The sequence below is a fragment of the Vibrio sp. B181a genome (genome assembly GCF_030248375.1).
Taxonomy (GTDB): Bacteria; Pseudomonadota; Gammaproteobacteria; order Enterobacterales; family Vibrionaceae; genus Vibrio; species Vibrio campbellii.
On sequence record NZ_JAHGAD010000024.1, the window covers coordinates 1 to 57,671 of the forward strand.

General features: G+C 46.0%; 47 protein-coding genes and 1 pseudogene (1 of these 48 running past the window's edge). 27 read left to right on the plus strand and 21 right to left on the minus strand.

Annotated features, from left to right (window positions below; all coding sequences use genetic code 11):
- Positions 1 to 15: 15 nt before the first annotated feature.
- From KIO97_RS11890 to KIO97_RS11930, 9 genes and pseudogenes are all read right to left on the minus strand, one after another.
- Positions 16 to 261 (minus strand): annotated as a pseudogene (locus tag KIO97_RS11890) (trypsin-like serine protease); the annotation flags it as partial.
- Positions 262 to 461: 200 nt separating this feature from the next.
- On the minus strand, positions 462 to 944 hold the full coding sequence (locus KIO97_RS11895) for a GNAT family N-acetyltransferase (protein ID WP_285382640.1): 483 nt from the start codon (positions 942 to 944) through the stop codon (positions 462 to 464).
- A gap of 159 nt (positions 945 to 1,103) precedes the next feature.
- Positions 1,104 to 2,984 carry a propionyl-CoA synthetase gene (locus tag KIO97_RS11900; protein WP_285382642.1) on the minus strand — a complete coding sequence of 627 codons (1,881 nt, stop codon included), beginning with the start codon at positions 2,982 to 2,984 and terminating at the stop codon, positions 1,104 to 1,106.
- Positions 2,985 to 3,045: 61 nt separating this feature from the next.
- On the minus strand, positions 3,046 to 4,233 hold the full coding sequence (gene prpF, locus KIO97_RS11905; protein WP_285382644.1) for a 2-methylaconitate cis-trans isomerase PrpF: 1,188 nt from the start codon (positions 4,231 to 4,233) through the stop codon (positions 3,046 to 3,048).
- A gap of 23 nt (positions 4,234 to 4,256) precedes the next feature.
- A complete protein-coding gene (gene acnD / locus KIO97_RS11910) occupies positions 4,257 to 6,866 on the minus strand; it encodes a Fe/S-dependent 2-methylisocitrate dehydratase AcnD (RefSeq protein ID WP_285382646.1) in 2,610 nt (869 codons plus the stop codon).
- A 132-nt stretch (positions 6,867 to 6,998) separates the two neighbouring features.
- Positions 6,999 to 8,141 carry a 2-methylcitrate synthase gene (prpC, locus tag KIO97_RS11915; protein ID WP_285382648.1) on the minus strand — a complete coding sequence of 381 codons (1,143 nt, stop codon included), beginning with the start codon at positions 8,139 to 8,141 and terminating at the stop codon, positions 6,999 to 7,001.
- A 130-nt stretch (positions 8,142 to 8,271) separates the two neighbouring features.
- A complete protein-coding gene (gene prpB, locus KIO97_RS11920) occupies positions 8,272 to 9,168 on the minus strand; it encodes a methylisocitrate lyase (RefSeq protein ID WP_285382650.1) in 897 nt (298 codons plus the stop codon).
- A gap of 12 nt (positions 9,169 to 9,180) precedes the next feature.
- Positions 9,181 to 9,900, minus strand: a complete 720-nt coding sequence (locus KIO97_RS11925) for a GntR family transcriptional regulator (protein WP_038884161.1) — start codon at positions 9,898 to 9,900, stop codon at positions 9,181 to 9,183.
- Between the two features lie 276 nt (positions 9,901 to 10,176).
- Positions 10,177 to 11,067: a hypothetical protein gene (locus tag KIO97_RS11930; protein WP_005426534.1), complete on the minus strand. Its 891-nt coding sequence runs from the start codon at positions 11,065 to 11,067 to the stop codon at positions 10,177 to 10,179.
- Positions 11,068 to 11,201: 134 nt separating this feature from the next.
- Here KIO97_RS11930 and KIO97_RS11935 point away from each other — a divergent pair, with 134 nt between their 5' ends.
- The 19 genes from KIO97_RS11935 (at position 11,202) to KIO97_RS12025 (ending at position 34,524) form a co-directional block, all read left to right on the plus strand.
- Entirely contained in the window at positions 11,202 to 13,184 is a 1,983-nt protein-coding gene (locus KIO97_RS11935; protein ID WP_285382652.1) for a type VI secretion system Vgr family protein, read from the plus strand.
- Positions 13,184 to 13,792: a hypothetical protein gene (locus tag KIO97_RS11940; RefSeq protein WP_285382653.1), complete on the plus strand. Its 609-nt coding sequence runs from the start codon at positions 13,184 to 13,186 to the stop codon at positions 13,790 to 13,792. Before KIO97_RS11935 ends, KIO97_RS11940 begins: the two co-directional genes overlap by 1 nt.
- Complete coding sequence (locus KIO97_RS11945; protein ID WP_005426629.1) at positions 13,789 to 14,091, plus strand: PAAR domain-containing protein; 303 nt, start codon at positions 13,789 to 13,791, stop codon at positions 14,089 to 14,091. Before KIO97_RS11940 ends, KIO97_RS11945 begins: the two co-directional genes overlap by 4 nt.
- Before the next feature lie 199 nt (positions 14,092 to 14,290).
- A complete protein-coding gene (locus KIO97_RS11950; RefSeq protein ID WP_285382654.1) occupies positions 14,291 to 15,760 on the plus strand; it encodes an ImpA family type VI secretion system protein in 1,470 nt (489 codons plus the stop codon).
- A gap of 33 nt (positions 15,761 to 15,793) precedes the next feature.
- The gene (locus tag KIO97_RS11955; RefSeq protein WP_005426582.1) at positions 15,794 to 16,315 is read left to right on the plus strand and encodes a type VI secretion system tube protein Hcp; all 522 of its coding nucleotides are present in this window, start codon (positions 15,794 to 15,796) and stop codon (positions 16,313 to 16,315) included.
- A 20-nt stretch (positions 16,316 to 16,335) separates the two neighbouring features.
- Positions 16,336 to 16,839: a type VI secretion system contractile sheath small subunit gene (gene tssB, locus KIO97_RS11960; RefSeq protein WP_005443648.1), complete on the plus strand. Its 504-nt coding sequence runs from the start codon at positions 16,336 to 16,338 to the stop codon at positions 16,837 to 16,839.
- The gene (gene tssC / locus KIO97_RS11965; RefSeq protein WP_285382655.1) at positions 16,839 to 18,317 is read left to right on the plus strand and encodes a type VI secretion system contractile sheath large subunit; all 1,479 of its coding nucleotides are present in this window, start codon (positions 16,839 to 16,841) and stop codon (positions 18,315 to 18,317) included. Before tssB ends, tssC begins: the two co-directional genes overlap by 1 nt.
- Positions 18,318 to 18,385: 68 nt before the next feature.
- Complete coding sequence (locus tag KIO97_RS11970; RefSeq protein WP_285382656.1) at positions 18,386 to 19,780, plus strand: type VI secretion system contractile sheath domain-containing protein; 1,395 nt, start codon at positions 18,386 to 18,388, stop codon at positions 19,778 to 19,780.
- A complete protein-coding gene (gene tssE, locus KIO97_RS11975) occupies positions 19,780 to 20,202 on the plus strand; it encodes a type VI secretion system baseplate subunit TssE (RefSeq protein WP_005451929.1) in 423 nt (140 codons plus the stop codon). The genes KIO97_RS11970 and tssE overlap by 1 nt, the downstream gene beginning before the upstream one ends.
- The gene (gene tssF, locus KIO97_RS11980; RefSeq protein WP_285382658.1) at positions 20,195 to 21,946 is read left to right on the plus strand and encodes a type VI secretion system baseplate subunit TssF; all 1,752 of its coding nucleotides are present in this window, start codon (positions 20,195 to 20,197) and stop codon (positions 21,944 to 21,946) included. The genes tssE and tssF overlap by 8 nt, the downstream gene beginning before the upstream one ends.
- A gap of 12 nt (positions 21,947 to 21,958) precedes the next feature.
- Positions 21,959 to 22,897, plus strand: a complete 939-nt coding sequence (locus KIO97_RS11985; protein ID WP_285382660.1) for a type VI secretion system baseplate subunit TssG — start codon at positions 21,959 to 21,961, stop codon at positions 22,895 to 22,897.
- 57 nt (positions 22,898 to 22,954) lie between these two features.
- Positions 22,955 to 25,561, plus strand: a complete 2,607-nt coding sequence (gene tssH, locus KIO97_RS11990; protein WP_285382662.1) for a type VI secretion system ATPase TssH — start codon at positions 22,955 to 22,957, stop codon at positions 25,559 to 25,561.
- A gap of 12 nt (positions 25,562 to 25,573) precedes the next feature.
- Positions 25,574 to 26,377 carry an ABC transporter substrate-binding protein gene (locus tag KIO97_RS11995; RefSeq protein ID WP_206779920.1) on the plus strand — a complete coding sequence of 268 codons (804 nt, stop codon included), beginning with the start codon at positions 25,574 to 25,576 and terminating at the stop codon, positions 26,375 to 26,377.
- Positions 26,378 to 26,380: 3 nt separating this feature from the next.
- On the plus strand, positions 26,381 to 27,319 hold the full coding sequence (locus tag KIO97_RS12000; RefSeq protein ID WP_285382664.1) for a type VI secretion system-associated FHA domain protein: 939 nt from the start codon (positions 26,381 to 26,383) through the stop codon (positions 27,317 to 27,319).
- Positions 27,319 to 27,801 (plus strand): type VI secretion system lipoprotein TssJ, encoded by a 483-nt coding sequence (gene tssJ / locus KIO97_RS12005; RefSeq protein ID WP_285382666.1) that lies wholly within the window; start codon positions 27,319 to 27,321, stop codon positions 27,799 to 27,801. Before KIO97_RS12000 ends, tssJ begins: the two co-directional genes overlap by 1 nt.
- Positions 27,802 to 27,827: 26 nt before the next feature.
- Positions 27,828 to 29,159 carry a type VI secretion system baseplate subunit TssK gene (tssK, locus tag KIO97_RS12010; RefSeq protein ID WP_285382668.1) on the plus strand — a complete coding sequence of 444 codons (1,332 nt, stop codon included), beginning with the start codon at positions 27,828 to 27,830 and terminating at the stop codon, positions 29,157 to 29,159.
- A gap of 6 nt (positions 29,160 to 29,165) precedes the next feature.
- On the plus strand, positions 29,166 to 30,419 hold the full coding sequence (icmH, locus tag KIO97_RS12015; RefSeq protein ID WP_285382670.1) for a type IVB secretion system protein IcmH/DotU: 1,254 nt from the start codon (positions 29,166 to 29,168) through the stop codon (positions 30,417 to 30,419).
- A complete protein-coding gene (tssM, locus tag KIO97_RS12020; protein ID WP_285382672.1) occupies positions 30,416 to 33,805 on the plus strand; it encodes a type VI secretion system membrane subunit TssM in 3,390 nt (1,129 codons plus the stop codon). The genes icmH and tssM overlap by 4 nt, the downstream gene beginning before the upstream one ends.
- Positions 33,806 to 33,807: 2 nt before the next feature.
- A complete protein-coding gene (locus KIO97_RS12025) occupies positions 33,808 to 34,524 on the plus strand; it encodes a protein kinase (protein WP_285382818.1) in 717 nt (238 codons plus the stop codon).
- A 26-nt stretch (positions 34,525 to 34,550) separates the two neighbouring features.
- On the opposite strand, the gene KIO97_RS12030 is transcribed toward KIO97_RS12025, so the two are convergent.
- On the minus strand, positions 34,551 to 37,697 hold the full coding sequence (locus tag KIO97_RS12030) for an HD domain-containing phosphohydrolase (protein ID WP_285382674.1): 3,147 nt from the start codon (positions 37,695 to 37,697) through the stop codon (positions 34,551 to 34,553).
- A gap of 470 nt (positions 37,698 to 38,167) precedes the next feature.
- Here KIO97_RS12030 and KIO97_RS12035 point away from each other — a divergent pair, with 470 nt between their 5' ends.
- Positions 38,168 to 38,656 carry a type II secretion system protein gene (locus KIO97_RS12035; RefSeq protein ID WP_285382675.1) on the plus strand — a complete coding sequence of 163 codons (489 nt, stop codon included), beginning with the start codon at positions 38,168 to 38,170 and terminating at the stop codon, positions 38,654 to 38,656.
- A gap of 176 nt (positions 38,657 to 38,832) precedes the next feature.
- On the opposite strand, the gene KIO97_RS12040 is transcribed toward KIO97_RS12035, so the two are convergent.
- Positions 38,833 to 39,231, minus strand: coding sequence for a GFA family protein (locus KIO97_RS12040; protein WP_285382677.1), 399 nt, complete (start codon positions 39,229 to 39,231; stop codon positions 38,833 to 38,835).
- Between the two features lie 285 nt (positions 39,232 to 39,516).
- On the opposite strand from KIO97_RS12040, the gene KIO97_RS12045 reads away from it, so the two are divergent.
- The 4 genes from KIO97_RS12045 to KIO97_RS12060 all read left to right on the plus strand — a co-directional run bounded on the left by KIO97_RS12045 (position 39,517) and on the right by KIO97_RS12060 (position 43,689).
- On the plus strand, positions 39,517 to 40,494 hold the full coding sequence (locus KIO97_RS12045; RefSeq protein WP_045416640.1) for a tripartite tricarboxylate transporter substrate binding protein: 978 nt from the start codon (positions 39,517 to 39,519) through the stop codon (positions 40,492 to 40,494).
- Positions 40,495 to 40,722: 228 nt separating this feature from the next.
- Positions 40,723 to 41,217, plus strand: coding sequence for a tripartite tricarboxylate transporter TctB family protein (locus KIO97_RS12050; RefSeq protein WP_285382680.1), 495 nt, complete (start codon positions 40,723 to 40,725; stop codon positions 41,215 to 41,217).
- Between the two features lie 20 nt (positions 41,218 to 41,237).
- Entirely contained in the window at positions 41,238 to 42,764 is a 1,527-nt protein-coding gene (locus tag KIO97_RS12055; protein WP_285382682.1) for a tripartite tricarboxylate transporter permease, read from the plus strand.
- Positions 42,765 to 42,918: 154 nt separating this feature from the next.
- Positions 42,919 to 43,689 (plus strand): sulfite exporter TauE/SafE family protein, encoded by a 771-nt coding sequence (locus tag KIO97_RS12060; RefSeq protein WP_285382684.1) that lies wholly within the window; start codon positions 42,919 to 42,921, stop codon positions 43,687 to 43,689.
- Between the two features lie 92 nt (positions 43,690 to 43,781).
- Here the strand turns inward: KIO97_RS12060 and KIO97_RS12065 are convergent, their stop codons facing one another.
- Together KIO97_RS12065 and KIO97_RS12070 are read right to left on the minus strand one after the other, a co-directional pair.
- Positions 43,782 to 44,753: a TAXI family TRAP transporter solute-binding subunit gene (locus tag KIO97_RS12065; protein WP_050906735.1), complete on the minus strand. Its 972-nt coding sequence runs from the start codon at positions 44,751 to 44,753 to the stop codon at positions 43,782 to 43,784.
- Positions 44,754 to 44,978: 225 nt separating this feature from the next.
- Complete coding sequence (locus tag KIO97_RS12070) at positions 44,979 to 46,499, minus strand: aldehyde dehydrogenase family protein (protein ID WP_182053177.1); 1,521 nt, start codon at positions 46,497 to 46,499, stop codon at positions 44,979 to 44,981.
- A gap of 248 nt (positions 46,500 to 46,747) precedes the next feature.
- On the opposite strand from KIO97_RS12070, the gene KIO97_RS12075 reads away from it, so the two are divergent.
- A complete protein-coding gene (locus KIO97_RS12075; RefSeq protein ID WP_285382687.1) occupies positions 46,748 to 48,511 on the plus strand; it encodes a sigma-54-dependent Fis family transcriptional regulator in 1,764 nt (587 codons plus the stop codon).
- Between the two features lie 62 nt (positions 48,512 to 48,573).
- On the opposite strand, the gene KIO97_RS12080 is transcribed toward KIO97_RS12075, so the two are convergent.
- The gene (locus KIO97_RS12080; protein ID WP_005426540.1) at positions 48,574 to 48,711 is read right to left on the minus strand and encodes a hypothetical protein; all 138 of its coding nucleotides are present in this window, start codon (positions 48,709 to 48,711) and stop codon (positions 48,574 to 48,576) included.
- Positions 48,712 to 49,053: 342 nt separating this feature from the next.
- Between KIO97_RS12080 and KIO97_RS12085 the strand changes: the two genes are divergently transcribed.
- Both KIO97_RS12085 and KIO97_RS12090 read left to right on the plus strand, forming a co-directional pair.
- A complete protein-coding gene (locus tag KIO97_RS12085) occupies positions 49,054 to 49,767 on the plus strand; it encodes a LysR family transcriptional regulator (protein WP_285382689.1) in 714 nt (237 codons plus the stop codon).
- A gap of 227 nt (positions 49,768 to 49,994) precedes the next feature.
- Entirely contained in the window at positions 49,995 to 50,201 is a 207-nt protein-coding gene (locus tag KIO97_RS12090) for a hypothetical protein (protein WP_282249142.1), read from the plus strand.
- Positions 50,202 to 50,223: 22 nt separating this feature from the next.
- Here the strand turns inward: KIO97_RS12090 and KIO97_RS12095 are convergent, their stop codons facing one another.
- From KIO97_RS12095 to KIO97_RS12125, 7 genes are all read right to left on the minus strand, one after another.
- Positions 50,224 to 50,757, minus strand: coding sequence for a hypothetical protein (locus KIO97_RS12095; protein ID WP_285382692.1), 534 nt, complete (start codon positions 50,755 to 50,757; stop codon positions 50,224 to 50,226).
- On the minus strand, positions 50,754 to 51,608 hold the full coding sequence (locus KIO97_RS12100) for a hypothetical protein (RefSeq protein ID WP_285382694.1): 855 nt from the start codon (positions 51,606 to 51,608) through the stop codon (positions 50,754 to 50,756). The genes KIO97_RS12095 and KIO97_RS12100 overlap by 4 nt, the downstream gene beginning before the upstream one ends.
- Before the next feature lie 199 nt (positions 51,609 to 51,807).
- Positions 51,808 to 53,256, minus strand: a complete 1,449-nt coding sequence (gnd, locus tag KIO97_RS12105; RefSeq protein ID WP_005531010.1) for a decarboxylating NADP(+)-dependent phosphogluconate dehydrogenase — start codon at positions 53,254 to 53,256, stop codon at positions 51,808 to 51,810.
- 40 nt (positions 53,257 to 53,296) lie between these two features.
- Complete coding sequence (gene pgl / locus KIO97_RS12110) at positions 53,297 to 54,013, minus strand: 6-phosphogluconolactonase (RefSeq protein WP_285382696.1); 717 nt, start codon at positions 54,011 to 54,013, stop codon at positions 53,297 to 53,299.
- The gene (zwf, locus tag KIO97_RS12115) at positions 54,010 to 55,512 is read right to left on the minus strand and encodes a glucose-6-phosphate dehydrogenase (RefSeq protein WP_005426592.1); all 1,503 of its coding nucleotides are present in this window, start codon (positions 55,510 to 55,512) and stop codon (positions 54,010 to 54,012) included. Before zwf ends, pgl begins: the two co-directional genes overlap by 4 nt.
- Positions 55,513 to 56,157: 645 nt before the next feature.
- Positions 56,158 to 56,844, minus strand: a complete 687-nt coding sequence (locus tag KIO97_RS12120; RefSeq protein ID WP_005426599.1) for a response regulator — start codon at positions 56,842 to 56,844, stop codon at positions 56,158 to 56,160.
- Positions 56,841 to 57,671, minus strand: the 3' portion of a protein-coding gene (locus KIO97_RS12125; RefSeq protein ID WP_285382697.1) for a sensor histidine kinase. 789 nt of this gene lie beyond the right edge of the window; only the last 831 of its 1,620 coding nucleotides appear in the window; its start codon lies beyond the right edge, outside the window; it ends in the stop codon at positions 56,841 to 56,843. Before KIO97_RS12125 ends, KIO97_RS12120 begins: the two co-directional genes overlap by 4 nt.

The window sequence follows — 57,671 nt, forward strand, 5'->3', positions numbered from 1 at the left end:
ACTATGCCACTACAGTGCGTCACCGTCCACACAGTGTGCAGCAGTAAGTACGAAACCATCCCCTATATAACTCGCCCCACAAAAAGAACGATTACCATTGCGGCTGACTATCTGTGTATAAAATTTCCAATCGTTAGGGTTTGCCGTGATGCCACCCACGATATCCGGCTGAATCTCACTGTTTTGTGTTTGCGTGACTTGATCTGCACTTGCCAACATTGGCAATAACGCCGTTGCAAGTAAGGTTTTTGATAGGTTCAATGTTATTTTCCTCTTGTTTTATGAGGCACTATTCATGTGCCACTTACAAAACAAGCAAACAAAAACAACATCACCAATTGGAATGAGCATGAGCCGCAAGACGCTGCGACAAAACTATTATTAAAGACCTACTGTCAAACTTATCACTTTCATCCATAGTAAGTACGAATCACTTACTTACCGTCATAATGACGTATTAATTAACGATTGGATAACGACTTTCTTAACCAATGAATATGATGACCAAAACCTTGGTTTTCATAGAGAGAAATCGCCGTTTGGTTAAAGTCCCAAACCTCAACAAACATTTGTTGTACACCGTAATCAACGAACGTCGCCTCAATCTTTTCAATCAAGGCTTTTGCAATGCCCTGTTTACGATACTCGGGTAACACGTACAGCTCATCAACGCTTCCCATCATCACTGGCTTGCTAACCGTAGAAATAAGCTCGCAGAAATGCCCAGATACAAAGCCGATGATCTCATCCCCAACTCTAGCGACATACACCAAACATTCAGGATTATCGAGATAGCGAGCAATACTCTTCTCTTGTTCGATTTCTTCTGCGGTTTTGAAAAATTCCGGAGATTGAATGTGGTGCTCATCATGCAACTCAAACATTAGGTCGTTAAGTTGTTCAAGGTCGTCAAAAAGGGCTGGTTTGATTACAAAAGTAGACATAAGGACTAAGCCAAAAATAAGAATCCATATAGTGTGTGTTTAAACATGCATTTAGGCAAGTAGGAATGCAAAAGCCTCTTGTCGACAAAGCAAGAGGCTTCGATGTTTGAGCTTGCTCCTAGGTAACCTAAGAGCGTACTCAATTAAGATCGTACTTAGCTAACCGCGTTTAAGCACTCGCTCGATTTCGCCAAGACTGGATGGGTCATCAATAGTTGATGGCACCACGTATTGCTCGCCATCGGCTATTTGACGAATGGTTCTTCGTAGAATTTTACCTGAGCGGGTCTTTGGCAAACGGTCAACAACCAGCGCATGTTTAAAGCAAGCCACAGCACCAATCTCGTTGCGTACTTTGCCCACCAACTCACCTTCTAGCGTTAGATCATCAACCTTCACGCCATCTTTAAGAACCACGAAACCAAGTGGTAGCTGACCCTTTAACTCATCATGGATACCAACCACCGCGCATTCCGCAATCGCTGGGTGACCGCCCACGATTTCTTCCATTTCGCCGGTAGACAGACGGTGACCTGCAACGTTAATTACGTCATCAATACGACCCATGATAAACAAGTAGCCATCATCATCTAGGTAACCGCCATCTCCCGATACGTAGTAACCCGGAAATTGACTTAGATAACCGGTTTCAAAGCGGTCATGGTTGCGCCAGACAGTTGGTAAACAGCTTGGTGGTAATGGGCGCTTCAATGCCACAAAACCTTGCTGATTTGCGCCTACTGGCATGCCTATTTCGTTGAGAATTTCGACCTGATAACCAGGTACCGGCTTGGTAGCAGAGCCTGCTTTTACCGGCATCATCTCGATACCGGTCGGATTGCCCGCGATCGCCCATCCAGTCTCGGTTTGCCACCAGTGGTCAATGACCGGCTTATCTGCTTTGCTTTCGACCCACTCTAGCGTTGGTGGATCAAGGCGCTCGCCTGCCATAAAGATAGAGTCGAGGTTGGACAAGTTGTATTGCTTGATGAACTCGCCTTCTGGGTCTTCTTTCTTAATTGCACGGAAAGCGGTTGGCGCGGAGAAAAGCACGTCCACTTTGTATTCGTCACAAACACGCCAGAATGCACCCGGGTCTGGTGTTCTCACCGGTTTGCCTTCGAATAGAATAGTTGTACAGCCATGAATAAGCGGCGCGTACACAATGTAAGAGTGACCTACGACCCACCCTACATCCGATGCAGCCCAGAACACACCATCTTGAGGAATGTTATAAATCGACGTCATCGAATATTTCATCGCTACGGCATGGCCACCATTGTCACGCACCACGCCTTTTGGTTTCCCTGTTGTGCCAGAGGTATACAGAATATAAAGAGGATCTGTCGCAAGCACGGGGACACATGCATGAGGCAAAGCTTGCGCGTATTCTTGCTGCCAATCTAAATCACGCTCAAGATTAAGCTCCGCTTCGCACTGTGGGCGCTGAAGAACAAAGACTTTCTCTGGCTTCCAACGGCTGTCCATAATGGCTTTATCAACCATTGGTTTGTATGGAATTACCTTATTGATTTCGATGCCACAAGACGCCGTCATGATGACTTTGGGTTCTGCGTCTTCAATTCGAACTGCGAGCTCATTCGGAGCAAAACCGCCAAACACCACCGAATGAATTGCACCCAATCGAGCACAAGCTAGCATCGCCATTGCCGCTTCTGGGATCATCGGAATGTAGATGACCACACGATCGCCTTTGGTGACGCCTTGGTTAGAAAGCATGCCCGCGATTTTTGCCACTTGGTCGCGCAGTGCTTGATAACTGTAAGTTTGTTTTTGACCCGTCACTGGCGAATCATAAATCAAGGCGGTTTTATCGCCTCTTCCTTGCTCACAATGATAATCCAACGCGAGCCATGACGTGTTCAACACGCCATCAGGAAACCAACGTTCAATCCCATGTTCGTCAGCTTGTAAGATGGTATTTGGCGCTTCAAACCAATCGATGTTTTCAGCTTGAGCACGCCAAAAGTTTTTCGGTTCATTTTGTGCCCAAAGGTATTCTTTTTGATATGCAGACATATTGCTTCCTCCAGTATGTCCTGACATTGCTTCTCTTAAGTATCACTACCATGCAATTGTGCTATTCAAAGACATTGGAGGGAACACGCACAAAGCCCTCCATCAGTATTCTCGCGCTGCGGCTCATGATGGCCTTCTCAACCACCCAACCTTGTTCTGTTTGTTTGGCTTTTGCCCCCACCTTAAGCGTCCCTGATGGATGCCCAAACGTCACAGATTCTTTCTCTCCGCCACCAGCCGCTAAATTGACCAAAGTACCTGGTACGCATGCCGCCGAGGCAATGGCGACCGCTGCGGTTCCCATCATAGCGTGGTGAAGTTTACCCATAGATAAAGCCCGGACGAGAATATCGACCTCACCTGCTTCTACGGTTTTACCACTCGACGATAAATAGGATTTAGGCTGGGAAACAAACGCAATCTTAGGCGTGTGTTGACGTGTTTGAGCCTCTTCGAGCGAATCAATAAGCCCCATTTTTAACGCGCCATGAGCACGAATGGACTCAAACCTCGCAAGGACTGATTCATCGTTATTGATGTCATTTTGAAGCTCAGTGCCTTGGTAGCCGAGCGCTTCTGCGTCTACGAAGATCGTCGGTATGCCTGCGTTAATGAAAGTGGCGTTAAACGTCCCAACATCTGGCACGACCAAATCGTCTACTAGATTGCCAGTTGGAAACATGCTGCCTTCACCATCAGCAGGGTCGACAAAATCAACTTGAATTTCTGCCGCTGGGAACGTCACTCCATCAAGCTTAAACTCCCCTGTTTCTTGAACGAAACCATTTACGACTGGCACATGAATCAATATGGTTTTGCCAATATTTGCCTGCCATACACGAACGGTAACGATGCCTTTTTCGGGAATACGATCTTCGTCGATCAACCCTGCATGGATGGCGAACGGTCCGACTGCAGCAGAAAGATTGCCACAGTTACCACTCCAATCAACAAACGGCTTATCTATCGATACTTGCCCGAACAGGTAATCAACGTCGTGATCGACTCGCTGACTGCGCGACACAACCACAGTTTTACTGGTGCTGGAAGTTGCGCCGCCCATGCCATCAATTTGTTTGGCGTACGGGTCAGGGCTACCAATCACACGAAGTAGCAGTTTGTCTCTTGCCTCACCTGCGACTTGCGCTGGCTGTGGCAAATCTTCAAGGTTGAAGAACACACCTTTGCTCGTACCGCCGCGCATGTAAGTCGCCGGGACTTTGATTTGGCTTTGCATCTTGCTATCCATATCTTGCTCCGTTATTGCGCTATCTATTGCGAGAGGAAATCTTGAGCAAAGCGCTGTAACACACCGCCCGCTTTGTACACGTGAACTTCATCTTCGGTATCGAGTCGACAAGTCACCGGCACATCAACCTTGTCGCCATTTGCACGAGTAATCACCAATGCCAAATCAGCACCAGGAGTGATATCGCCGATAACGTCATAAAGTTCAGTGCCATCTAATTCGAGCGTATTTCGGTTCACGCCATCTTTAAATTGCAGAGGCAATACACCCATGCCAACTAAATTGGTACGGTGAATACGCTCAAACCCTTCAGCAACAATGGCTTCTACCCCCGCCAAGCGAACGCCTTTCGCCGCCCAATCTCGCGACGAACCTTGACCATAATCCGCACCTGCGACCACGATAAGCGGCTGCTTGCGATTCATGTAAGTCTCAATCGCTTCCCACATGCGTGTCACTTTGCCTTCAGGTTCGACTCTCGCCAGCGATCCTTGCACGACTTCGCCATTTTCCTTGACCATTTCATTGAACAATTTCGGGTTGGCGAAAGTGGCGCGCTGCGCGGTTAAGTGATCGCCTCGGTGAGTCGCGTATGAGTTGAAGTCTTCTTCTGGCACGCCCATCTTCGCAAGGTATTCACCTGCGGCGCTGCTTGCCAAAATTGCGTTCGATGGCGACAAGTGGTCGGTCGTAATGTTATCGCCTAGAACGGCGAGAGGACGCATTGAAGACAGAGTCCGCTCACCAGCCAGTGCTCCCTCCCCCTCTTTTTGCCAGTAGGGAGGTCTTCGGATATACGTACTCATCGGACGCCAATCGTAGAGCGGATTCGGATTGCGAGCCTCATCATTCAGTTTGAACATTTGAATGTAGATTTGATTAAATTGCTCAGGCTTAACGTATTCACCCACCACAGCATCAATTTCTTCATCCGTTGGCCACAAGTCGTTGAGATAAACGGGCTTGCCATCTTTGTCTGTGCCTAAAGAGTCACGTTCGATATCAAAACGAATCGTACCAGCTAACGCGTAAGCAACGACCAAAGGTGGTGATGCCAAGAATGCTTGTTTTGCATAAGGATGAATTCGACCATCAAAGTTGCGGTTCCCAGAAAGTACCGCCGTTGAATACAGATCTCGGTCGATGATCTCTTGTTGGATTTTCGGGTCAAGTGCACCACTCATACCGTTACAGGTTGTACACGCATAAGCGACAATACCAAAACCAAGTTTCTCTAGTTCAGGGAGTAAGCCAGATTCTTCAAGGTATAATCGAGCCACTTTAGAACCCGGTGCAAATGAAGACTTCACCCAAGGTTTGCGCACCAAGCCAAGCTCATTCGCTTTCTTAGCAACCAAACCGGCCGCCACAACGTTTCTTGGGTTACTGGTATTAGTGCAAGAAGTAATCGCTGCGATGATCACCGCACCATCCGGAAGTTCGCCTTCATTCTCTTGCCACTCGCCAGAAACGCCGCGCTCAGCAAGCTCTGAAGTAGGTAAACGACGATGAGGATTTGATGGTCCAGCCAGATTGCGCCCGACTTGGGACAAATCGAACTCAAGCACGCGCTCGTAAACTGCCGTGTCTAAATCATCCGCCCACAGACCGGTTTGCTTAGCATACTTCTCGACCAAGTCGACCTGTTGATCGTCACGTCCTGTCAGTTTGAGGTAATTAATGGTCTGCTCATCAATGTAGAACATCCCAGCGGTTGCACCGTATTCTGGCGTCATGTTTGAGATGGTCGCGCGGTCGCCAATGGTTAGGTCTCGCGCCCCTTCGCCAAAGAATTCGAGATAGGATGAAACCACGCGTTCATTGCGTAGGAACTCGGTAATCGCCAACACGATATCGGTAGCGGTAATACCCGGTTGACGCTTACCAGTAAGCTTCACGCCAACAATGTCTGGCAAACGCATCATCGATGGGCGACCAAGCATCACCGTCTCCGCCTCTAAACCGCCGACACCAATCGCAATAACACCAAGTGAATCAACGTGAGGTGTGTGACTGTCTGTGCCGACACAGGTATCTGGGTAAGCAATGCCTTGCTTGGCTTGCACCACTGGGGACATTTTCTCCAAGTTGATTTGGTGCATGATGCCGTTACCTGCTGGAATAACACTGACGTTCTCAAAAGCCGTTTTACACCATTCAATAAAATGGAATCGGTCTTCGTTTCTGCGCTCTTCTATCGCGCGGTTTTTCTCAAACGCCTCTGGGTCAAAGCCTGCATGCTCGACCGCCAGTGAATGGTCAACGATCAACTGCGTTTCAACCACAGGGTTTACTTTCGCTGGGTCACCGCCTTGTTCGGCAATCGCATCACGCAAACCAGCGAGGTCGACTAATGCAGTTTGTCCAAGAATGTCATGACAAACCACACGTGCCGGATACCAAGGAAAATCAAGGTCACGCTTGCGTTCAATCAACTGTTTTAAGCTATCAGTGAGTGTATTCGGGTCACAGCGACGAACCAACTGCTCTGCTAAAACGCGTGAGGTGTATGGGAGCTTTTCATAGGCTCCAGGAGAAATATCGTTAACTGCTTCTCGGGTATCAAAATAATCGAGTTGGGTTCCCGGGAGCGGCTTACGATATTGAGTATTTATATTTGTGGTGATGCTCATGGGCTTGCTTCCGCTTTAGTGTACATCTTGTGCCTAAACGCACCGCGATACTGTTTTTGAAATGGATTCGCGGTGAAAGAGACGCCCCTTGTGAATTCCATCAAGACAAAACTCACAAAGAGGCATCACGCGCTAGCGTTGTTCGATTGGCACCCAGTCTTGATGATCCGGTCCGGTATAATCCGCACTTGGGCGAATGATTCGGTTGTTCGCACGTTGTTCATACACGTGCGCCGCCCAACCTGTCAGTCGGCTCATCACAAAGATTGGTGTAAACAATTTGGTTGGAATATCCATGAAGTGGTAAGCCGAAGCATGGAAGAAGTCGGCATTACAGAACAGACCTTTCTCTCGCTTCATGACGGATTCCACGCGCTCAGAAACTGCGTAAAGATGGGTGTCACCCACCTCTTTCGATAACGCTTCTGACCAACGCTTGATCAGTGCATTACGAGGGTCACTTTCACGATAAATCGCATGACCAAAGCCCATGACTTTGTCTTTGTTCTCTAGCATCTGAAGAATATTGGCTTCTGCCTCATCTGGCGTTTGCCAATCTTGAATCATTTCCATCGCTGCTTCGTTTGCCCCACCATGAAGTGGGCCACGTAACGTACCGATAGCAGCCGTAATACAAGAATGAAGATCAGAAAGCGTAGAAGCACACACGCGCGCAGCAAATGTTGAGGCATTGAATTCATGCTCTGCATAAAGAATCAAAGAACAGTGCATCACCTTTTTGTGCGTTTCACTTGGTGCTTTATCGGTGAGCAGTTTTAGGAAGTAGCCGCCAATGCAGTCTTCACTGTTATCGTGCGTTTTGATTCGCACGCCATCGTGGCTGAAGCGATACCAGTAACAAATAATGGCAGGGAAAAGCGCCAGCATTCGCTCAGTAGCATGCAGCTGTTGCTCAAAGTCCATTTCTTGCTCTAAGTTACCCAGCATAGAGCAACCTGTGCGCATAACATCCATCGGGTGAGCATCAGCAGGAATCAGCTCTAACGCCTGTTTAAGCTCCGCTGGTAAGCCACGCAGGCTCAATAGATGTGTCTTGTAGGCGTCTAGCTCTTGTTGATTAGGTAAGTGACCGCGTAACAGCAAATGCGCCACTTCTTCAAATTGAGCATGATTTGCCAAGTCCGTAATATCGTAACCACGATACGTTAGACCTGTCCCCGTTTTACCGACAGTGCATAAAGCTGTACTTCCAGCGCTTTGGCCGCGTAGACCTGCGCCACCTATCTCAGCTTTCTTTTCTACAGAATGAGGCATTGTTGAACTCCTTTTCTGTCTGATTTGGCTCTCTTAATGGGCTCTTTTGAATCAGACAATTTTCACGTTATTGGATTAGAGATTCTTAAATAGTATTTGTCTTGGGCTTCCGTTTGTTTCTTAGTTGACCTTATTTACCTTCGGAGAACAGCTTGTCTAACTTATTCTCGTAGTCGTGGTAATTAAGGTGCTCATACAGCTCTTTTCGTGTCTGCATTGAATCAAGCAACGCTTCTTGGTTGCCAACTTCTAGCAAGTGTTTGTAAACCAACTCGGCAGCTTTGTTCATCGCACGGAATGCGCTCAATGGGTACAAAACCATGTCCACTTTGGATTGCGCTAGCTCTTCACAGCCGTATAGAGGTGTTTGTCCAAACTCAGTAATGTTGGCAAGAATCGGAACGTGCTTTCCTGTCGCGTCTTGAAGCGCTGTCGAAAACTGTTGATATTGGTCTAGCTGATTCATCGCCTCTGGGAAGATCATGTCTGCGCCTGCTTCCACACATGCAATCGCACGTTCAATCGCACTGTCCATGCCTTCAACCGCTAACGCATCAGTACGAGCCATAATGACAAAACTCTCGTCATTACGTGCATCCACCGCCGCTTTCACTCGGTCGACCATTTCTTGTTGGCTAACAATCGCTTTGTTTGGGCGATGACCACAGCGCTTCTGTGCCACTTGGTCTTCCATATGCACTGCCGCCGCACCCGCTTTTTCCATCGCTTTAATGGTTCGAGCAATATTAAATGCACCGCCGAAACCGGTATCGATATCAACCAATAACGGCAGATCACACGCGTTGGTGATGCGGTCCACATCCACCAAAACATCGTTCAATGTCGTAATGCCAAGATCTGGCAAACCGTAAGACGCATTGGCGATGCCGCCACCCGACAAATAGATAGCTTGGTGACCCAAGTTTTTCGCCATCATGGCGCAGTATGGGTTAATGGTGCCGACGATCTGCAGCGGGTTGTTTTGCTCAATGGCGAGTCTGAACCTCGCCCCCGGAGATAAGCTCATGACAATTTCCTTCTAGTCTTGTTCTCTATCTTTACTTTCAGAATGTAGAATCTGTAATTCGATAAGTTTTCGGCTGCCTGAGATGTGCCTTCTCATCAGCATTTCTGCCAGCTCTTCATCACGATTGCGAATCGCTTGTAGAATGAATTTGTGTTCATTGAGTGCTTCATTAGGACGAGATTGCGCACGTGGCGATTGGTAGCGATACATGCGCAACAAGTGATACAGCTCGTCGCAAAGCAAAGAGATAAGCTTGCTGTTTCGGCTCGCTTGAATGATTCGATAATGGAAGTCGAAGTCACCATGCTGGTGGAAATAAGACGCCCCTTCAACTTCATCGATGTGTTTGGAATGTGTCGACAATAGCATTTCCAAACTCAGTAATTCTTCTTGAGTGATATAGCGAGCCGCGAGTCTGGCAGCCATGCCTTCTAATGCCTCGCGGACTGAATATAATTCGATGAGCTTTTCTGGAGAGAAAGTAATAACGCGAGCACCAACATGTGGAATACGCTCAATCAAACCAAGTCCTTCAAGGCGCATCATGGCTTCACGTAAAGGACCTCTACTCACTTGATACTTCTTGGCTAATTCAGGCTCTGAGATTTTACTGCCCGGTTCAATTTCACCACTCACAATCGCTTCCACTAACGATTCGGTCAGCGATTCAGATTTAGTGTGTTCCTTCTCAGAGACAATCACTTTATGACGAGTTTTCAATTCTGTATTCATATTCAAGGCACTCGTATTTAGAAATCAAAGTGTCAACAATTTGTTAACCTGAATATAAAATAGACGATCAAATTGTCGACAATCAAGTAAATTGTCGACAATTTAGACTAAGGTATAGTGCTATTAAGTGATTTATGAGTGAATATATAGACAAATTAATGAGAACAGCCAGAGATTGTCGACAATAAAAAACCAATAAATTCAGACAGTAAATAGAAATAGGGAGCAAAACGGCTCCCTATTTAGGTTCAATTTGGTAACAAACGGCAGATTTATCTAGTTGACCAGTTTGTAGGTTAGGTCTTTTTCATCCAACAAACCGGATTCAACAAGGTTTCTCTCCAACATCATATCTTGCAGTTGTTTCAGCGAGTTGATGTTACCGTAACTACGACGGATCTGGTCAAACGCTTCTTCAAGTTGCGGTAGGTTTTGTGCATTCATCTGGTCGGTAGTCGCTTCAGAAGCAGCTAAGAACCACTCTACATCCTTGGTGATCTCTTGCACTTGAATCAGGCTTTCACGCAATTTCGCTTGGTAATGCTCGACCTCTTTGATGGCAGAAAAGAACTCCGTCCATGCTTGCATGTTATCGATAGCGGATGTGGAAGACATGGTGGTTTTGTTGAGCTTCACACGGGACTCATTGATCGCCTCTTTCAGCTTGAATAAACGCAAACTGAGTTCATCAGAACGCTTTGGCAGTAACTTAACTTCGTACTTCACCAATTTACGAATCGCATGAATGTGTTCATCACGCTTACGCGCTGAAAGCGCCAGGAACTCATGATCGACTTTTCCGACTGAATTGGTTTTGAGTTGTTTGCGAGCAGATTCAATTTTTTTATTAAGAAGAGATTTAACGCCTTTCTTTGAGCCCTCTTCCCATGCTTTACGAGAAGCGGCTTTTAACGCTGCGCCACCTGCAACTTCTAACAGGGCTGCACCTTCTTTCGAACCGGGAAATGGAATCATCCCGATACCAGTCCTCACCCCTTTTTGCGCAATATCCATCGCAACCATTTTCTTGTCACGTTTTACCCAGTTCTTTGCAGATTGGTATTTATTGCCGAATTTTCTCGCCCAACTTTTGTGATATGACTTACTGTCCTTTTCTACATTTTGCAAAAACTCTTTCGCCATCTTTTTTGCATTTTGACTCGCCATAAAGAACTCCTTTTCTTTTAATAAATCGAATAGCGGATAAGATCTAATACTGCTATTTTTTGAATAATTCGATTAATAATAGTATTTATATTTCAAAAATTTATTATTTAAAAGTTTAAGCATAAGGATATGCAATGGCTGATAAATACAGCAGTTCGGCTAGTTTGATGTCTGCAAAAGACTCAAGTAATCAAGAACATATCATAAGCAATGCAACAGTAAAGCAAGCCTTATCAGAGCCCTTTGAAATCAAAGCAATGCTGGTATCCAGTGGCTTTGACATGCAAGATCAGTTGGGGCAATTTCTTACGATAAACCGTTATTTCAACCAATCTGGCAGTAATACACTCAATCGTTCCTACAACGGAATTGTGACATTGATCCAACATTTAGGAATGGATTCAAATTTACAAAACCACCAATACGAAATAACACTTAAACCGTGGTTTTGGTTATTAAAACACACACATTCTTTCCGGGTTTATCAAAATCAATCCACACAAGAAATCGTCAGTGATATTTTCGACAACGCTGGTTTCAAAGGAAACTATAAAATATCCAGCATGCCTTCGACCAAGCGTGAATATTGTTTGCAATATAACGAATCGGATTTTGATTTCGTTTCTCGCCTGCTCGCTGAGGAAGGTGTTCATTATTATTTCGAGCATACGAGTGGTTCACACACCATGATTTTGCAAGACGCTCAAACCCCATTTGATAAAGCCAGCACAGCAAAGTTCGACATGAAAGAAACACCGACTGGCTCACTCCCTCTGATTGAAGATTGGTGCCCGACCGTTGCCTTTCATGGCGCGAGTGTTGAGCTATCAAGCTACGATTATTCGCAGACGAAACTCATTACCAGCGGCAGTAAAACCTCCAGCAATACCATTGCCAACAACACTAAACTTGCCAACACGCGTTACCCGACTTTGGGTATCAGCGGGGACATGACGGATCTCTCTAGTAATCTTGCCAAGCGTCGAATCGAGTATGTTGAGCAGGATTACCAAAGTGTCATTGCCAGCGCAAAACACGATCTCTTCGAGCTCGGTACTTACTTCTCGCTTTCAAGCCATTTAGACAAAGATCAACTTGGTGACTTTTCGGTCATCAGTATGGAAGTGGAATACACTGAAAATGCACAGAGCAGCACCAGGCTGAAAGTGATTCCAAAAGATACTCCTCACTACCCGCGACCTTGCTCAAAACAAGTGGTTCAGGGTTTACAGAGCGCAGTCGTTGCTGGATCAACCGCGGGTGATATTAATCAGGACGAACAAGGTCGTGTACGTATTCAGTTCCAATGGGATACAGACGCAAGCGGTGACAAAACCAGTTGCTATGTTCGTGTTGCACAGATGCTTGCGGGAAGTGGTTACGGTGCTCAGTTTGTGCCGCGTGCCGGGCAAGAAGTTCTGGTCTCTTTCATCGATGGCGATCCAGATAGACCAATCATCACAGGCAGCGTTTACAACAGCAAAAATGCCCCGCCATACGCAGAAGCCAATACAACAAAGTCAGGCATCAAAACTCAACTTTCCGGACAGAGCAACGAGCTATACTTCGATGACAAAAAAGACAATGAACTGCTTTACCTTCGCGCAGCCAAAGACCTGACGCAAGAAGTTGAAAACAACCAAACCGAAACCATCAAGGGTGAATTAAGCCAGACGATCACCAAAGCGGTGTCTGTCTCGACAGAAGACAACTACTCGCTGAGCGTAACCAAAGCATTGAGCGAAAAAGCCAAGTCGATTTCGATTGAAGCTGACGATTCTATCGAGCTCAAAGTTGGCTCAAGCAAAATCACCCTATCCTCATCATCCATTGCCATTGAAGCAACCAATATCGACGTCAAAGCGAGCAGCGCGTTGAATTTGGAAGGGACCAACGTCACCAGCAAAGCCACTTCAGCCAACAAAGTTTCAGGCACCACGACCGCGCTTGAAGCTACCAGTTCAAACAGCATTTCTGGCTTGAGTATTTCCATCAAAGCAGACACCACGCTCTCTGCTGAAGGCTCTTTGAGTGCGGAGTTTAAATCGGGTCTCAAAGCGACATTTGATGGCGGCGTAATGGGTGAAGTGAAAGGCGCAATTGTAAAGGTTAACTAATGAAATATAAGAAGATTCCATACCAAACGGCTGGGCAAATACTACCGAGATTCAAAGCCAGCGACGAGGCGAAAGCTCTGCTAGACGAAGAAACCAGCATCAGCGATGCAATTCACTCACTCACAGACAAAGAGCTCTACAACGATCTCGTTCAGTTTTTGACTCACGCTCTACCCGTCCGGGAGGCGATCTGGTGGGGAGCGTTGTGTTTAAATCAACGTAATGAGGAATGGTCACCACTTCAAAAGCAGAGTGTCGAAACTTGTATGGCTTGGGTGCGTTCACCCTCCGAAGAATTGCGCCGCAAAGCCGAACATCTTTCTCATCGATTGGAACTGAATTGTGGGCCATCTTGGCTTGCTCAAGCGGTATTTTGGAATGGTTCGGGCAGCATCGTTGCGCCAGATATTCCCCCCGTTATGCCTGATCCTTTTCTGTATGCTAAAGCGACTGCAGGTGCGATCAATCACGCAGCCGCTTTGCCTCAATGGGACAAGACGAAACCTTACTATCAAGCCGCAATCGCCATGGCTTTGGATATCGCTGCAGGCGGTCAAGGCACTTCAGATAGCCAATCACAAACCGCTGAGCAAGGAGAACTACGATGACATTACCTGCTGCTCGTATAACTGACATGCATGTTTGCCCAATGCAGACACCTGCAACGCCACCGATCCCTCATGTGGGAGGTCCGGTCACCGGTCCCGGGGCACCTACTGTGTTGATCGGTAGCTTACCGGCCGCGACAGTAAGTGACGTTTGCGTGTGCGTTGGAACCCCAGATTCTATCGCGATGGGAAGCACGACCGTGCTATTAAGCAATAAGCCTGCAGCCCGAATGGGAGACACGACGTCTCATGGTGGCAGTATTGTTGCAGGCATGCCAACCGTATTGATTGGAGGATAAACCCTTATAATATTCATGGCTTTGTATTAACAGTTTTATTCGTCCGACCAATTTTTTGGATCAACCTCTTAGTTTTTATTAAATGTTTAATTTACTTCAACTAATTTAGAAATCTCTCCTAGACTCAAATTTACCAACTATGAAACCAGAGGAACGGAATTATCTCTGGCTTAATAAAACAATAATTCATGGATTGAATATGGTTGATATTGATAGTCTTTTGGCACCGATCACAGATGGATCGCCGAGTGGCGTCTATCTAAAACTCGATAGAAGTGCCTATCGAGCACTGAGAAACAGTTACAATGCGGCGCAATCGTCGTTTCGACAGCTAGTGGAAACGCCCGATGCATCCAGTGATGAAGCCTTGCTTGAGAGTAATGATGAAAACTGGACACAACTGCGTACCGCAACATTTCACGCTCTTACCCAGTCAAGCAAAGACTTGGAGTTACTAGGTTGGTATATCACCAGTCAGTTGTTCACCGACGCACCCTATCGAAATCTTGCCGACGCAACGCAAGTTCTTCTAAGCACCGTGGAGCAGTTTTGGGACTCTCTCAATCCATTCCTTCCTGAAGACAAACTAAAAAGCGCTGAAGAGTCTGGCATAGCGAGAGAACGTGCTGAGTTCCGTATGAAGCCTTTGCTACAGCTTGTTGGCGAAACTCATGATACCACTGCCGTGTATATGCCTTTGCAGTTAATCGGCTTGATTGATGACATCACTTTTGCCGATTATCTTCGTGCAGAGCGCAACGGTTCGCTTGGCGAAATCAAAACTAAAGCGCAAAACCTTTTCAACGCAGACACGCAAGACATCTTAATGGATTTGGCGCAAACCTATCAAAATCTTGATGCTATAGAACAAGCCATCGCGAAGCATTGCCAACCAATTAACGCTACGCCAGTAAGTTTCAAATTCATCAAAGAAAACATCGCTGAACTGATAAATGCGATTCGTTACCTCACCGAAGATAATTTTTCCAAGTGGCCGTTAGACGAAAAATTTAGGCTGTTAAAAGATGAACAACAAGCCGCTGAGTTAGAACTACCAAACGTAAGCGCTGTTGAGCCGACTGATAACATATTGGAATCAGTTGCTCAAACAACGGTTCAAGCGAGTAAAGAAACAAGCCAAACGTCTTCTACTCAGCAAATCGATTCTGTGCCCCCCACTTCGACAACACAGACTCAACCCCTTATCCAAGCGCCTTCCGTTAGCATCGATGCTCAAGTACAAAATCGCGACCACGCCTTTCACGAACTTAGAAAGCTCGCCGACTACTTCAAACAAACCGAGCCACACAGCCCTGTTCCGTTCTTGCTTGAGCGCGCAATTCGTTGGGGTTATCTGAGCTTACCAGAACTACTCCAAGAAATGACTGGTGGCAACAACCAAGTGCTCGACCATATCAATCAACTCACCGGAATGGACAACTTAGAACAAACCATTCTGAAGAAAATTCCTGAACCACAATCAGTGCCAGAGTCGGTTCCGACCGTACCACCTGCGACTGAGGTTCAAACTGCCTCTAATGAGGAGTCTCAAAGTGCAACGTCAATTGAAACAACAACGTCAGAGCAAAGCGACACTCCAAATACAACCAACCAACCAGAAGTAAAAACTACTCAATCGTCGAGCGGTATTACCGATTTCGAGTGGTGAAGCAAAAAATGCTAAAAAGCAAAGGAGAACCCAATGGCTTCTATTTACATGAGAATTGATGGCACCACACCAAAAGGTGCTGCAACGGTAGAAAAGATCGGTGGCAAGGATGGATTTTTTGCTATTGATACAGTGAACTGGAGTGCCGTTCGTGGCGTTGGCATCGACGTCGGTAATGCGAACAACGCAGACCAAGGCATGGTCGCGCTAGGTGAAGTGAACATCTCTCGTGGCTGTGATGGCGCGACACCGTACTTAACGACTTTCCTTTACGCGCCAGGTGGTGAAGGCAAAACCATCGAAATCGTGATGACTAAGCCAAACCGTGAAGGTTCTGGTGCAGATCCATACCTAATCCTGACACTGAGCGCAGCACGTATGTCGAGCTACAACATGGGCGCGTCGGATGGTCACCTGCCAAATGAATCGTTCAGCTTGACATACACCGAGATTTCGAAAGCGTACTACATCGAAGGCGAAGGCGGCAAAATCGAGAAAGGTCCTGAAGTGGGCTTTGACGCGACGACAGCGAAAGTTACTTCGACAGCTTCTTAATGGAATAAGGAGATACCATTATGGCACTGAACTCCCAACACAAGCGAGTGAGCAAAAACCGTGTAAGTATTACTTACGATGTCGAGACGAATGGCGCAGTAGAAACCAAAGAACTCCCTTTTGTGGTGGGAGTCGTCGGTGATTATTCGGGTCACAAGCAAGACAAAGAAGACGTGGAAGATCGCACCTTCTATAACGTCGACAAAGACAACTTCGATACTGTCATGAAGCGTGTTGGTCCTGAGTTATCACTCAAAGTGGACAACGTTTTGGTTGATGACGACAGCCAAATCGAAGCGAGCCTGAAATTCTCATCAATGAAAGATTTCGAGCCTGAAGCCATCGTTGAGCAAGTTGAACCGCTCAAGAAGCTTGTTGAAACTCGTAACCAACTCAAAGTACTGCTTTCAAAAGCGGACCGTTCTCGTGATCTAGAGAAGCTACTCAAGGAAGTTCTGCAAAGCGCAGACACTATCAACGCCCTTTCCGATGAGCTAGGCATCCAGAAAGAAGGAGCAGAATAATGACGACGGAAGTTGAAAACCAACCACAAGCAGAAGCGGCTGAAGCTTCGCTGAGCTTTCTGGATCGTGCAATCGAAGCGACCACACAAACGCCAGCGGACACGACAAAAGAACTGTTCTCTGTACTGGCAGAGCAAGCGCTAAGCGGTACAGTAACCTGGGACAAGAACGTCACCAAAACGATTGAAAACGCCATCGTAGAGATCGACAAAAAGCTTTCTAAACAGCTATCGAAAGTCATGCAAGAAAATGACTTCCAAAAGCTAGAAGGTTCATGGCGTGGTCTGCAAAAACTGGTTAAAGAGAGCGACCTAGGACGTTCACTGAAAATCAAAATGGTCGACTACACCAAAGACGAGCTGCTTGATCAGTTTGAAGATGCGCCTGCCATCGACCGTAGCCCACTGTTTAACGCGGTATACCAAGGCGAATACGGCACAGCAGGTGGTGAACCATACGGCACCTTCATCGGTGATTACGAGTTCAGCGCAAAAGATGAAGACGTCGCCCTACTACGCTACATGGGTGAAGTAGCCGCTGCGTGTCACGCTCCGTTCATTGCCGCAGCAAACGCAGAAATGTTTGAGTTCAATGACTTCACTACCTTTGAAGAAGGCAAACCTGTCGCGGCTGGTTTTGATTCTCCAGCTTACGCTGCATGGAACTCGTTCCGTGAAAGTGACGACGCGCGCTACGTAACTCTAACACTACCTCGCACACTGGCTCGCCTTCCTTACGGTGAGAAAGGTCTTGGCACCAAGCTGTTTAGCTACGAAGAATTAAACACTGACCAAGATGGCAACCCGAACCCATCAAGCAATGATGAGTTGGTTTGGTCAAATGCCGCTTACGAGTTGGGTCTGAAAATGACGCAAGCCTTCACTGCGTACAGTTGGTGTACAGCGATTCGCGGTCTGGATAACGGCGGTAAAGTAGAAAACCTACCAAACCTAACTTATAAGACCGAAGCTGGCGACTTGGTTCAGCAATGTCCAACAGAAGTGAACCTAACCGACGAACGCGAGAAAGAGTTAAGTGACCTAGGCTTCTTGCCACTGGTTCACTACAAAAACTCAAACTACGGCGTATTCATCGGCGGTCAAACAACACAGCAACCGAAAACGTACACAGATCCAGATGCAACAGCAAACGCAGCCATTTCAGCGCGTCTTCCTTACATCATGGCAAGTGGTCGCATCGCTCACTACTTGAAAGTCATGGGTCGCGACAAGCTAGGTTCAAACCTAGAAGCGCCAGACATTCAACGTGAACTGCAATTGTGGATCGATCAATACACCAACGCTGGTGCAATTGGTAACGATCAACGAGCGAAAACACCATTGGCAGAGTCTCGCATTGAAGTGGTTGAACAACCGGGTAAACCGGGCGCGTATTCAGCCGTTGCTCACCTGAGACCTTGGCTACAACTTGAAGAACTGACTACGTCGGTTCGTATGGTAGCGAAGATCCCAGGTTAAGCACGATAAAGCTTGGTCGAAGTAGGATGCTTCGACCAAGCCAATTCAATTTAGGTCACAAGGATAGTATGAGTAAGATTTATCACTCAGGTTGGCAGACCCAATTTACACAGCTAGACGATAAAGACAGCGACTTTTTACAAGAGGCGCTCTCTTTACTGTCTCAAGTGTCTCGCTCCGCGCTAGACAGTTTCGATGCGCTTATCACACATGTTTCACGCTTAATTGCAGAGATTGACAATAAGCTCTCGAAACAGATGGATACATTACTGCATCACCCAGAATTTGAAGCACTGCAAACTAATTGGCTAGGGCTTCAAGGCTTAGCCACCCTGCCCGTTAATTACCAACGCACTCAACTCAAGCTACTCAATATGAGTTGGGAAGAAGTGTCTTCCGACGTCAATCAAGCCTACAGCACCAAAACGTCCGAGTTGTACAACAAGATCGGTAACCAAGAGTTAAACACCTTGGGCGGACATCCATTCGGTTGCTTGTTATTCACACAGCCAGTAGCAGCAGATATGGATTTCGAATCTGACTACGATGATTTGTTCACTGTGGAGCTATTAAGCCGCTTGGGAGAAGCCACATTATGCCCAATGCTGTTTGCTCCTAATCGCGATTTCTTTGTCGAATCCGGCGCAGACTGGCTGTCTGACATCAACCGAATCGAGAAGATCCTTGCTAGTCCTGATTACCAATCGTGGCAGTCCTTACGCAGTAAGTCCTCTGCGCGTTTTATTGGTTTAGTGATGCCAGAAATGTGTATGCGTACACGTTATCAAAATGCCAAAGTGGGGTTTATCTACAACGAGAAACAAAACGGGCTTTGGGGAAATGCAGGCTTTGCGTTTGTATCAACCATTATGCGAGAACATCAACGTGTGAGTTGGTTTGGCTTCTTGAAATCTCGCTGGAACGACAACAACCAAGGTGCCGTGGTCAATCAAAGCCAAAGCGATAGCTATTTTCTGATTCAACCACAAACCAAAGTGACTTTGTTTGGGCAACTGTCGACCTTCTACAGTCGCAGCGGTTTTATCCCTCTTACTAAGAGCCCTTTGAGCGATAAGTTTTACTTCAATGGTAACAATTCGATTTGGCACAACAGCGAGTCTGATAACGAGAAAGTCCTCACTCAAATCCAAACATCATTGATGTCTTGCCGCATTGCGCATTATCTCAAAGTACAAGTGCGAGAGATGATTGGCAGCTTCAAAACAGCTGCTGAGTGTGAATTATTCCTCTCTCAATGGATAGAAAAGTTCTCTAGCAACGTCGCGTATGCCAACGAAGAAACCCTATCAAAATACCCATTGAGTTTTGCAAAGATCAGCGTGTGCGACTCCGATCATCATCCGGGCAATTTCGTCTGTACTTTGCGCATCGTACCGCAGTATCAATACGACCATTTCAGCGGCGAAGTGGTGCTGACAACAGAATTGGATGAGGTGGCGTAATGAGTTTTTGGCGTACCTTTGTGCAAACTGCCCCTACGACTCGTCGAGATGATATCGAGGACATCAAGTATCACCTGACTCGCCTGTTTGATTCGGAAGCGTCACTGATGAGCATTGATGATCGGTTAACCGAAGTGCAGCGCTCTAACTACCGTTTTGGCATCGAGGATGTGCACCTGTTGAGTGCCAGTCTAGACCACCAGCAATTAGCCCTCAAACTAGAAAACTACATTCGACATTTCGAGCCACGCCTTAGCCAAGTCATGGTTGAACTGGTTGAGCGTAAAGCGGGAGAAAACACCATCGCTTTCAATATCGTCGCCAAAGCCAAAACGGCACAGGGCGAAAAAGAGCTGATTTTTGATTCCAAGATTTCATTAAGCGACATGACCACTGATATGAAGGAGGATTTGTATGAGTGATCCTCTACTGCGTTATTACGAGCAAGAGCTGACTTTTGTTCGCCGTGCTCTCGGTCAATTTGGTTCTGAACACCCAGAACACGCACAACGCCTCAATATTCATCAGGGACAAATCGAAGATCCAAGTTTGGCTCGCTTATTGGATGGCGTGGCATTACTGAATGCCAACGTTGAAAAACGTCTATCTGAGCAAATCCCTGAAGTTGTCGAAGGACTGCTTGGCGTGCTTTACCCAAATTACATTCAAACGGTACCAAGTGTGGCGTATCTAGAAATGAGCACAGACGCGCCTTCCACAGACAGCACGACGCTTCCAAAAGGCACACGCTTTTCTTCCGAGTCACAAGGCAAAACATGTTTATTCACCACAACGGATGAACTCAAAACGACACCATTTGCACTGATTGACACCAAGGCAAGCAGCGCACCTTTTGACTTCAATCGCCCACAAGGTAGTGAACAAACTACCGCCGTTATTCAACTCACTCTGTCTACTGGTGATGATGATGTGCACTTCAGTCAATTAGTGTTAGAAGATCTCGACTTCTTCGTTCAAGGTTTCGAGAACAATGCGGATTCCTTGGTTGAACTGCTGCTCAGTGAAGCGCGTGCAATATCGATTTCCGACATCAATGGTGAGAATCACGCTGTCTTAGCTGCCAATCAGCTAAAGAGCCGAATCAGCGATAAGCAGTTTCAGTTTCTGCCACAAAAAGGCAATCAATTTTCTGGCTACCATTTGATGAACGAATTTTTCTTCTTCAAAGAGAAACGTCAGTTCTTCCGTCTTAAAGGCTTTGGTGAAGCGTGTCAGCAACATGATTGCTCCACTGTGGTGTTAAACCTGTTTATGCACTCTTTGCCGATGGAGTTTATCCGTCTTTTCGATAATCAAGTGTTTAAGCTCAATGTCGTGCCTGCGGTGAACCTCTTCGAGCAAACGGGCGAACCAACCAGCTATGACCAACGTAGCCTGACCATTCCCGTTAATGCCGATGCGCATACCGATAATGAAATTCAAGTGGTCGACATTTTGGATGTGTTTGAGATTACGTCGAGCGGTCAAAAACTGCTGACACCACTGTTTAAAGACAGTTACCAAAGCGACCCACATTGTGATTACTGGCAAAGCCGAAAAGATTCCACTGGTGAACTGCGATTGGCGATCAGCCTAAACGCCAATCAAGAGCTCGAATTCAATAAACTCTATGGCACTCGCCTTCTTTGTACCAATGGCAAACAAGCATGCACCATAAATGGTGAGATGACATGTTTAGAGCCGATCGATTTGCCCGGTGATTTTCATTCGCTCTACCCGCCTTCAGCTCCTATAGAACGCGAATCTGATGCCAATATGCACTGGCAATTTATCGGGCTACTGAACAGTAACTTCTCGTCTCTGCTGCACTCAGAAGATCCGACTCAGCAGCTTAAGCAAATGCTGCAATTGTGTAGCCGCAATCAGTTAGTAAGCGATGAAATTCAGATGATTCAGTCAGTAAAAGTGCGCTCACAAGTTTCATCAATGCGTATTCTAGGCAAGAACGTCTTCTCTCCGGGCACAGAGATTGAAATCACTCTCGATACGTCTGGTAACTATCTGACTTTCACCGATGTGTTGAATCGCTTATTCCAACAGTTCTGTAGTTTTGATCGCTACATTCAGCTCACAATTCGTCTTTATGGCAAAGATGGCATTGCGAGGCGTTATCCAAAAATCCACGGGAGCCAGCGCTCGATGTAGCGTGGAAGATAGATGATGTCGATGTCACTGATTAACGATTTAAAAGCGAACCCACATGAGTATGACTTTGCTCAAGCAATGCGATTGCTGATGCAAATGGCAAAACAGTCTGGGCATAAGCTGAAGTTAGAGCTCAAAGCGGAAGCCATGCCTCATGGTGATGCCGACGATATTCAATACTTCTCGTTCAGTGACCACAGCGCCAAGGTTCGTATTGCGCAGCAAGCACTATCTGGTGCACAAGGGGTTATCCCAAACTACATCTATGAGGAATTGTTGTTTGCACTGCATAACGACGATCACGCACTCAAGGACTTTTTAGACGTATTCAATCAACGCCATTTTGAACTTGCCGCGCAGCTAGAACTCGCTCCTCACCTCTTGGTTCAGAAAGAGCTGGCGAAAGAAAAAACCGATTTACTCAAACAACTGGCGAACCTGAAACACGAACACGGCGCGCTGTTCCAGTATTCGCTGTTGTTCGCTCAAGGGCATCGTAACTTAGAAACGTTAGAGCAGATCCTTAACGACTACTTCCCTTACCAAATCGATGTGTCGACTAAGAGCCATGAACGTCGTCAGTTACCAGCAAGTTCTCTTACCCGTTTGGGACAAAAAGACGACTACAACAGCGGAATCGGACAAGGCTTCCTCATTGGCAAAACGTGCATGACTTACAACCAACATCTTGTAGTGAGCATCCAGCCTGCCAACCGCAAAGAGCTGCATCAAATTCATAGAGATTCTCAGTTGGCGAGCCACATGCGCCAGCTCATTCAACATTATTTACGAGACGCCACGCCGATTTCTATTTATCTCAACGTTAAGCGTGCGTATCTCGAAAAACCAAGGCTATCTGCTCAACCAGATCAAGCCGCAAAATTGGGTGAAGTGGATTGCCTCGCCCCAGAACGTAAACCTACAGAGCGGATTCGGATTCTTCTGAAGTAGCTAGGTAGACACCGCGACGACAAAGAAAGTTATCGCGCAAAAGACAAGGATAAGGTTATGACACAAGTAACGCTGACAAATTTAGTCGCCAAGTTATCGCCAGAATTAAAACGCGCATTGGAAGCCTCTGCGGGTGCAGCTATGAATCAAGGCGTTGCTGCCATTGAGCCGGAACATTGGCTGCTGACGCTATTGAACCAGCAAGACGCGCACTTAAAAACTCTGATTGAAAGTCAGAAGATCAACCAAGATCAACTTGCCAGTGAACTGGCGAATCGCATCGAGCGCTTACCAAAAGTACAAGACAGCCAACCAACGCTCAGCCATGCACTGACTGAACTTCTAAAAGACGCTTGGATGATTGCCTCCGTTAACTATGGACATGGTGAAATCATCAGCTTGCATCTCGTTCAAGCGCTGTTGCAGCAGAACGTCATGGGCGTATCGAGCAACAATCTCGAATCACTACAGAACGTGTCGACCGAGTCCCTGCAAGGTTTAATCAACAAAACGCCGGTTAAGCGAGCAACACAACAAAGCACAGGTGAAGCAAGTTCAGCCGCAAATACAGCAAGCGCGAACGACGCATTAAGCAAGTACACCATCAACCTGACTCAACAAGCGATTGAAGGCAATATCGACCCGATTTCTGGACGTAATTCTGAAGTGAGAAAAGCCATCGACATTCTTTGTCGTAAACGCCAGAACAACCCTATTTTTGTTGGTGAGCCGGGTGTGGGTAAAACCGCTGTCGTTGAAGGCTTAGCGCTGAGAATCGCAGCAGATGAAGTACCAAGTGCGTTGCAAGGCGTTCAACTCCATTCACTTGATTTAGGTTTGTTACAAGCAGGTGCCAGCGTAAAAGGCGAATTTGAAAATCGCCTGAAAGACGTCATCAACGAAGTGAAAAACAGCGATGTGCCAATCATTGTATTTATTGACGAAGCACATACGCTGATCGGCGCTGGCGGTGCAGCAGGACAAAACGATGCTGCCAACCTATTGAAACCCGCTCTTGCGCGTGGTGAATTCAAAACCATTGCCGCAACAACATGGGCAGAGTACAAAAAGTACTTTGAGAAAGATCCTGCTTTAACTCGCCGTTTCCAAGTCGTCACGGTAGAAGAGCCAAATGCAGAAGATGCCAAACAAATGCTGCGTGGCATTGCGGCTTCATTGCAAAAGCACCACGGCGCGTTTATCACTGAATCCGCGATCGATGCCGCGGTTAACCTATCTATCCGCTACTTACCTTCTCGCCAATTGCCAGATAAAGCGATCAGCCTGCTCGATACCGCGAGTGCACGTATTGCATTAACTCAAGGTGCAAAACCAGAAGTGATTGAAGCGTTGGAGCAAACCATTCGTTATCAACAAAACGAACAGTCTGCTTTAGAGAAAGAATTTGATTTGTTCGGCACAGGCGCAGAAGAAATTGCCGAATTGAAGCAAGAAATCACCACCAACCAATCTCAATTAGCGGACTACCAAACGCGTTGGGAGCAAGAGATTACATTGGTTGATGAGATTAAAGCGCTTCAACAAAGCATCACAGAAAGTGAAACGCCGGACGAAACTCAGCAAAGCCAGTTGAATGCCCTTCTCGACCAATTGCACGAGCTTCAAGGTGAAGAGCCATTAGTTAATGCGATGGTGGATGACGCGACCATTGCTCAAGTCATTTCCGGTTGGACAGGCATTCCAATCGGCAACATGATGAGTGATGAAATCGCTCGCCTATTGTCACTAGAATCTGAGCTGGATAAACGCGTTATCGGTCAAAACGTGGCGAAGCAAGAGCTGGCAAAAGCGATTCGAATCTCACGGGCAGGCTTGACCGACAATCGCAAGCCAATCGGTGTGTTCTTGATGTGTGGTCCAAGTGGTGTCGGTAAAACGGAAACCGCCATGGCGCTCGCTGAGCAACTTTACGGAGGCAGCAACGATCTCACGGTTATCAACATGACCGAGTTTAAAGAAGAACACAAAATCTCAATGTTACTTGGCTCGCCTGCCGGCTATGTTGGCTTTGGTGAAGGTGGCGTGTTAACCGAGGCGATTCGCCGCAATCCCTACTCTGTCTTGCTTTTGGATGAGATGGAAAAAGCGCATCCGGGCGTTCATGACCTCTTCTATCAAATCTTCGATAAAGGACATATCAAAGACAGTGAAGGTCGCACGGTAGATTTCAAAAACACCTTAATCATCATGACTTCTAACGCCGCTGACCAAGCGATTTGCGATGTGTGTGATGAAAACGCCGAACGCATCAGCAACGATGAGCTGCTCGAAGCAATTCGTCCCGATCTACAACGCTACTTCAAACCTGCGTTCTTAGGGCGTACCACCATCGTGCCTTATTACCCACTCAACGATGATGAGTTGGCGAAGATCACCGAAATCGCGCTAAACCGCATTCGCAAAAAACTGGCAGAACAGTATCAAGCGAGCTTTACGTGGGATGCAGGTTTTGTGGATTTGGTTGTCAGCAAAAACACCGACCCTACGACAGGTGGTCGCGCGGTTGAGCAAATCATTAACCGTTCTTTGATGCCGAAGTTGGCAGAAGAATGCATCGCGCGTCTGAGCGAACAACAACCGATTAGCCAAGTGACGGTGACCGCTGCGTCCACGCCACAGGGCTTTGAACTGGATATTCAGTAGTAACGAATCATGATGTTTAGAAGCGTACATTCACCCCATCTCGTCACCACCTCGATTCTTGTTCAAGAGGCGGCGGTCAGCTGTGGGGTGAGTCTTTTCCGCAAAATAACCAAGCTGGTTTCGTCGCTGTTTATTTTGCTTGGCGCCCTATTCTCGTTCGAAGCATGGGCGCAAGTTTGGATTGGTCCCGACCGATTACTGCTTGCGACCCACAAATGGGCACCGTACCAAACTCACCAGAATCAAAACATGGATGGGTTTGCGCTCAACCGCGTCAAATGCGCGCTGGGCGAAATGGGACAACCTTACCAACTGACCATGACGGAATGGTCTGACGCACAGCTTCACGTGCACAGTGGTCAACAGCATGGTTTTTTCGTCTCGCCGAAAACCAGAGAACATGACAGCTATGCAACGTTGTCTGCTCCTATTACGGAGCAAAAATTGCGTTGGTATTTTGGTCCGGGCGTAGAGCCTAAGCTTGATGATTTGTCAAAGTTGAACCTTAAGTTCTCGGCAGAATTTGGCTCAAGCACATGGTTTTGGCTGAAACGTAATGGATACAACGTCGTTAAGCAGCCACGAGATGCTAAGGTTTTACTAAGGCTTTTAAAACAAAGAGAAATTGACGTCGCACTGGAAGATGAACGGGTGTTTCACACGGAAATAAGCCAAGCCTCTCTTCCAAGCGATTACTTCTATTCTCAAGTATTCGAAACCAAGCCAATGGGCGTGTATTTCTCTAACCGCTTTTTGGACAAATATTCTGGTTTCTTAACCGCTTTCAACACAGCGTTGGCTAAATGCGAGGGATAACAAGTGGCGATCAGCATACATTTGATTTCTGTACCCTCTGAAGAGGTGGTGACTTCAAGAGTCATCTATCTGCCCGAGTCTGGCGGGCAGTTTGGGCGTTCTGCTTCTTGTGAAGTGGCATTGCCCGATCAATCAAAACGCATCTCGCGTATTCACGGACAAATTCGTCTCACTGAAACAGGTTATTTGGTGAAGAGCACTGGTAAGAACCCGGCTCGCCTCAACGATAAAGCCATGGTGAGAGATAAAGATTACCCACTCAACGATGGCGACATTTTAAAAATCGAAAGCTATTCGATGTTGGTATCAACACTCACGTCGAGCAAAGCGCCTGTCGAAGAGCAATCCGATGATCTCTTTGCGACCAAATTCGACCTGCAACTAGAAGACAATGTCGATTTTCTCGATGAAGGAGATATCGTCGAACCCGTGAAATCGGAAGTTCATTACTCTCACCAAAATGTAATGAGCGATGACCCCTTCTCCTCCGACCCGTTTGAAGACATCGACGATGACGAACTGGCGGATCACTTTGAAGTGGATGAGGTGTCGAAACAGCAGCAAGCAATGGAGCGTTCTACGGAGATTGAGTATCTTCCGGGAGACCACCTTCCAACGTCAGAGCTGGAAGCCTCCATCGAAAAGCTGATTACGATTACCGAGAAGAATCAACAATACCTTCGCAACCCACCGCTTGCACATGATGCTTTGTTTGATGCGTTGGACAAAACACTCGATCAGTTCCTCAACGAATTCGCGCCGAACGAACTAGAGAATCAATTTAGCGAATTTGTGTCTGGCGGACTGTTCAGTAGCAAAGACAAGAAGTATTGGAAAATCTATCGCAAGCATTTCCAACATCGACAGGACAACGGTGATTTTCGTCGTCAATTTAAAGCGATGTTTATGGAAAACATGCAAAAACAAAGCGAGGAAAGCTGATGAAGATTTGGCTAAGTTTACTCGCTTTCGCTTTGGTGGGATGTTCATCCGACCCAACACCGGTTGTGACGCAATATCAATTGGCGGTAAGCGCCGAGAAAACGATTAACCCAAGCGTTAACAACAGTACCAATCCCGTGGTAGTGCGCTTGTATCAACTGACCGATGCCCAGCAGTTTAAGCAATTGCCGTTTATCGATTTGTACAACGATGATGTGAACCTATTAGGCGCAAACTTGGTTTCGAAACAAATGCTGCCCGTAGTAATGCCAGACAGCAACAGCAAACAAACCTTAGACATCAACAAAACCACTCAATACATCGGCGTATTGGTGGAATTTGCCGAATATGATGCAAGCACGGCGACGGTAGTGACAACCACGCCTCAGGAAGAAGAACAATATATCCAGTTAAAGATCAGCGGTAACAAAGCAGCATTGCAAACCGTGACACCAGATTCACCTTGGTGGGATGTCTTTTAACTCGATTCAGTAGATAGGGAAATCTCGTGGACGCATACAAAAAAGTCGTTTGGCAAGAAGGCATGTTCATTGCCCCACAGCACTTTCAACAACAAGACAGATACACACAAAACTACGTCAGACAAAACGTCGAAACACTTGCTGGTTATGCCCCTTACTATGGTGTGACCGACTTGGTGATCAATCACGATCTACTTAAAATTGGCAAGCTTTCCGTCTCTTCTAGCGCGGGTTTGTTCCCAGATGGCACGCATTTCGAACTGAAACGCGAAGTCGCCAGAGATGTGCCGCACGGTACGATTGAGAAAATGGCTTACTTAGCGCTGCCTGTCTCTCTGCAAGGCAATAATGATTACGCCAATGATGAATCGGAACAAAGCCGCTATCTCACACGCACCATCAATGTGTTTGATACTTCAACCTCTGAAAATGCTAGTGTTGAAGTGGACGTCGCACAGCTCAATATAGCGATAAAAATCGAAGGCGAAGACACTTCGGGCTTTACCCTGATTCCTTTCGCCAAAGTATTGGAATGCAGCGAAACGGGCGAAGTGATGCTAGACCGCTCCTTTATTCCTGCGTGTTTGCATTATGGTGCATCACAGTTATTGGTTGAGCGTTTGAAAGAGATCCATGCCCTCACCTCTAACCGTGCCACCAGCTTGCTCAAACGTATTCAAGCCGGACAAGGGCAAAAGAGTCCACAGTCGATGATGCAAGATTACCTGTGGCTGCAAACACTCAACACTTGGCTTCCGTGGTTTGATTTATCTTTGTCGAATCCAAAGTTTCAAACCCATCAGCTTTATTTGGAGCTACGCAAGTTTGAAGCGCAAGTCATGGCATCTACACCCGCGATTCCAGAACCGTGTCAGCCGTTAGATTTCCATCGTCTGTATGATTGCTTTAATCCGCTTTTTTCGAATCTGCGCAATATGCTCACGCTAGTTCAACAAGACTCTGTGATTGAGTTTGTCTTCGATACGTCATTGTTTGAACGACGACGCTTGCTGCGCACGTTGGTGAAAGATGGTCACAACCTGTCCGATCGCCGATTCGTTCTTAGTGTCCGTTCCAACGTCAGCAGCACCGAGCTCAACGAATTGTTCCCTGCGGCTGCCAAACTCAGCAGCAATAACAAGATTGTCGAGATCGTGCGTAATGCCCTTTCTGGCGTGCAACTGACGCCGCTTCCTGTTGCGCCAAGCGAACTGAAACCGATGCAAGGCACAGCGTATTTTGAAGTGGATACGTCAGACCGCAATTGGTTAGAAATGATTGAAAACCGCGATGCACTGGCGCTGCACGTCGATACGCGTGTTGGCGACCTAGAAGTGATGCTGTACGCACTGAGGTAGTAAGTTATGAACTATTTGGATGAAGATACCTTAGTTTGGGACAGCAGCGAAAACGACTTCGTAAGTAAAGACACCGACATGCCAGACGTAAAATGGCATTCGGTCAACGCTGCTCAAGCCAACATGGGGTTCTTACATCATTTCGATAAAGCCGAGAATCAGCTGATCAACATCAGTTCTGAGTTACTGGCTGTCACGCTCAAGATCAACACTTTACCGGAGCCCGAAGACATCACTACGCTCAGGCATCAACTGGTGGCTTCCATCAATGAAATCAAAACCAAAGGCGCAGAGCTGACCTACCCAGTCGCCGTGATCGACAAGCTGTGTTTCTTGTATGCCGTGGTTTTGGATGAGTTGATTGTCTACACCGATTGGGGTGAGAAACGTGGTTGGGAAAACAAAACCTTACTCAGTGAACTGTTTGGTATGCGCAACGGTGGTGAGCTTTTCTTTACTGTGGCAGAGAAAGCAGCACGCCAACCGCACAAGCTGATCGACTTATTAGAAGTGGTTTATCTGTTCCTCAATATCGGGTTTAAAGGTCAGTACCGCGAAACGGGCAGCGAACAGCTAAAGAGTTTTACCTACCGCTTAGAGCAGATTTTAAGTCAATACCGACAAGCCGGTGGAATCTATTGTCATACTAAGGTTTCGGTACCTAAAACACGTAAGCCAACGCGCAAGAAACGTTACCTTGTCACCACGCTATTTTTCTTAACGGTCATTGGTTTGAGTGTTGCACTCACCTATTTCTGGTACAACAAAACCAAACCACAGCGAGCGCGAGATTTTGTTCAGCTTGGTGAGTACAGCCAGCGCTATATTGAATCTGGTCGTGCGGAAGACATCGTGTATGTCAGCACTGACGACGATTTAAAAGGCAATAAAGTCGCGGTAAATACCACTCAACCACCTCGTCCAGTTCCGAGCCAACCAAAAGCCGTGACGCCACAAGCGAAAACTTCAACGCCAGAGACGACGAGCGCTCTAGTCACGAGCCCTGCAGCGGACACTGATTGGCTGGTGCAACTTGCGACCTTCTCTAACCTTAAAAACGCCGAGAAGTTTATCGCCCAGCTGCCGACATCCAACTATCAACCTGTCGCGGATAACATCAATTCATACGTTCGCGTCATTGTTCGATGTGACAACTCAGAACAAGCGAAAACCATCAATAACTGGTATCGAGAGAATGCCAACGTCAACGGCTTAGTGGTGCATAACAAAAACAAACAAAGCGAGGTTGAGTCACGATGACGCAAGACAACCCAAACACACCAACAAGAAAAAAGGCAATCATTTGGAGCCTTGTTACCCTTCTGCTTCTGGCAATCTTAGGCGGCTTACTGACTTGGCTTGTTGCGTATCCTGATTTCTTATGGACAGGTGTCATCACGACGACCATTGTGGCACTGCTCTCTGCTGGGCTTTGCTTTTGGTTAATCAATCGCAAGGTGAAAAAGAGTCTTGAGCAAGACCAAGAACGCGCACTAATCATAAAACGATCCAAGTTACTCGCTTTCCACTTCAAGAAAATGCTCGGCGTACAAAAAGGTAAAAAGCGCTTAACCAGCCGTTACGATCAGCCGATTTATCTGTTACTCAGTGATAACCCAAGCAAAGACAAAAGCATCATCACGCAGATGGGTTACGAAGCTTATAAAGTGGATGATTTTGGCAACGACATTGAGTTTCCGATTCTATTTTGGCTCAGTGAACACTCAATTCTGATTTCCGTCAGCATGGGCGACGATCAGCAACCGCTTTACTTAAAAACACTGTGCCAATGCCTTAATAAATGGCGCCCGAGACAAGCGATTAACGGCTTGTTGCTCACCACCGAAATTGAACAGTTAGTTGGCAATAGTGAAACCCTTTCACAAAAAGCCGACCAATTGAAATCGCAAATTAAAGCATTCAATCGTTCATTTGGTTTGAACCTACCTGTCTATAATGTCCTAACCAACATGGGTCAAGTGAGCGATTTCTGTCAGTTCTTTTCTGCGTTTGATGAAGCTAGACGCAATGAAGTATTCGGCGCTACCAGCCCAGTGCAAAAACATGGTGGCATTGATGCCGATTGGTTCAATAACGAATACGACCACCTCATCGGTCAGTTAATCTCGAACATGAGCAATGCGTTGGGAGCGCAGCTCAACCAAGATTTCCGCAATGCCATTTGTGGTGCGCCATACCAATTTGGTCTGCTTAAACAGAATTTGTGGCACTTCTTACAGCGTTTGCATCGAGGTGACCAATACACAGATGGGCTCAACTTCCGCGGCTTCTACTTTACCCATAGTGGCAGTGATTTCGCACAGCATGATTTACTGGCGAACGTGGTCAATCAATCCCTTGGCAATGAGCAATATCAGCAACACCAACAAATGCCCGTTCAACAAACCTTATTTGCCCAGCATTTGATGTCTCATGTTGTGCTAAATGAAAACACTTTAGTCGGGGTTAACCGCCATAAAGAGAATTGGTTGTGGTTCAGCCAAACCGCCTACACTCTAATTTGGCTCGGTCTACTGATTGGTACACTGACGATACTCAAGCTCGACTTCGATTATCAAACCAATCGTGAAGCAAAAGCCGATGGCATGTTGGAGCGTTACAAAGAAGCGATCGCAGCACAGCCATACAGCAAAGAAGATTTGGTGGGCAACATTCCGAACCTGTACACCATGCATCGCATTTACGCGCTGTATCAGGAGCCTGAACCTTGGTATACATTGCCATTCCTACCGAATGCGACCATCAAACCAGAAGTTGAAGCGGCTTATACCAAAGAGCTACAACAAGTTTTGCTCCCTTCTATGGCACACACCATTGAGAATGACCTTTATGTGTATGTGAACTTGGAAGACCAAGCCAGAACGCTCGAATTGTTGAACGACTATCGACTGTTGTTTGATAAAAATCGCACCAACATTGAAGAGCTCAAAAGCTACTTCCTAGCAAACTTAGAGCACCAAGGCGAAGCGGACAAAACCAACGTTGCTCAGCTTAAAGTGCTGCTCGACGATGTGTTTAACCAGCACTTGGTGGCGACAACTGCCAATCAAGAACTTGAAGGGTTGGCGAAGCAAGTCATCAATCAGTCCAATATAGAGACGTTACTCTACCAACACATTTTGAACGATCATGCGTACGAGAAGCGCATCGACGTGCGTAAAGAACTTGGCTCCAACTTCAACCAAATATACCAATTCAAACCTGGCTACGTGGGTTATTTCGTTCCTTACTTGTACACACCGACTGGCTTTAACGAGCTAGATCTTTCGGTGGAATCCCCTCTTCTTATCGAAGCGTTATCCGCTTATGAGGGCATTGCAGGGCAAGCACCAAGTGCGCTAGAGATGCATAGAATCAGCCACGATTTGAAACGCATGTACCAGAACGATTACATCAACTACTGGCGTGATTTTATTAGCAGCATCGAGGTGAAAAGCATTTCTGGCTCTGAACAGTTGAATGCTAGCTTGAACGTGCTCAACAACGCCTCAAACAACCCAATGTCTAAGCTGTTTACCACCATCAGCAACTACACTTCGGTTCTTCTACCAGAGCCAAAAGATGCGAAGAAGAAGACCGATGAAGAGATTGCTGATGCTGCACAAGATAACGAGAAGAAGGAATCCGCTCGACAAATCACACTGACGTTTAATGATTTCCACAAACAAGTGACACCAGATGATCAAGGTAAGAAACCAATAGACTCCGTTCTGGAAGGTTTCGCTAACACGGCCAAATGGCTCGATCAGTTCTACAAATCCAACACGCCAGACAAAGTGGCTTACGAAACGTTATCTGCAGGTTTAAAGGCGCAAAATCCGATCGCGCAGTTGGCGTCACTAACCGACTCCCAACCACCGCTATCCGGTGAAGTGATTGACTATGTGACAGTGCAAACCAATGAATTGGTAATGAACTTAGCTCACCAATACCTTAATAGTATGTGGAACAGCGAAGTCTACCAGCCTTATGAAAACACCATCGCGGCTTTCTACCCGTTTAAGAAAAGTGCCAACAGCGACGCAAGCACAGCAGATGTTGCAGCCTTCTTTAAAACCGATGGCACGTTGGACACCTTCTATCAAACCATGTTGAAAGGCTTCTCAACAGAGCAACGTGCGCCGTTTATGTCCGGTTTACTGCCAAATACCAGCTTTGCGTTAGATCCTGCAATTTGGCTGATGTTTGATAAAGCCAAAGACATTCGCTCTGCCCTGTTTTTAGCTGACCCGAAAAACGTCGCGATTCAATTCCAGATGAAACCAATAGAAATGAGCTCGGCACTGACTGAGTTTTCCATTCGTGCTGAAAAACCGATTTTCATTTATCAACACGGTCCGATGTTGTGGACACAACAAAGCTGGAAAGGTGATTCTGTCGCGCAAGATGCACTTACGGTGCGTCTACAAAAACAAGCAACGCCGATTGCCAATGAGCAGTTTAAAGGCAGTTGGGCATGGTTCCGCTTGATTGAACCGCGCGTCACTTCAACCTCTTCGCAAAGTACCCAACTTGAGTTTGATTACAATGGCGACAAGGTTCGCTTAACGATTAAAACTCAAGGTCAGAACAATCCGTTCGTACCGAATTTCTTTGCGGGCTTTGTATTACCTGCGAGCATTTAGTGATGAACACGTTCGCCAATCAAACCCTGTTTAGAGCCTGTGGCGTTACTTATGTAGCGCCTTTGAGCGAAAACGTGTTTCAGTGCGAGCACAAACTTTATGGTTCTGTCGTCATCAAGGTAGCACGCAGCTTGGCTGAGAAACGGGCTTTGATGGCGGAAGCGGATTTTCTATCAAAATACGCATCGGATTACTGGGCGAACTTTCATGGTTACGGCTCACAAAACCACGCCGACTGGTTAATGAGCCAGTATCTGGAAGGCAAAACACTTAACGCGATAGAACCTGATTTATTACCGCAAGATTTAATAACCAAGCTTGAATTCGCTTTGCTAAATCTACACAAAACGGGTTATCTGCATGGCGATATCAAGCCACACAACATTGTCGTGACGCCGAACAACCAAGTTCGGCTTATCGACTTTGGCAGTGTGATTCGAGTTGAGGCAAAATACCCAGAGTATTCACATACAACCGTTAGCCGAGCCTATAGTGCGACCCGCCCCTCTCTGCGTATCGGTCAGGCAAGTAAGAACGATGATTTCTATGCCTTGGCAATGACCTTACTCAGCTGTCACGATCAACATCCCTTTGCCGGTCTCTCGTTACAAAAAGCGGTAGAACTGCTACCTACCCCTAACAACATTGATTTACCAACGCGATACCAGGTTCTGATACAAAAAGAGTGGCAACGAATGCGCCACTCTTTGAAGTTGTAAGGTTTAAACACTCTAAGCTCTCTGGCTTACGCATCTGAAGATTTGGACTTCAGATACTTCTCAATATCCACCTCATCTACCTGTTCGGCCGGCATAAACTTGTTGGCATAGTCACGGTAAACCCCGCTTTCTAAGAACAACAAGAACAAGTCCATATCTAAATGCTCGTCCAGTGCCATTTTGTACATGATGTCGACCGCAACACTCACTGGCTTAGCTTTTTTGTATGGACGATCCCCTGCGGTTAACGCTTCAAAAATATCCGCAATCACCAAGATGCGTTCTGGGGTGGATAAATCTTCTGCACTCAACCGACGCGGATAACCTGTGCCTTTCAACGTCTCATGGTGGGTTGAAGCATAACGCGGCACGTTACTTAACTCCGGAGGGAATGGCAGTGCCCCCAGCATTTTGATGCCACTGATCATATGCTCGTTAATTTTGAAGCGGTCTTCTGGTGTTAACGTCCCGCGCGAAATTGTCAGGTTGTACACCTCACCCAAGTTGTATTGATGTTCTGGTACTTGCACCTTAATGCCATGCTCCGGTGCACATTCCATTGGGCGAACGCGCTCGATAATATGGTCGGGCTTATCCGCCAAAAGATTTTCGACCACGGGCAGCGTCACGTCAGATTTTGGCTTAATCATTTCTTCAAATGGAGAAAGACCGAGATGATCATCGTAGTGACGCAACCAAGTTTGTTGAGCGATTTGTTTAATGCGCTCAATCTTCTCGTCACTCATGAACTCGCCACCCACATTGGCGTTGGCAACAAATCGGAAGTCTTCGTCCAATTGCGCAACTCGTTGGTCGAACTTGGCTTGCGCCTCTTCTTTTGAAAGCTCACCAGTAGATATCGATTTCCACATTTCCACTTCAGCATCTCGCCTTAGTACCTCGAAACGAGTGCGAATTTCGTTGATGCGATTGTAGTTCGCTTCTAACTTAGTGCCTTTATCAACGACGTGTTCTGGCGTGGTGATCTTGCCACAGTCATGTAACCAAGCCGCGATACGGAATTCACGTCGTTCATCGTCATTGTTGAACTTAAAGTCTTTGAACTTCCCGGTGTCGCACTTCTCTACTGCTTCTGCCAGCATCAAGCCAATTTCTGGAACGCGATTACAGTGCCCCGCAGTATAAGGAGACTTGTCATCTATCGCTTGTGCGATAAGGCGAATAAAGGCTTCAACAAACTCTTCTTGCTGTTGCTCGTGATGCTGAATCTCTTGTGTCATTTCAGTGACCGAATCGGACAAATCAGAAACTTCTTTGATACGTGTTTCGACTGGTGCTAACTGGTCAAATTCGCGATTTTTTATTTTGATGGTTTCTTTTCTCAGTGCCAAAATTGAGTTAACAATTGGCGTGCCAACCTTCCACGCCAATGGTAGTAATACCAACATCACTAACGTGGTAATTCCTATAGCTTTAAATAACCAACTAGTGACCGCATCAGTTACTACTTTACCTGGCACTACTACTGCAAAATAATCACTGGCTCCTCTCGTTGACTCAAACTTAGTCATATAAAGAAATTTCTCTTCTCCTTTAATCATCACCTTATTCATGCTTTGATGCTTGTCTTCTTGCATCGCTAATTCATAGACTTCAGGATAAGGAACAAAACTGCCACGCCACTGACGAGACGTGATCCATTTTTCTCTCAATACTTGTTTTTGTGCTGGCGTAATGGATTCTATCGCTCTATCAATAACAGTGATAATCTCACTGTCCTCTACTTTCATGTACATCGAGAATTCGAGTAATTCAGCATCCAGTACTTCAACATGTACATTGGTCAACCTCACCAAGCGCTCCATTTCTGCAAGTGTGAGATAGTTATCGACGAGATATGTTATCTCCCCCAAGTAGAGTGCCCGTTTCGCTGTATCAAGATTTGGTTGTTCAACGACGTTAAGGTCGGGGTAGCGCTCGAATAGCCATTGTTTCATACCAAAGCCAGAAACCACTCCGACCGTTTCCTGTTTTAACTCTGTTAATGAGTTCGGCATGAACACATCATCTTTAGCGGCAATAGCCAATTGGGCGGTAAAAACAGGTAAGCTTTTTACTCCTAAATTAGTTTTAACCCCGGCTACGGATTGCAATAGATCGATGTCCCCTTTCAAGTATTTATCTTGCAGTTGTCTAGAATTAAATCCATTAATGAACTCAAATTTTATCCCCGTACTTTGCTCAATGATCTTAAGGACATCTATCGCATACCCTTCTGGTTCACCACCTTGGGTGTAATCATATGGCCCCCAATCATTTTGATTGGAGACCGCTATCACTCGGTCACCATTGATTAACGATTTTACTTGCTCATTAAGTACTAGCGGTTCAGAGGCTGGAATGTCGATTTCTTTAAACAATTTGACGCTGGAAGCGATCACTTCCCCAGTGTCATTAAAAATAAACGCCTCAGCACCGTCTTCTACCTTTAAGCCTAATTCCGTTGAGATGATTTTTTCACTGATGGAGGACAACACGGTGTCAACGCCGATCACCGCACCTTTACTGCGAACAGAGTATGATTGCCCCGTAATTTTTAAATGCTGGAAAAGGTACGGTTCCGTCTTATAAACGCTATCCCTTGATGCACTCTCATACCAAGGGCGACGAGACGGATAAAAGTTGCTCTTTTGTACTGTTTGGCGAAGAAGAACCATTTCTTCAGAGTAATAAAGTGTATTCTTGAGACGCGCTTTTTCGTCTCCCGATACTTTAATGATGACCCAACGCTCCTCAGGGGTTGCGCCGATTTGCTCTCTCACAACAGGAGAGGATTCCAAATTGATAACTTGAAAAAAGAACTCATTCGGTGACGCGAAATAGATGCTGTAGAACTCTGAATTATCAATCAACGTTTGAACAAATACGCCTTGAATCTCATCAACACTGAACCGAGTATCAGTGTAATCCGCAACACTTCTTAATATTCCTGCACTACTCGTCGCACTCGCATCAATTTGTTGAATATGGTTACCAATGTCAGTCGCCGTCATGGTTAAACGAGTCAAGATATGCTCCTCTGACATCTGTTTACCGAAATAGTATTGCAAGCTGATACCAAGCAGGGCTGTCACCGCCGTAGCGAAGATGAATAAGCTACCAACGACAAATTTAATGGACAGTTTACGGGGAGTTCTGGATTTCGTTTTCACGCTCGAAAGCCCTCCAACAGATTAAAATCAACTCTGCCACCACCGAAAAAAGGGTAGCGTAAGCATACGTATTTCAAGTCTAGTACATGTTTTTCATAGACTTGTATAATGCTTCGGCTTAAATCACATTTTCGCGAATATAAAAAAGCGATACCGATGTACCGCTTTGAGTCATACTGTGTTTGAGGTATCGCGTGCTAAGTCAGGTATTTTCCTATATCAACCTGATCAATTTGTTCTTCGGGCATGAATTTCTTAGCGTATTCAAGATAAACCCCACAATGAGGTGGGCTAAATAACGAGTGTAATATCTCGGTAACTCCGAACGAAAAAAGTTAACTAACGCCTCTAAAGCTGCCATTCATAGGTTTTACCTGTTAATAGAATCGGCCATCTCAAATTTATCCTTCCTCCTTCAGCCATTAACATAACGCTTCTTTTGTGTACCTCCCCATTTTTAAGAAATCTCTATGAAACAAAAAGGATTCTCCCTGACAGAGTTAGTCGTCGCTATTGTTGTGTTGGCTATCATTGGATTATTTGCTGCACCTAAAATCATGCACATGCAACGTGAGGCTCGTATCAATACATTGGAAGCTTTCGTGGGTGCATTTCATGCCACCAATGAGGTCGTGATGACCAAGGCTAAGATTCAGGGAGTTGCTAATGCGCCTTTGGCTAAATTGTCAGATCACGACATTTACGTTCGAATGGGATCATTAGCTTTAGATGACTTCAATGTCGTTAATGCGATGGAGATCGACGGGTTTAATCTTGCCAATACAGGTTCAATTCAGACACCTTCGCTCATCGTTTATCTAGGTAAGGAAAAGTCTCTTCTACAGATAAGGGATTCTGAGTGCTTCATCAGTATTAGTCGCCCTTTCACGGCTTACGATGAAGAAGGGATTGTTTCAATGGATGAGCTGAAGGTGAACAAATTCTATGACAATTGCTAGCTTCTGGCTTCTAAGAAGTGACTTTAGAGAAATTAGAATGAAAAAGCCGAGCTTGTACTCGGCTTTTTATATGATCAACTTACGCCACTTTGTACTTGCTGATAGACAATCAAAAATAAACCGGCAAATACCGCTACGGTCAGCAAAACCTTTAACCAAAGAAACTTCATTATTATCTACTCTTCCGGTGCGTACTGCTCAAAAACTTCTTGAGCTGTCATTTTCTTGCTATGTGGTTGCAGGTCATAGTAAGCGGGCTTCTCATCGGTGAATATTTCTAAGCTTAATTTGAAATCTGGCTCATTAAATAATCCCGCAGAAAGAATGTATTCATCCGTTGCCAATAAGTGGTAATAGATATTCGTACCGCATTCCCCACAAAAACCTCGTACAGCCCACTCCGAAGACTGATAACGCTTCGGTTCAGCGCCATTAAATCTTACTCCTGGTCCGCAATGCACCGCATGTAGAGGACCACTTGACCACTTTCGGCACATATCGCAATGACAAAAGCTCACTTCATTGTGCTGAGGTGCGGCCACTTCAATAGCGCCGCATAAACAGGTTCCTTTCATCGCTGTCACTCCCTATTAAACCTCCATTATTATGGCGTTTTAAGGCGCCCAATTGATGTGACCAATCTAGTCTTTTATTAAATCCAGCCTTGGAGCCCTTTTTCATGAACTTTATGAACAAAATGTCCCTTATGCTCAATATTCTCTTTATCTACGCATTAGAGACATCACGTTAACACCTTATTAACCTTTAGCTCATCACTAGCGAGTCTCCCTACCTCGCTAGGAGAACAAATAATAAGACTCTTCAAAACAAGAGAGTCACCAACATAAGGAACGTGAAACATGTTAAAGGTACTCAAACCAACGCTCGCCGCATCCATCATTGCAGCCTCATTTTCTTTCCACGCTTTTGCTGCTGATGTTGAAAAACTCCATTTCCTAATCCCTGGTGGTGCTGGTGGCGGTTGGGATATGACAGCTCGTGGCACAGGTGATGTTCTGGTTAAATCCGACATCGTTGAGAATGTCTCTTTCCAAAATCTCTCTGGTGGTGGTGGTGGTAAAGCCATTGCGCACCTCATCGAAACCGCTGAGCGCCAACCCGATACGTTGATGGTGAACTCAACCCCAATCGTTGTTCGTTCACTGACGGGTATCTTCCCGCAATCTTTCCGAGATCTGACGCCAGTAGCCGCAACGATTGCTGACTACGGCGCTATCGTGACTTCCGCAGATTCGAAGTACAACACATGGGAAGATGTGGTCAAAGATTTCGAATCTAACCCACGTAAAGTAAAAATCGCTGGCGGTTCTGCACGAGGCTCGATGGATCATTTAGTCGTTGCAGCTGCATTTAAAGGCGAAGGTTTTGACGCACGTAAAGTTCGCTACATCGCGTATGACGCTGGCGGCAAAGCAATGGCAGCGCTTCTATCTGGCGAAACACAATTGCTTTCAACCGGTCTTGGCGAAGTGCTAGAGATGTCGAAATCTGGTCAGGTAAAAGTACTGGCGATTACGGCACCAAAACGTCTAGACGCAGCACCAAACATCCCTACCCTGAAAGAATATGGCAATGAGACTGTATTCGCGAACTGGCGTGGTTTCTTTGCCGCTCCTGGCACAAGCCAAGCCAAGCTCGACGAATGGAACGCAGCTCTGAGCAAGATGTACAAAACGGACGAATGGCAAGTTGTTCGTGACCGCAATGGTTGGATTGACAACTACAAAGCGGATAAAGAGTTCTTCGCGTTCCTAGAAGAACAAGAGCAGCAAATGGGCGATCTAATGCGCGAGTTAGGTTTCCTGAAGAAGCAATAACTCCCATCCGAGTTTATGGGGTTAGCTATCCCTAGCCCCAGTTGTATTTGCACTCTAATTTCACCGTATATGGGCATTGTCGATAATCGACAAGTAAAAACTCCTTTGTTTATTGATTGGTAAACACTAAGTAACTCGACTAGCAGCGATGCGCTTAATTGTTAATGACTTAATCCTTCTTCATTAACGCCCATATACGGTCTTTTCCTGTTGTTCTAGGAGTTGGATATGTCTCATTCAACCAATGTTTTTACCAAAGAGAATTTGCTGTGCCGTGATCGTGTCGGTGCGATGATCTTTTTGTTGTTTTGCCTATGCTATGGCTACCAAACCACGCAAATCCCTCTCTTTCCCGGGGATGAATACGAACCCTTCACGGCTCGCACCTTACCGACCATTCTGACCTACGTTGGGATTGGTTTAGCATTAATGCTATTGGTCACTGGTCAGCCCGATAAACAAAGCGGCGCTGTAATATCATTCAACTGGAAATTGCTGATCGCGTTTTTAGTTTTGATGGCGCTTTATGGTCTGGGTTTGACTTACATCGGCTTTATATTAGCGACAGGGTTCTTCCTGCTTGCGGGCTTTTACCTTCTTGGCGAAAGACGTAAATCGGTGTTGTTCGGCGCCTCATTCCCGTTCGTTATCGCGTTTTACTTGTTGCTCACTCAAGGTCTGGATATCTACCTTGAGCCTGGTCTGATTTTCACCATCTGGTAGTCAAAAGAAAGGACTGAATTATGTTAGATGGAATTCTACAAGGTTTATCCACCGCCGTGATGCCAATGAACATCATGATGGTGATTGTTGGCTGTTTTGTCGGTACATTTATCGGCATGCTACCGGGGCTTGGTCCTATTTCTGCCATCGCTCTGATGATCCCTATCACCTATGGTTTGGATCCGTCGTCGGGTCTGATTCTGATGGCAGGTGTTTACTATGGTGCGGTATTTGGTGGTTCAACTTCTTCTATTCTTATCAACGCGCCGGGTTGTTCTTCAACCGTAGTCACCGCGTTTGATGGCTACCCAATGGCACAGAAAGGACAAGCAGGTAAAGCACTTGCGCTGGCGGCTTACTCTTCTTTCACTGGTGGTACGCTTTCAGCAATCATGCTGCTTGTGGCGGCACCAGCATTGGCTAACGTCTCGTTAAGCTTCCAATCTTCAGACTACTTTGCGCTAATGCTTCTTGGTTTATCCGCAGTGGCTGCTTTCGCTGGCAAAGGACAAGTGATCAAAGCATGGATGATGACCATTCTAGGTTTGATGTTGTCTACTGTCGGTATTGATAAAGGCGTCGGTGTTGAACGCTTCACCTTTGGTCTAACAGATTTGATAGATGGCTTTAGCTTCCTATTGTTGGCGATGGCGACCTTTGCGCTTGGTGAAACGTTGATGGGGATTTTGAAACCATCTGAAGACACACGTGATGAGGAACAAGATAAGCTGAGTAACATTGGTTCGATGAAAGTCACCAAGGAAGAAATCAAAGAAGTAGCACCGGTTTCTATTCGCTCTTCAATCCTTGGCTTCTTTACTGGTGTTCTCCCGGGCGCAGGTGCAACCATCGCCGCCTTCTTAAGTTACGGCATGGAACGTAATCTGGCTCCAAAGGATAAAAAAGAACAATTTGGTAAAGGCAGCATCCGAGGTTTGGTGGCTCCAGAGTCAGCGAACAACGCGGCATCAAGTGGTTCTTTCGTTCCTCTTTTGACTCTTGGTATCCCGGGCTCTGGTACAACCGCCATCATGCTAGGAGCGTTAATCGCATACGGTATTCAACCGGGTCCTCGCCTGTTTGTTGAGCACCCAGATGTGTTCTGGTCGGTAATTATCTCCATGTACTTCGGCAACATTGTGTTGGTGATTCTTAACCTGCCGCTGATCCCATACATCTCAAAGCTGTTGGCCGTACCAAGAACCGTGTTGTTGCCAATGATTCTGTTCTTCTCTATCACCGGTGTGTATCTGGTTTCTTTCAACACCATGGACGTGTTTGTGATGTTACTTGTGGCAATGGCTGCCATCGCGCTGAGGCTGGCAAACTTCCCTCTCGCGCCGCTGTTGCTTGGCTTTATCCTTGGTGGATTAATGGAAGAGAATCTGCGTCGTGCATTGATGATTTCCGACGGAGAACTGAGCTTCCTATGGGAACGCCCAATCACACTGACATTCACAGTGCTTGCGGTATTGGTACTTGGCAGTCCACTGCTTGTAAAACTCTTTCAAAAGCTTAAAGCGCAACCAGTAAAAGTTGAACAATAAGCATTCTATCTCTCCCTCAAGATAGACCTTTGAAACCAAGCCACCCTATGCGGTGGCTTTTTTCTTGGACTAATCGCTACTTTATTTCTTTGGGTGAGTTGCGTAGTGTTAACAGTTCAGAAACAAAAAATTATAAAAACAAAAAGGACTTTTTATGCTGCTGGAATTTGCTCTCTTATTTGCTGCAGGCGTCGTTGGTGGGATCATGAACTCCGTCGCCGGTGGTGGTAGCTTCATTACCTTCCCTGCATTAATGGCAGTTGGCGTGCCTCCCATCATGGCGAACGCGACGAATACTTATGCTTCTTGCGCAGGTTACATCAGTGGTGCAGTCGGCTTTCGCGAAGAAATCATGAAGAACAAGCAAGAGTTGGCTTTCACTATCTCTTTCAGTTTGATTGGTGGCGCTGTCGGTGCTTACCTTCTGTTGAATACGCCAGAATCTGTTTTTCTTGAAGCGATTCCATGGCTACTGTTATTCGCAACCGTACTGTTTTTAACGGGCTCACGCATGACTGCGTTGATTAAGTCTCTGACCAAGGAGACTAAACACGCGGGCATTTTAGGCGTAATTGCTTTGAGCCTGCTTTTGGTTGGCGTCTCTGCTTACGGTGGGTTCTTTAACGCGGGACTAGGCGTGATCGTATTAAGTTATTTAGTGGTTGCAGGGCACCAAGACATCAACTTCATGAACGGGCTTAAGCTGCTGGTTTCGACCTGTGTTTCCCTGATTGCCATCGTGATTTTTGTTGCTAACGGTTCAATCGATTGGACCAAAGGCAGCGTTGTTATGGTTGGTACGTTAGTGGGCGGCTACTTGGCAGCGCGTGTATCTCGACAGTTGAATCCCAGCCACGTAAAAGGCTTTGTCGCCCTCTCTTCTATCGCGATTACCATTTACTTCTTCGTAGATGTCTATGCCTAACTCAATACCCGATATAACCAAAGCTAAGCGCTAATAACAAACAAAAACGCCATCGAAAATTACGATGGCGTTTTTATTAGTTCGGAGTGAGGTTACTTAATCAAACCCACTTCTTTGTAGTACTTCTCAGCACCTGGGTGAAGCGGCGCAGATAGACCATCTTTCACCATTTCTTCTTTCTTCAAGTTTGCAAATGCTGGGTGTAGACGGCGGAAGTCGTCAAAGTTTTCGAATACCGCTTTCACGACGTTGTAAACTACTTCATCTGGCACTGCCGTTGAAGAAACAAACGTTGCACCCACACCAAAGGTTTGTACATCGCTTTCTGAACCGCGGTACATACCACCCGGTACATTTGCAATGCGGTAGAAGCTGTTGTCTGCGACAAGTTTATCTACTTGCTTGCCTGCAACAGTCACGATGTTGCTGTCACACGATGTGGTTGCTTCTTTAATCGCACCACTTGGGTGACCCACTGTGTAGATCATCGCATCTATCTTGTTATCACATAACGCTTTAGACTGTTCGGATGCTTTCAGCTCAGACACCAATTTGAAGTCATCATTCGTCCAGCCGTACTCTTTCATTAGCACTTCCATCGTGCCGCGTTGACCAGAGCCAGGGTTACCGATATTAACGCGTTTACCTTTCAAATCATCAAACGATTTAATGTTTGCATCTTTACGAGCCACAACGGTGAACGGTTCTGGGTGAACGGAGAACACAGCACGAAGCTCTTTGAATGGTCCTTTATCTTCGAACTTACTCGTACCGTTGTAAGCATGGTACTGCCAGTCTGACTGAGCGATACCAAGGTCTAGCTCACCTGCGCGAATAGTATTGATGTTGTAGATAGAACCACCGGTACTTTCTACCGAACAACGAATGTTATGGTCAGCACGTGACTTATTTACCAAACGACAAATTGCACCACCCGTTGGGTAGTACACACCAGTTACACCGCCCGTACCAATGGTCACGAACGTATCTTTAGCAGAAACTGAAAAACTTGTACTTAGTGCAGCCAGAGAAGCCGCGACAGCAATTTGCTTGAGCTTTAACATTGAACGTCCTTATTTTTCCTTTGTTTATGGCCAAATAAGTATAGCAACCGTTAACAAGTTGATAACGTCCGAGATCACATCCTGAGAAGAAGAACCCGAGGCTAGAAGGCATTGATCAGTAAGAAAATATGAATGCTCCTCTGCCCCACCACAAAAAGTAAAGCCTCGAAGAGTTCGAGGCTTTGTTCATCACTGCTTTTCTTGTTGCCTTGAAAGGCAATAGATTTAGAAGAAGCCTAACGGATTGACGTCATAGCTAATGAGTAGGTTTTTCGTGTTTTGGTAGTGATCAAGCATCATCTTATGGGTTTCACGGCCGATACCTGATTTCTTGTATCCACCAAACGCAGCGTGTGCAGGATATGCGTGATAGCAGTTAATCCAAATACGACCTGCTTCGATGTTTCGCCCCATGCGATAAGCAAGGTTTTGGTCTCGCGTCCACACACCCGCACCCAAGCCATATTCTGTGTCATTGGCAATCGCTAGTGCTTCCGCTTCATCTTTGAAGGTGGTCACTGCGATGACCGGGCCAAAGATCTCTTCTTGGAATACGCGCATCTTGTTGTGACCTTGTAACAAAGTCGGTTGGATATAGTAGCCTTGCTCCAAGTCGTTTTCTTGTTTCGCTACATCGCCACCAAACACGACTTTCGCGCCTTCTTGACGTCCGATTTCTAGGTAACTCAGGATCTTGTCGAACTGCTCTTGTGAGGCTTGAGCGCCAACCTGAGTATCGGTATCGAGTGGGTTGCCCTGCTTGATTGTCTGCGCGCGCTCTGCAACTTTAGCGATAAACTTGTCGTACACAGACTCATGCACTAACACACGTGATGGACAGGTACACACTTCTCCTTGGTTGAAGAACGCAAGTAAAGTACCTTCAATACACTTATCTAAGTATTCGTCTTCGTGATCAAACACATCTGGGAAGTAGATATTTGGAGACTTACCACCAAGTTCAACCGTCGATGGAATAAGGTTCTCTGCCGCACATTTCAGAATATGGTTACCGACTTCCGTTGAACCCGTAAATGCCAACTTAGCGATTCGGTTACTGGTCGCCAGTGCTTGCCCTGCTTCTGAGCCAAAGCCATTGACTACATTCACCACGCCAGCAGGCAGAAGATCACCGATTTTCTCCATGAGAACGAGTATCGAAGTCGGCGTTTGTTCGGCAGGTTTAAGTACTACACAACAGCCCGCGGCCAAAGCTGGAGCCAACTTCCAAGCCGCCATCAACATTGGGAAATTCCAAGGGATGATCTGCCCAACTACCCCAATCGGCTCAGGGAAGTGATAACTTGCGGTATGCACATCTAACTCAGCCGCACTGCCTTCTTGAGCACGGATACAACCTGCGAAATAGCGGAAGTGGTCGACGACCAAAGGCAAGTCTGCGGCTAACGTTTCACGAACGGGTTTGCCGTTTTCCCATGTTTCTGCCACAGCCAATTCTTCAAGATGTTGCTCAATGCGATCGGCAATCTTGAGTAGGATGTTCGAACGTTCAGTCACACTGGTTTTCGCCCATTGCGCTCTTACGCCATGTGCAGCATCCAGTGCAAGATTGATGTCTGCTTCTCCAGAACGAGCCACCTTACAATACGCTTGGCCATTGATTGGCGATGTATTGTCAAAGTATTCACCACCCGTTGGTTTTACCCATTCACCACCGATGTAGTTGTCGTAATGCGATTTGAAATTAACGATGGCATTTTCACTACCTGGCTGTGCATAAATCATAACTCTTCCTTTTGTTCTCATTCAGTTTTTTGTTTTAAACAACCGAGTGTTCAACTCAGTTGTGTTGTTCACTTCATTACTCAAGTCACATGCCAACAATGCGCGTCTTGTTGTTAATCAAATGTAAAACTATGATTACCAAGCGATAACAAACCAAGTGAGTGACGTTTGAGCGGATGTATGGTGTGAACACCAGTGTTCAAGTGTTCCAAAATGGCACACCCTCACTGTGACAAAATGGTACAGTCATGGAACTTCAACACATTACCAACAGCAATTGGCTTTCCACCTCATGGGACAGAAGTGAGCAAGCCGGTTTAAAACAGCGACGTCGGCCAGACGATATTCGTGTAACTTCCGCGTTTCTTGAAGACAGACGCCACCAGCTCAATTTCTTGATCGATGCGGTAAAACAATTCGCTCTTCCCTTGTTTAACCAGTTGTTTGCGCACAGCGACAGTCGCCTAATATTGACCGATGCGGAAGGCGTGATCATCGGTAGCTGGGGACAACCTAAATTCCGCGAAAAGTTGACCGAGATTGCACTCAGTTCTGGTGCATGCTGGCAAGAAAAGCTCAAAGGTACGAATGCCATTGGTACTGCATTAGTGGAAGCAAAGCCGGTCTCTGTGATTGGAGACCAACACTTCATACAACATCACCGTTTCATCAGTTGTTCGGCAAGCCCTATCTTTGATCATTTGGGTAACTTGATTGGGGTTCTCGACATCACTAGCGAACAAAAGAAGCATGACTTTTCAACGCAGGTCTTAGTGCAAAACATGGTTCAACAAGTGGAGAACCAACTACTCAACCAAATCCCTCAAGGGCACATTCGAGTTGATTTAGCTTGTGAGCAAGGTTTACTGAATAGCGGTTGGCAAGGCATCATCATCGCCAATGAAGAGGGTCAGATTCTGGCTCATAACCAAGTTGCCTCACAACTGCTGGATCAAACCAACGTTGTTGGACAGCAACTCGCCTCCATACTCGACGATTCTGCCAGTAACCAATCTTTAGTCTTCAAAACTCAGCCACTATCGGAGCGAAAAACATCATCTCGAGCCATTTCTGCCTCGAATGACCTGCATTACGGTGACACAACCGTCGAGCACTGCTGGCAACAAGCCAATCGCGTAATCGACAAAGACATTAGCTTGTTGATCCTTGGCGAAACAGGCGTAGGCAAAAATGAGTTCGTTAAAGCTCTGCACAAAAACAGTCAGAGAAAAAACGGTCCCTTGGTTTCCGTGAACTGCGGCGCGCTACCAAAAGACTTGGTCGAATCCGAACTGTTTGGTTATGTCGCAGGTGCCTTCACCGGAGCAAGCAACAAAGGCTACCAAGGTAAGATCCGTCAAGCACACAAAGGCATCTTGTTCTTAGATGAAATCGCCGACTTACCATTAGAAGCGCAAAGCCGACTGCTGCATGTGCTCCAAGACAAAACCGTGTTGCCTGTCGGCTCAAACCAAACCATCCAAGTGGATACACAAATCATCGCCGCAACACACAAAGACTTGGAGCTATTGGTTGAGCTAGGTGAGTTTCGTCAGGATCTTTATTACCGTTTGAATGGATTAATCGTTGAGCTGCCTCGTTTCCAAGAACGTAGCGACAGACAAGCACTGATTGAGAACATTCACCGTCGTCACGCCGAGTCTGAACAAAGCATTTGCCCTCACCTGCTGTCATTAATGTTGGGCTACGGTTGGCCGGGGAATCTGCGTGAGCTCGACAGCTTGATAAAAGTGTCAGCCTTGATGGCGCAAGGAGAAACGCAACTCGAGCTTAGCCACGTACCGAGCCATCTTGCAAAGAAACTGAGCCAAACAAACGTTATCGAACAAGTGGATACGTCAGAAACCAGAGACATGCGTACGACTGTGGAAGATAAGTTGGTAAAAACCTACCAAGCAAACCAAGGCAACATCAGTAAAACCTCACGCATGTTGGGTCTGAGCCGCAATACCATTTATCGCAAGCTCAAGAGCCTTGGCATGCTGAAATGATGAAATGTGGGAGAGAAAAAAGAGCACCTCTTTGGGTGCTCTTCTCATTTTGAAACCTAGCCTTACAGTCCGCCTTCTTGCTGCGCCTGTTTTACTAATGCCTGACGTTGAGTTTCCGTTTCTGAATTCACTTTCTGTTCCTTGTGCGTTTCCTGATCCAAATCTGCCGGAATGAAAACAAAGTACTTGTTAAGAGTCATCGTAAGAACCTCAATTTATAGTGTTAAGTCACCTTCTTGGTAAATGTAAACAACACCAGCAAAAACGACTTATGCCGGTTCCTTGTTGTAGGTTTCAAAAAATAGAGGATGTTCGACCATCAAACATCCTCCATATGCAACCTAATTATAGGAGGAGTTCAGAGGCTTACCTAGCACTCTTTATCACCTTTTTACGCAATCTTAGATTTGATATCGGTATTGGTAAAACTCTTACTTTGAGCTAACCCCATGTCACAAAAGAGAAATTTGTTGGCGATTATGTTGGAACAGAGGATGAGACACGTTGATACTTAAAGCTCAATGTTTTGAGGTACTAACTTCGTGAAAAATACCATTGATTTAAATCTGTATCGCTTTCTTTATCTGCTCAGTCAGCAAAAGTCACAGGCAAAAGTGTGCCATACACTCGACATCAGCAAGGCCACGTTCACCCGGCAACTGGCTGAATGCCGCCAGCGATTTGATAACGAACTGTTCAATGCAGAGAAAGGCATTTATACCCCAACCCTGCTTTGCCAACAGTTATGTGAAGCGATAAGCGAGCCGTTAGAGCAACTTGAGCAATTACCACAGTTGGCAAAAACCTTTAATGCGAACCAACACTCTAATGAGTACGTCTTCAGCATCATCAACCCTCTTTCTGGCATGTTAACGATTCCCTTGGTTACCGCCCTTACCACAGATGAACAAAAGCCTAAGATCGCCTTTATTGATTGGTCGATTGAAAGCATAGAAAACCCTAAACGCGGCGCTGTCGCGATTGGGATTGGTGGTTTTCCTAATGAGCTCAACGAGAGAATGGTAGAACGTAAGGTGGCTTCCGTTCCCATCTTTGCGTATGTGAACGCTCAACACCCTCTTCACCAACAAACCGAACTTGAACTCAGTGACATTGAAAACCTTGAAACGGTGCGAGTCTCCATGGGTTCGCTCGATGTGAGCGCTTATTACGAACGAATGCGTAAATTGACGGGAGTGAATCTAGAGCAGAAGAATTTCCTGCGTTATCAGTTGCGATACATTCACTCTACTTAAAGTTAGGAATCAATTCTGATGCTCGCTACAATCAAAATTGCCGACACACCTTTTTATGCAATGAAACTCACAATAAATCTCTATTAAAAACTGTCTACCAGGTCAATATTTAATCTTTTTTGAGAAATCTTTAGCCTACTTTTTGGGTATATTTCGAGCAAAATAGAGACAATATAAATGCGGAGTGAAAACACTCTGACTCTACCCACTAAGCTCTGGGAGGCGTTATGAAAAGTAAAAAATTAGGTCATGTGATGTCATTCAGCAGAATGTTTTCCTTCATTGCCTTTCTGACAGCCACATTCGCTTGGGTATTAAGTATGTATGCCCTCTTTACAGTATCTGTTGTGGCGCTCTTCGTCAGCGGACTACTCTACTTGAATGACAAATTCGGTCCCCACCACAAACGCAATACAAAAGAAAAGAGCGCTTAAGCGCTCTTTGAGTTTCTTTCTATCACCCATCCGAATTGGTGCTCATATTCTCCTTGATGTACCTATCGATTCTCTCTAACTCGTGATAGTAGCCATACATTCCGAGGCGATTAATTTCTGGTTCACCGCAATATCTTTGTTCTTTCACCATAGCCTCAACAAACATTCCGCTTGATGCAAGCGTAAAGGGTGGGCATGCCGAGTAGCCGTTAATCTCTGCGATGTGTTGTAATCGCCCAAACTCAATAAGTCTTCCTGGAATGGCAACGAGTAAAGCAATTGCAGTTGCGCAGCCTATCCATTTAACAGATATAGCCGAGGATTTAAAAATAACACGAGAGGCCATAAATAACGTTAAAGTAGGCATTAAGATCAAACCACTAACGCTAACCATATGGGATGTATTTACATATATGACTGAAAAGTTGCGGCCTATTTGATGCTGCAGAGATTCCAACGTTACATACTCATATAAACGATAAAATGAGAACACGCCCAATAAAATAAACATTCCCAAAACCAAAGCCAAATACACTGGGTGCTTCTGTTCTATCATAAGAAAATCGCCTTGGTGGTAGAGCGTTGGAACTGGCTTATCGATTTCCGACTTACAATATCTTCATCTATACCATCAACTGCTAGTTTGGCATTCTTTTCGAAGTACGCGTCAAGAGCTAAGATTGCCTTCTCTTTCAACTCAAATTTTCCTTCCAAAGAGTTTAGTAGCTCTCCAGTAACGAAAGCTACAGCAATACCAATTCCTATCGGTATTAGCACAACTCCTGTAATACTCATGAGAGCAGTTCCAGCTATGTACCCCGCTAAAGCAGAAATTGAAGCTTTTAAAACATCAGAACTAACGCTAGCAATCCAATTACTGAACAAAAAGTCTTTTTTAAAGGCTAGTTCCAAAGTTCGATAGGGAACTGAGTATATAACCGTCAAAAATACTCCGCCTTTAGCACTCGATCTCAAACCCGCTTGCCCAATGCCTAAAGCCAAAATTTTGGCATTATTTAAAAGATAACGCGTGCCTTTAACTATGCTTCTAAGCCTGTGATTTCCTTTAAAAGTGATGTAACTTTTCGCCCCCTTCTTTGTAATTTCATACTTACCGTTAATAGCACCACCTTTATGTAGATCTTCTGCAAGTACATAGAATGCAGCAATGTCGTGCATCAAGCTACCTCGTGAGCTGATAAACTCGGCTATGCCCATCGCTGTTGCTAGATCTCTTATCTGTTGATCCGTTAGACCTTTAAATTTCTTTTCGAAAACCCATAAATCAACAAATGCTCTACTTTCTAGCACATAAATATCTATTTCATTTTCTCTTATCTTTTTCAGACAGCTATCTCGCTGTACCTTATTTCTCTCGCTCAAACACTGAAATCTATCGCTTGCCACATGCTTACTCCCAAACCTGATGTTGAGAAGTATTTTAAGGAGAGTGCTGAAAGGTTCTTCTACATTTGTGAGAACTGCGTTTGACTTCAAATCATTGTGAAACTGTTAGTTTTAGTAGTATCTCTCTCATGAATTGCAGGTAATAAAAAAGGATGCCACTTGGGCATCCTTTTGCTTTGATCAGTTTACTGACTGCGGATTAAACGTCGTAAGTTGTAGACGCTGTGTCGCCGCCTGTACCAGTCCAGTTTGTGTGGAAGAATTCACCACGTGGACGGTCAGTACGCTCGTAAGTGTGAGCACCGAAGTAGTCACGTTGAGCTTGAAGCAGGTTCGCTGGTAGACGAGCTGTTGTGTAACCGTCTAGGAAAGATAGCGCAGAAATCGTACATGGCATTGGGATGCCAGACTCTAGAGATTTCGCTGCTACTTTACGCCATGCTGCTAGGCTGCCTTGTAGGATGTTTTTGAAGTACTCGTCAGAACCTAGGAATGCGATATCTGGGTTCGCTTCGTACGCATCACGGATGTTGCCTAGGAACGCAGAACGGATAATACAACCACCACGCCACATTAGTGCTACGTTACCGTAGTTTAGGTCCCAGCCGTTTTCGTTAGACGCTTCGCGCATTAGCATGAAGCCTTGAGCGTAAGAGATGATCTTAGATGCTAGTAGCGCTTGACGTAGTGCATCAACCCACTCTTGCTTGTCGCCTTCAACTGGAGTGATTGTCTTACCGAATAGAGACTCAGCTTCAACACGTTGGTCTTTCAGTGCAGATAGACAACGAGAGAATACAGATTCAGAGATAAGCGTTAGTGGAATACCTAGGTCTAGTGCGTTGATACCAGTCCATTTACCAGTACCTTTTTGGCCTGCTGTGTCTAGGATCTTCTCAACTAGAGGCTCGCCGTCTTCATCTTTGTAGCCAAGGATGTCAGCCGTGATTTCAACAAGGTAGCTGTCTAGCTCAGTCTTGTTCCAATCAGCGAATACTGCTTGCATCTCGTCTGCAGACATACCAAGACCGTCTTTCATGAACTGGTAAGCTTCAGTGATAAGCTGCATGTCACCGTATTCGATGCCGTTGTGCACCATCTTAACGAAGTGACCAGCACCGTCGTTACCAACCCAGTCACAACATGGCTCGCCAGCGTCAGTTTTTGCAGAGATACCTTGGAAGATAGGCTTAACCGCTTCCCAAGCTTCAGCCGCGCCGCCAGGCATGATTGAAGGACCAAAACGTGCACCTTCTTCACCACCAGAGACACCAGTACCAATGAAGTGAATGCCTTTCTCACGGCAGTGTGCTACGCGACGGTTTGTGTCTGGGTAGTTAGTGTTACCACCGTCAATGATGATGTCGCCTTCGTCTAGAAGCGGGATTAGGTTGTCGATGAACGTGTCAACAACGTCACCTGCACGAACCATAAGCATCACTTTACGTGGCGTTTCTAGCTTCTCTACTAGTTCTTCTAGAGAGTATGCACCGATGATGTTTGTGCCTTTCGCTGGACCTTCCAGGAACTCGTCTACTTTTGCAGCAGTACGGTTGTGAGCCACAACTTTAAAGCCGTGGTCGTTCATGTTAAGGATAAGGTTTTGACCCATTACAGCAAGGCCGATTACACCGATATCACCTTTCATTGTTTCTCTCCAATTGTCTTTTATTCGACCAGCGGCCGTATTAAACGATTTTTGCCGCTGCGTCTAAATCTAAATACCATTCCGTCAGACCCGCTTTCGCTTGGATCTTCGCTGCCGGATATGGAAGTACGCGTGCTGGTGAGCTGTTAATCTCTTCGATAATGTCTGCTTTACCAGCGCCAAGTACCAAGTAACTGATGCGCTTCGCTGCTTCTAGTACGCGTGCCGTTTTCGATACACGAATTTGACCAGACTCAGGATGAGAAGCCAATACTGATAGGTTCTCATCATCGTAGTTTGTCTGACCTGGGAACAGTGATGCGGTATGACCATCTGCGCCAACACCAAGCAAGATCCAATCAAACACAGGAGTGCCATTTTCAGTTGGAATCACTTCTGCCATCTCTTTCGCAAAGCGCTGTGCTTCTGCTTTTGGCTCTTCTTCACCACGGATGCGGTGGATGTTCTCAGCAGGAATATTCACCTGTGTAAATAGTAGAGCATTCGCTTCGCCATAGTTACTTTCTGCATCATCAGGCGCAACACAGCGTTCATCACCCCACCAGAAGTGTAGGTTTTGCCACTGAATTGACGTCGCGTAAGCTTCTGATGCTAGTAGCTTAAACAGCATTTTTGGTGTGCTGCCGCCAGAAAGAGAGATGTGAACAGGTCGGCCCATTTCGCTAAACGCTTTCATGTCGTTAGCAAGGCTTTCTACTACCTGCTCTGCTGTTTGGTAGATCTTGTGGTTGATCATAGTTCGCAGTAGTCCGTATCTGTTAGGTTTTTACAAGGGAAACGCCATGCGCGGTTAGCTCGCTGTAGCAAGTCGTCCGCTTCTTTTGGTCCCCATGTACCACACGCGTATCCGAATAGCGCTTGTGGGTCTTGCTTGAAATCTAGAATCGGTTGCACGTATTTCCAACACGCTTCAACCGCATCGCTACGAGCAAATAGCGTTGCGTCACCGTTTAGGGCATCAAGAAGTAGACGCTCATAAGCAGTTAGCATTTGGGTTTCTTGCAGGTCAGCGTAGTGGAAGTTCATTTTCACTTCCTTTGCTTTAAAGCCTGCGCCCGGCTCTTTCAGACCAAAGCTCATTTGGATGCCTTCGTCTGGCTGAATACGAATAATCAGCTTATTCTCTGGTGCGTTTTGACCAAACACTGGGTGTGGTGTCTGTTTAAAGTGGATAACCACTTCTGTCACGCGAGTCGGTAGACGCTTACCTGTACGTACGTAGAAAGGCACGCCATTCCAACGCCAGTTGTTGATGTAAGCTTTCAGGCCGATGTAAGTCTCGGTACGAGAATCGTCTGCTACCCCGTTCTCTTCACGGTAACCCGGAAGGTGCTGACCACGAACATCCGATGCTGTGTACTGACCCAATACAAGGTCGTTACGCAGTGCGTTCTCATCCAGTGGTTTAAGACACTGAAGCACTTTAACGACTTCATCACGCATCGCGTCAGCATTGATCTGTGCAGGTGGCTCCATACCAACCATTGCTAGCACTTGTAGCAGGTGGTTTTGGAACATATCGCGTACTGCACCAGATCCGTCGTAGTAACCACCACGCTCTTCCACGCCTAAGAATTCTGCGCCTGTGATTTCCACGTAATCAATGAAATTACGGTTCCACAGTGGTTCAAACATCGCGTTAGAGAAACGTAGGACAAGTAGGTTCTGAACCGTTTCTTTACCTAGGTAATGGTCGATACGGTAGATCTGATGCTCTTGGAAGTGCTCGTGGATTTCTTTGTCCAACGTGCGTGCTGATTCAAGGTCATAACCGAATGGTTTCTCGATGATCAGGCGTTTCCAGCCATCTTCCTCATTGTTCAGACCGTGTGCTGCAAGGCTTGCAGGGATCACGCTGTATAGGCTTGGTGGCGTCGCAAGATAGAAAAGCGTATTACGTTGTTCGAATTGGTATTCGTCTGCCAGTTGGTCTAAACGAGTCGCCAACTTGCTGTAATCTTGTGTGTCAGAAGTATTGATTGCTTGGTAATGCAGGTGGTTGATAAATGCATTAAGCGTTTCTGGCTCGGTTTTCTCCATTTCCTGAAGCGATTTCTTCAGCTTTTCTCGGTAAGAATCGTCGCTGTATTCAGTACGACTAACGCCAAGAATGGCAAAATTCTCTGGAAGCTGTTTGTTCGCATAGAGGTGGTATAGAGCAGGAATCAACTTACGATATGTAAGATCACCTGAAGCACCAAAAATAACGATGCTGCTGTTTTCTGGTATTACCATCATCTTTCCCTTAAAAACGAGGTACTTATTGTGTGCCCGGATACGGCTAAAGGATTGAGCCAACCCTATCAATGGCACCCCAAAATAGAAAATTGGTCTTACCTATTACGTTGATAGGTAAAGCCTATAGACCTAAATCTCTGCAACAACTGAGCACCTTAACCATAGTCAGGATTTCACCAATTACAGCGCATTTAGGACGCTTATGTCTCTAGAGTACAACATTGCACTCTCTGGAGGAGATTTCCGACACGGGGGCGTATTGTCTACGACTATTTGATTTACATCAACACTTGCTGGTGCAAACGTTTAAATAATTTACACAAAGAACAGTAAGGTACTGAATATTAAAAAGTAATCATCATTAGCCTGAAAGTTATAAAATTTAAGCAAAAACTCTAAATTGGAGGATAATTGCTCAAATTTGCAATCCATTACATAAGTAGTGTGCGTTACGTGGAGTTTACCGTTCAATCGCTTTATTGCTGAGAGTGAGACTTGAGAAGGCTGAACCGAGTTTTCTATCGGTTTGAAGATAAAGAATGAGCAGCATGTGCTAGAAAACAAAACGGTGGCTGAATAATCGCCACCGCCTAATCACCTATTTACACAATAAATATTCGCTGTTTTTATAAACAACACATATTAACGCGTCACTTTTTTATAGCAGCGCTCAGGTCGCCCTACTGTTCCATAGTTTAAGTCGGCTTCCAGTTCACCTGAACTAATCAGGTATTCCAGATAGCGTCTCGCGGTCGTGCGGCTAGCACCAATCTTTTCACCCGCTTCATCTGCGGTAAACATCACTTCCCCACCAAACAAAGCGCGTATCTTATCCAGTGTCACACCATCAATGCCTTTGGGTAATCGCTGCGGAGTATTTTCTGCTGAAACACTCGATTGCAGCATCTTATCCACCAGATTCTGATCCAAGCTTTCTGCCACATCCAATTGTTGGCGCTGAGAAATGTATTTCTGCAATGCTGCTTCTAACCGAGGGAACATCACCGGTTTGAGCAAATAATCGACCACACCGCCCCGCATCGCTTGCTGGAGCGTATCCACATCTCGAGCGGCAGTAATCAAAATCACATCACAGGTTTGATTATTCGTGCGTAGCGTATTGAGGATTTCTAATCCCGTTCCATCAGGTAAATACACGTCCATTAACAGCAAATCCGGCTTAAGCACTTCAAGCTGCATTTCCGCTTCCATACGCGTTGTGGCAATGCCCACCACTTCTAGACCAGAAAGCTGGCTTAGGTACTTATGGTGAAGCTCTGCAATGGCAATGTCATCCTCAATGATCATGACTCGCGTTGCCGTATTCATACTTGTTCTTCCTTAGGCAAATACACGGTAATTCTCGTTCCATGTTCTGTATTTGGTAGCATCTCAACATAACCGTGATAACGCGTCGCCAATTGGCTTACAAGATGTAATCCGACGCCTCGGCCTTGGCGAGACTTGGTTGAGATGCCCTTTTTCATGAGCTCTTGAGGCTCAATACTTTCTGGTAGCCCACACCCTTGGTCGACCACCTCTAAAATCACTTCGTTGCCATAATCACTGATGGACACATCAATGCCGCGTCGCTCGAATGCAAAGGTCGATTCCTCGCGAATAGCAGACAAAGTTGCGTCAAATGCGTTATCGACAAGGTTGCCAAGAATGGTTACCAAATCTTCAGCGTTTAGCCATTCCGGTAGCGGTTCTAAGCGGCTGCCTTCTTCGACCATCAGCTGTAAACCGAGCTCCCGTGCACGCTCTGTTTTGCCCAAAAGCATGCCAGCAATAAGCGGGTCTTTAATGGTGTCCCGCAAGAACTCAATCATCGCTTGGTAATGCGCGGTTTCTTGCCCAATCAACTGCTGCACCGCCTCTAGCTCACCCATTTGAACCAAGCCGCTAATAGTATTGAGCTTGTTTCTGTGCTCATGAGTCTGAGAGCGAAGTAAATCGGCATATTCTTTGGTTTGCGAGAGTTGCTCGGTCAGCTCATTGATTTCATCGCGCAGACGAAAACTCGATACCGCACCGACAATTTTGCCATCCACAAAGATCGGCGAACGGTTCGCAATAAGGCGCTTATGATTAAGGAATATTTCGATGTCGTGATCTTCTTGCCCGGTTTCCAACACCGTATACAAATCACTGTC

Coding starts and splice junctions, on each gene's coding strand:
- KIO97_RS12050 (WP_285382680.1), top strand. CDS start 40,723: ATGTCTCATTCAACCAATGTTTTTACCAAAGAGAATTTGCTGTGCCGT.
- tssB (WP_005443648.1), top strand. CDS start 16,336: ATGGCACTGAACTCCCAACACAAGCGAGTGAGCAAAAACCGTGTAAGT.
- KIO97_RS11895 (WP_285382640.1), bottom strand. CDS start 944: ATGTCTACTTTTGTAATCAAACCAGCCCTTTTTGACGACCTTGAACAA.
- KIO97_RS11955 (WP_005426582.1), top strand. CDS start 15,794: ATGGCTTCTATTTACATGAGAATTGATGGCACCACACCAAAAGGTGCT.
- prpF (WP_285382644.1), bottom strand. CDS start 4,233: ATGGATAGCAAGATGCAAAGCCAAATCAAAGTCCCGGCGACTTACATG.
- KIO97_RS12080 (WP_005426540.1), bottom strand. CDS start 48,711: ATGACTCTTAACAAGTACTTTGTTTTCATTCCGGCAGATTTGGATCAG.
- tssE (WP_005451929.1), top strand. CDS start 19,780: ATGAGTTTTTGGCGTACCTTTGTGCAAACTGCCCCTACGACTCGTCGA.
- KIO97_RS12090 (WP_282249142.1), top strand. CDS start 49,995: ATGAAAAGTAAAAAATTAGGTCATGTGATGTCATTCAGCAGAATGTTT.
- KIO97_RS12060 (WP_285382684.1), top strand. CDS start 42,919: ATGCTGCTGGAATTTGCTCTCTTATTTGCTGCAGGCGTCGTTGGTGGG.
- KIO97_RS12065 (WP_050906735.1), bottom strand. CDS start 44,753: ATGTTAAAGCTCAAGCAAATTGCTGTCGCGGCTTCTCTGGCTGCACTA.
- tssF (WP_285382658.1), top strand. CDS start 20,195: ATGAGTGATCCTCTACTGCGTTATTACGAGCAAGAGCTGACTTTTGTT.
- pgl (WP_285382696.1), bottom strand. CDS start 54,013: ATGATCAACCACAAGATCTACCAAACAGCAGAGCAGGTAGTAGAAAGC.
- KIO97_RS11930 (WP_005426534.1), bottom strand. CDS start 11,067: ATGGCGAGTCAAAATGCAAAAAAGATGGCGAAAGAGTTTTTGCAAAAT.
- acnD (WP_285382646.1), bottom strand. CDS start 6,866: ATGAGCATCACCACAAATATAAATACTCAATATCGTAAGCCGCTCCCG.
- tssH (WP_285382662.1), top strand. CDS start 22,955: ATGACACAAGTAACGCTGACAAATTTAGTCGCCAAGTTATCGCCAGAA.
- prpC (WP_285382648.1), bottom strand. CDS start 8,141: ATGCCTCATTCTGTAGAAAAGAAAGCTGAGATAGGTGGCGCAGGTCTA.
- KIO97_RS12095 (WP_285382692.1), bottom strand. CDS start 50,757: ATGATAGAACAGAAGCACCCAGTGTATTTGGCTTTGGTTTTGGGAATG.
- KIO97_RS11945 (WP_005426629.1), top strand. CDS start 13,789: ATGACATTACCTGCTGCTCGTATAACTGACATGCATGTTTGCCCAATG.
- KIO97_RS12055 (WP_285382682.1), top strand. CDS start 41,238: ATGTTAGATGGAATTCTACAAGGTTTATCCACCGCCGTGATGCCAATG.
- tssM (WP_285382672.1), top strand. CDS start 30,416: ATGACGCAAGACAACCCAAACACACCAACAAGAAAAAAGGCAATCATT.
- KIO97_RS12070 (WP_182053177.1), bottom strand. CDS start 46,499: ATGATTTATGCACAGCCAGGTAGTGAAAATGCCATCGTTAATTTCAAA.
- KIO97_RS12040 (WP_285382677.1), bottom strand. CDS start 39,231: ATGAAAGGAACCTGTTTATGCGGCGCTATTGAAGTGGCCGCACCTCAG.
- KIO97_RS11925 (WP_038884161.1), bottom strand. CDS start 9,900: ATGAATACAGAATTGAAAACTCGTCATAAAGTGATTGTCTCTGAGAAG.
- KIO97_RS12120 (WP_005426599.1), bottom strand. CDS start 56,844: ATGAATACGGCAACGCGAGTCATGATCATTGAGGATGACATTGCCATT.
- KIO97_RS11970 (WP_285382656.1), top strand. CDS start 18,386: ATGAGTAAGATTTATCACTCAGGTTGGCAGACCCAATTTACACAGCTA.
- prpB (WP_285382650.1), bottom strand. CDS start 9,168: ATGAGCTTATCTCCGGGGGCGAGGTTCAGACTCGCCATTGAGCAAAAC.
- icmH (WP_285382670.1), top strand. CDS start 29,166: ATGAACTATTTGGATGAAGATACCTTAGTTTGGGACAGCAGCGAAAAC.
- KIO97_RS11950 (WP_285382654.1), top strand. CDS start 14,291: ATGGTTGATATTGATAGTCTTTTGGCACCGATCACAGATGGATCGCCG.
- KIO97_RS11995 (WP_206779920.1), top strand. CDS start 25,574: ATGTTTAGAAGCGTACATTCACCCCATCTCGTCACCACCTCGATTCTT.
- KIO97_RS11985 (WP_285382660.1), top strand. CDS start 21,959: ATGATGTCGATGTCACTGATTAACGATTTAAAAGCGAACCCACATGAG.
- tssJ (WP_285382666.1), top strand. CDS start 27,319: ATGAAGATTTGGCTAAGTTTACTCGCTTTCGCTTTGGTGGGATGTTCA.
- gnd (WP_005531010.1), bottom strand. CDS start 53,256: ATGAAAGGTGATATCGGTGTAATCGGCCTTGCTGTAATGGGTCAAAAC.
- zwf (WP_005426592.1), bottom strand. CDS start 55,512: ATGGTAATACCAGAAAACAGCAGCATCGTTATTTTTGGTGCTTCAGGT.
- KIO97_RS11935 (WP_285382652.1), top strand. CDS start 11,202: ATGGCTGATAAATACAGCAGTTCGGCTAGTTTGATGTCTGCAAAAGAC.
- KIO97_RS12035 (WP_285382675.1), top strand. CDS start 38,168: ATGAAACAAAAAGGATTCTCCCTGACAGAGTTAGTCGTCGCTATTGTT.
- KIO97_RS11900 (WP_285382642.1), bottom strand. CDS start 2,984: ATGTCTGCATATCAAAAAGAATACCTTTGGGCACAAAATGAACCGAAA.
- KIO97_RS11940 (WP_285382653.1), top strand. CDS start 13,184: ATGAAATATAAGAAGATTCCATACCAAACGGCTGGGCAAATACTACCG.
- KIO97_RS12025 (WP_285382818.1), top strand. CDS start 33,808: ATGAACACGTTCGCCAATCAAACCCTGTTTAGAGCCTGTGGCGTTACT.
- tssC (WP_285382655.1), top strand. CDS start 16,839: ATGACGACGGAAGTTGAAAACCAACCACAAGCAGAAGCGGCTGAAGCT.
- KIO97_RS12045 (WP_045416640.1), top strand. CDS start 39,517: ATGTTAAAGGTACTCAAACCAACGCTCGCCGCATCCATCATTGCAGCC.
- KIO97_RS12075 (WP_285382687.1), top strand. CDS start 46,748: ATGGAACTTCAACACATTACCAACAGCAATTGGCTTTCCACCTCATGG.